Origin of the sequence: Burkholderia sp. Bp8998 (genome assembly GCF_003854235.1) — a bacterium.
GTDB lineage: Bacteria > Pseudomonadota > Gammaproteobacteria > Burkholderiales > Burkholderiaceae > Burkholderia.
In genome coordinates this window covers 1-57,671 of the sequence record NZ_QTQF01000035.1, presented here as the reverse complement: position 1 = coordinate 57,671, position 57,671 = coordinate 1, and the positions used below count along the sequence as shown (strand labels likewise).

47 protein-coding genes and 1 riboswitch are annotated in these 57,671 nt (G+C 68.5%); of the genes, 24 read left to right on the top strand and 23 right to left on the bottom strand.

From position 1 onward, the window contains the following. The first annotated feature begins 64 nt into the window (after positions 1–64). From DIE06_RS28595 to DIE06_RS28585, 3 genes are all read left to right on the top strand, one after another. The gene (locus DIE06_RS28595) at positions 65–520 is read left to right on the top strand and encodes an Rrf2 family transcriptional regulator (protein ID WP_124664280.1); all 456 of its coding nucleotides are present in this window, start codon (positions 65–67) and stop codon (positions 518–520) included. Positions 521–658: 138 nt separating this feature from the next. Beyond that, positions 659–1,300 (top strand): NAD(P)-dependent oxidoreductase, encoded by a 642-nt coding sequence (locus tag DIE06_RS28590; protein WP_124664279.1) that lies wholly within the window; start codon positions 659–661, stop codon positions 1,298–1,300. Positions 1,301–1,587: 287 nt separating this feature from the next. Beyond that, entirely contained in the window at positions 1,588–2,058 is a 471-nt protein-coding gene (locus DIE06_RS28585) for an Lrp/AsnC family transcriptional regulator (RefSeq protein WP_124615513.1), read from the top strand. An 84-nt stretch (positions 2,059–2,142) separates the two neighbouring features. On the opposite strand, the gene DIE06_RS28580 is transcribed toward DIE06_RS28585, so the two are convergent. From DIE06_RS28580 to DIE06_RS28570, 3 genes are read right to left on the bottom strand one after another with little or no spacing between them, the layout of a single operon-like run. Then, a complete protein-coding gene (locus DIE06_RS28580) occupies positions 2,143–2,919 on the bottom strand; it encodes an ABC transporter ATP-binding protein (RefSeq protein ID WP_185733496.1) in 777 nt (258 codons plus the stop codon). Positions 2,920–2,923: 4 nt separating this feature from the next. Further along, positions 2,924–4,600 (bottom strand): iron ABC transporter permease, encoded by a 1,677-nt coding sequence (locus DIE06_RS28575; RefSeq protein ID WP_124664277.1) that lies wholly within the window; start codon positions 4,598–4,600, stop codon positions 2,924–2,926. Further along, on the bottom strand, positions 4,590–5,639 hold the full coding sequence (locus tag DIE06_RS28570) for a Fe(3+) ABC transporter substrate-binding protein (RefSeq protein ID WP_124664276.1): 1,050 nt from the start codon (positions 5,637–5,639) through the stop codon (positions 4,590–4,592). The genes DIE06_RS28575 and DIE06_RS28570 overlap by 11 nt, the downstream gene beginning before the upstream one ends. 241 nt (positions 5,640–5,880) lie before the next feature. Here DIE06_RS28570 and DIE06_RS28565 point away from each other — a divergent pair, with 241 nt between their 5' ends. Beyond that, on the top strand, positions 5,881–6,042 hold the full coding sequence (locus DIE06_RS28565; RefSeq protein WP_006476417.1) for a hypothetical protein: 162 nt from the start codon (positions 5,881–5,883) through the stop codon (positions 6,040–6,042). A gap of 174 nt (positions 6,043–6,216) precedes the next feature. Here the strand turns inward: DIE06_RS28565 and DIE06_RS28560 are convergent, their stop codons facing one another. Further along, positions 6,217–7,584 (bottom strand): amino acid permease, encoded by a 1,368-nt coding sequence (locus DIE06_RS28560; protein ID WP_124664275.1) that lies wholly within the window; start codon positions 7,582–7,584, stop codon positions 6,217–6,219. Positions 7,585–7,902: 318 nt separating this feature from the next. Further along, the gene (locus DIE06_RS28555; RefSeq protein ID WP_124664274.1) at positions 7,903–10,194 is read right to left on the bottom strand and encodes an FUSC family membrane protein; all 2,292 of its coding nucleotides are present in this window, start codon (positions 10,192–10,194) and stop codon (positions 7,903–7,905) included. Positions 10,195–10,375: 181 nt separating this feature from the next. Between DIE06_RS28555 and recC the strand changes: the two genes are divergently transcribed. Genes recC through arfB form a run of 4 tightly spaced genes read left to right on the top strand, consistent with a single transcriptional unit; the run spans position 10,376 to position 20,116 of the window. After that, on the top strand, positions 10,376–13,714 hold the full coding sequence (gene recC, locus DIE06_RS28550; protein WP_124664273.1) for an exodeoxyribonuclease V subunit gamma: 3,339 nt from the start codon (positions 10,376–10,378) through the stop codon (positions 13,712–13,714). Then, positions 13,711–17,415 (top strand): exodeoxyribonuclease V subunit beta, encoded by a 3,705-nt coding sequence (gene recB / locus DIE06_RS28545; protein ID WP_124664272.1) that lies wholly within the window; start codon positions 13,711–13,713, stop codon positions 17,413–17,415. The genes recC and recB overlap by 4 nt, the downstream gene beginning before the upstream one ends. Continuing rightward, positions 17,412–19,715, top strand: coding sequence for an AAA family ATPase (locus tag DIE06_RS28540; protein WP_124664271.1), 2,304 nt, complete (start codon positions 17,412–17,414; stop codon positions 19,713–19,715). Before recB ends, DIE06_RS28540 begins: the two co-directional genes overlap by 4 nt. Further along, positions 19,712–20,116, top strand: a complete 405-nt coding sequence (arfB, locus tag DIE06_RS28535) for an alternative ribosome rescue aminoacyl-tRNA hydrolase ArfB (protein WP_044848015.1) — start codon at positions 19,712–19,714, stop codon at positions 20,114–20,116. Before DIE06_RS28540 ends, arfB begins: the two co-directional genes overlap by 4 nt. Positions 20,117–20,166: 50 nt before the next feature. Here arfB and DIE06_RS28530 read toward each other — a convergent pair whose 3' ends face one another. The 5 genes from DIE06_RS28530 to thiC form a co-directional block, all read right to left on the bottom strand. Next, positions 20,167–21,447, bottom strand: coding sequence for an EAL domain-containing protein (locus DIE06_RS28530; protein ID WP_124664270.1), 1,281 nt, complete (start codon positions 21,445–21,447; stop codon positions 20,167–20,169). A 466-nt stretch (positions 21,448–21,913) separates the two neighbouring features. Continuing rightward, complete coding sequence (locus tag DIE06_RS28520) at positions 21,914–22,840, bottom strand: DMT family transporter (protein WP_124664269.1); 927 nt, start codon at positions 22,838–22,840, stop codon at positions 21,914–21,916. A gap of 144 nt (positions 22,841–22,984) precedes the next feature. Then, positions 22,985–23,233, bottom strand: coding sequence for a hypothetical protein (locus DIE06_RS28515; RefSeq protein WP_124664268.1), 249 nt, complete (start codon positions 23,231–23,233; stop codon positions 22,985–22,987). 218 nt (positions 23,234–23,451) lie between these two features. Then, positions 23,452–23,667 carry a glycine zipper 2TM domain-containing protein gene (locus DIE06_RS28510; protein ID WP_044848011.1) on the bottom strand — a complete coding sequence of 72 codons (216 nt, stop codon included), beginning with the start codon at positions 23,665–23,667 and terminating at the stop codon, positions 23,452–23,454. 252 nt (positions 23,668–23,919) lie between these two features. Then, positions 23,920–25,851 carry a phosphomethylpyrimidine synthase ThiC gene (thiC, locus tag DIE06_RS28505; protein WP_124664267.1) on the bottom strand — a complete coding sequence of 644 codons (1,932 nt, stop codon included), beginning with the start codon at positions 25,849–25,851 and terminating at the stop codon, positions 23,920–23,922. A gap of 124 nt (positions 25,852–25,975) precedes the next feature. Further along, a riboswitch (TPP riboswitch) is annotated at positions 25,976–26,092 on the bottom strand. Positions 26,093–26,355: 263 nt separating this feature from the next. On the opposite strand from thiC, the gene DIE06_RS28500 reads away from it, so the two are divergent. The 4 genes from DIE06_RS28500 to DIE06_RS28480 all read left to right on the top strand — a co-directional run bounded on the left by DIE06_RS28500 (position 26,356) and on the right by DIE06_RS28480 (position 29,746). After that, positions 26,356–26,637 (top strand): pentapeptide MXKDX repeat protein, encoded by a 282-nt coding sequence (locus tag DIE06_RS28500; protein ID WP_124664266.1) that lies wholly within the window; start codon positions 26,356–26,358, stop codon positions 26,635–26,637. 104 nt (positions 26,638–26,741) lie between these two features. Continuing rightward, on the top strand, positions 26,742–27,371 hold the full coding sequence (locus tag DIE06_RS28495) for a cytochrome b/b6 domain-containing protein (RefSeq protein ID WP_124664265.1): 630 nt from the start codon (positions 26,742–26,744) through the stop codon (positions 27,369–27,371). A 29-nt stretch (positions 27,372–27,400) separates the two neighbouring features. Next, a complete protein-coding gene (locus DIE06_RS28490; protein WP_124664264.1) occupies positions 27,401–28,189 on the top strand; it encodes a molybdopterin-dependent oxidoreductase in 789 nt (262 codons plus the stop codon). 366 nt (positions 28,190–28,555) lie between these two features. Beyond that, positions 28,556–29,746 (top strand): EamA family transporter, encoded by a 1,191-nt coding sequence (locus DIE06_RS28480; RefSeq protein ID WP_124664263.1) that lies wholly within the window; start codon positions 28,556–28,558, stop codon positions 29,744–29,746. A 21-nt stretch (positions 29,747–29,767) separates the two neighbouring features. Here the strand turns inward: DIE06_RS28480 and DIE06_RS28475 are convergent, their stop codons facing one another. The 8 genes from DIE06_RS28475 to DIE06_RS28440 form a co-directional block, all read right to left on the bottom strand. After that, the gene (locus tag DIE06_RS28475) at positions 29,768–30,967 is read right to left on the bottom strand and encodes an MFS transporter (RefSeq protein ID WP_124664262.1); all 1,200 of its coding nucleotides are present in this window, start codon (positions 30,965–30,967) and stop codon (positions 29,768–29,770) included. A gap of 262 nt (positions 30,968–31,229) precedes the next feature. After that, positions 31,230–32,054 carry a phosphodiesterase gene (locus DIE06_RS28470; protein ID WP_124664261.1) on the bottom strand — a complete coding sequence of 275 codons (825 nt, stop codon included), beginning with the start codon at positions 32,052–32,054 and terminating at the stop codon, positions 31,230–31,232. A 38-nt stretch (positions 32,055–32,092) separates the two neighbouring features. Next, positions 32,093–33,124, bottom strand: coding sequence for an ABC transporter ATP-binding protein (locus DIE06_RS28465; RefSeq protein ID WP_124664260.1), 1,032 nt, complete (start codon positions 33,122–33,124; stop codon positions 32,093–32,095). Between the two features lie 13 nt (positions 33,125–33,137). Beyond that, entirely contained in the window at positions 33,138–34,034 is an 897-nt protein-coding gene (locus DIE06_RS28460) for an ABC transporter permease (RefSeq protein WP_124664259.1), read from the bottom strand. A gap of 10 nt (positions 34,035–34,044) precedes the next feature. After that, entirely contained in the window at positions 34,045–34,869 is an 825-nt protein-coding gene (locus tag DIE06_RS28455; RefSeq protein ID WP_124615536.1) for an ABC transporter permease, read from the bottom strand. Positions 34,870–34,886: 17 nt separating this feature from the next. Beyond that, a complete protein-coding gene (locus tag DIE06_RS28450) occupies positions 34,887–35,915 on the bottom strand; it encodes an ABC transporter substrate-binding protein (RefSeq protein WP_124664258.1) in 1,029 nt (342 codons plus the stop codon). Between the two features lie 64 nt (positions 35,916–35,979). Further along, positions 35,980–37,005, bottom strand: a complete 1,026-nt coding sequence (locus DIE06_RS28445; protein WP_124664257.1) for a substrate-binding domain-containing protein — start codon at positions 37,003–37,005, stop codon at positions 35,980–35,982. 901 nt (positions 37,006–37,906) lie between these two features. Beyond that, on the bottom strand, positions 37,907–38,464 hold the full coding sequence (locus DIE06_RS28440; RefSeq protein ID WP_124664256.1) for a hypothetical protein: 558 nt from the start codon (positions 38,462–38,464) through the stop codon (positions 37,907–37,909). A 460-nt stretch (positions 38,465–38,924) separates the two neighbouring features. On the opposite strand from DIE06_RS28440, the gene DIE06_RS28435 reads away from it, so the two are divergent. From DIE06_RS28435 to lpdA, 6 genes are all read left to right on the top strand, one after another. Continuing rightward, positions 38,925–39,935, top strand: coding sequence for a lipase family protein (locus DIE06_RS28435; protein WP_260433800.1), 1,011 nt, complete (start codon positions 38,925–38,927; stop codon positions 39,933–39,935). A gap of 359 nt (positions 39,936–40,294) precedes the next feature. Next, a complete protein-coding gene (locus DIE06_RS28430; RefSeq protein ID WP_124664254.1) occupies positions 40,295–40,921 on the top strand; it encodes a flavin reductase family protein in 627 nt (208 codons plus the stop codon). Between the two features lie 403 nt (positions 40,922–41,324). Further along, positions 41,325–42,557: a 3-methyl-2-oxobutanoate dehydrogenase (2-methylpropanoyl-transferring) subunit alpha gene (locus DIE06_RS28425; protein WP_124664253.1), complete on the top strand. Its 1,233-nt coding sequence runs from the start codon at positions 41,325–41,327 to the stop codon at positions 42,555–42,557. A 2-nt stretch (positions 42,558–42,559) separates the two neighbouring features. After that, the gene (locus tag DIE06_RS28420; RefSeq protein WP_124664252.1) at positions 42,560–43,603 is read left to right on the top strand and encodes an alpha-ketoacid dehydrogenase subunit beta; all 1,044 of its coding nucleotides are present in this window, start codon (positions 42,560–42,562) and stop codon (positions 43,601–43,603) included. 1 nt (position 43,604) lies between these two features. Beyond that, the gene (locus tag DIE06_RS28415; RefSeq protein ID WP_124664251.1) at positions 43,605–44,960 is read left to right on the top strand and encodes a dihydrolipoamide acetyltransferase family protein; all 1,356 of its coding nucleotides are present in this window, start codon (positions 43,605–43,607) and stop codon (positions 44,958–44,960) included. Between the two features lie 5 nt (positions 44,961–44,965). Then, positions 44,966–46,357, top strand: coding sequence for a dihydrolipoyl dehydrogenase (lpdA, locus tag DIE06_RS28410; RefSeq protein WP_124664250.1), 1,392 nt, complete (start codon positions 44,966–44,968; stop codon positions 46,355–46,357). Between the two features lie 83 nt (positions 46,358–46,440). Here lpdA and DIE06_RS28405 read toward each other — a convergent pair whose 3' ends face one another. Beyond that, complete coding sequence (locus DIE06_RS28405) at positions 46,441–46,809, bottom strand: alpha/beta fold hydrolase (RefSeq protein WP_260433799.1); 369 nt, start codon at positions 46,807–46,809, stop codon at positions 46,441–46,443. On the opposite strand from DIE06_RS28405, the gene DIE06_RS39610 reads away from it, so the two are divergent. The 4 genes from DIE06_RS39610 (at position 46,699) to DIE06_RS28380 (ending at position 51,275) form a co-directional block, all read left to right on the top strand. Then, positions 46,699–47,409: an NAD-dependent dehydratase gene (locus DIE06_RS39610; RefSeq protein WP_409364521.1), complete on the top strand. Its 711-nt coding sequence runs from the start codon at positions 46,699–46,701 to the stop codon at positions 47,407–47,409. The two genes, DIE06_RS28405 and DIE06_RS39610, sit on opposite strands and share 111 nt — an antisense overlap. Positions 47,410–47,625: 216 nt before the next feature. After that, positions 47,626–48,303 carry an SOS response-associated peptidase family protein gene (locus DIE06_RS28395; protein WP_124664299.1) on the top strand — a complete coding sequence of 226 codons (678 nt, stop codon included), beginning with the start codon at positions 47,626–47,628 and terminating at the stop codon, positions 48,301–48,303. Between the two features lie 305 nt (positions 48,304–48,608). After that, entirely contained in the window at positions 48,609–50,039 is a 1,431-nt protein-coding gene (locus DIE06_RS28385) for a cytosine permease (protein WP_124664249.1), read from the top strand. A 165-nt stretch (positions 50,040–50,204) separates the two neighbouring features. Next, positions 50,205–51,275 carry a porin gene (locus DIE06_RS28380; RefSeq protein ID WP_124664248.1) on the top strand — a complete coding sequence of 357 codons (1,071 nt, stop codon included), beginning with the start codon at positions 50,205–50,207 and terminating at the stop codon, positions 51,273–51,275. A 72-nt stretch (positions 51,276–51,347) separates the two neighbouring features. Here DIE06_RS28380 and DIE06_RS28375 read toward each other — a convergent pair whose 3' ends face one another. Together DIE06_RS28375 and DIE06_RS28370 are read right to left on the bottom strand one after the other, a co-directional pair. Continuing rightward, positions 51,348–52,553 carry an MFS transporter gene (locus DIE06_RS28375; RefSeq protein ID WP_124664247.1) on the bottom strand — a complete coding sequence of 402 codons (1,206 nt, stop codon included), beginning with the start codon at positions 52,551–52,553 and terminating at the stop codon, positions 51,348–51,350. A gap of 498 nt (positions 52,554–53,051) precedes the next feature. Then, positions 53,052–53,963 (bottom strand): LysR family transcriptional regulator, encoded by a 912-nt coding sequence (locus tag DIE06_RS28370; RefSeq protein ID WP_124664246.1) that lies wholly within the window; start codon positions 53,961–53,963, stop codon positions 53,052–53,054. A gap of 171 nt (positions 53,964–54,134) precedes the next feature. Here DIE06_RS28370 and DIE06_RS28365 point away from each other — a divergent pair, with 171 nt between their 5' ends. After that, positions 54,135–55,055, top strand: a complete 921-nt coding sequence (locus DIE06_RS28365) for a pyridoxal-phosphate dependent enzyme (RefSeq protein WP_124664245.1) — start codon at positions 54,135–54,137, stop codon at positions 55,053–55,055. Between the two features lie 61 nt (positions 55,056–55,116). On the opposite strand, the gene DIE06_RS28360 is transcribed toward DIE06_RS28365, so the two are convergent. Both DIE06_RS28360 and DIE06_RS28355 read right to left on the bottom strand, forming a co-directional pair. Continuing rightward, a complete protein-coding gene (locus tag DIE06_RS28360) occupies positions 55,117–56,208 on the bottom strand; it encodes a DUF2242 domain-containing protein (RefSeq protein ID WP_124664244.1) in 1,092 nt (363 codons plus the stop codon). Between the two features lie 138 nt (positions 56,209–56,346). Further along, on the bottom strand, positions 56,347–57,240 hold the full coding sequence (locus tag DIE06_RS28355; protein ID WP_124664243.1) for a LysR family transcriptional regulator: 894 nt from the start codon (positions 57,238–57,240) through the stop codon (positions 56,347–56,349). Positions 57,241–57,348: 108 nt separating this feature from the next. Between DIE06_RS28355 and DIE06_RS28350 the strand changes: the two genes are divergently transcribed. After that, positions 57,349–57,671: TerC family protein (locus DIE06_RS28350; protein WP_409364520.1), on the top strand; the 323-nt coding region annotated here is incomplete at its 3' end.

Here is a 57,671-nt window from a genome sequence, read left to right as displayed (position 1 = left end):
AATTATAGTGGTTACACATTGTCGCCGGCTGCCGTTCGGGCCGGCGTCGTCGAGTGAGTGAGGAATGAATACCAGCAGCCGGTTCGCGTTTGCCGTTCACGTGCTTGCGTTGTTGTCGATGCAGGAGGGCGCGCCGCTGTCGTCCGACATCATCGCCGGCAGCGTGAACACGAATCCGGCGCTGATTCGCCGTCTGCTGTCGATGCTGGCGGCCGCGGGGCTGACCACGTCGCAGCTCGGCGCGGGCGGCGGCGCGCTGCTGGCGCGCGAGCCGGGCGAGATCACGCTGCTCGACGTGTATCGCGCGGTCGACGATGCGCAGCTGTTCGCGCTGCACCGCGAGGCGCCGAATCCCGCGTGTCTCGTCGGGCGGCACATCCAGGGCGTGCTGACCGACTATATCGGCGACGCGCAGCGTGCAATGGAAGCATCGCTCGCCACGCGCACGCTCGCCGACGTCACGGCCGACGTGCTGGAATCCGAGCAGCGCAGCCGGCCGGCGGGAAGCGCCGGCGGGTGAGCGCAGGCAACGGATGCGGCAGGGCAGGAGGCCGGGTGGCGCGCACGCGCGGCGACCGGCACGACGGGGTGTTGCTCCGTTTTTTTTCGGTCTTTTATGTAATCGCTACAGTTACTTTTTTCTTTCTGGAGAATCGACATGACGCAACCTACCTTGAACATCGCACTCTTCGGCGCCACCGGGATGATCGGCTCGCGCATCGCCGCGGAAGCCGTGCGCCGCGGCCATCGCGTGACCGCACTGTCGCGCCATCCGGGCGCGGCCGGCGACGGCATCACTGCCAAGGCGGCCGACCTGTTCGATACGGCCAGCATCGCGGCCGCGCTGCCGGGGCACGACGTCGTCGCGAGTGCGTACGGACCGAAACAGGAGGATGCCGCCAAGGTGGTCGCGGTGGCGAAGGCGCTGGTTGCCGGCGCGCGTCAGGCAGGCCTGAAGCGACTCGTCGTCGTGGGGGGCGCCGGTTCGCTCGAAGTCGCGCCAGGCAAGCAGCTGGTCGACACGGAAGGTTTCCCGGACGCGTACAAGGCGGTCGCGCTCGCGCACCGCGATGCGCTCGACTATCTGAAGACGGTCGGCGATCTCGACTGGACCTTCTTCGCGCCGGCCGCCCTGATCGCGCCGGGCGAGCGCACGGGCACGTTCCGCACGGGCGTCGGCAAGCTGATCGTGGACGCGCAAGGCAACAGCAAGATCTCGGCGGAAGACTACGCGGTCGCGTTCGTCGATGCGCTCGAGCAACACGGCTTCGTGCGCGAGATCGCGACGGTCGCGTATTGAGCGGCATCGCGGCGACGCGGCATGCAAGTGCCGTATTCGCCGTGCGTGGCTCGCGGCAGCCAGTGCAGTCGCAGTGACATCGGGCGATTCCACCTCGACGGGTGGAATCGCCCGTTTCGTCTGGGGTGCCGATGATCGATGGACCGTTGCGCACGGGATCGTGCGCAACGCGGATCCTTCCTGCCTGATTGGTATTTATCCCGGTCGACGCCGCGCAGCGGTTTCCATATTGTTCCCCGTCATGCAGGATGCATAGAAAAAATTTCTATCTACGAGGGACCGGGTAAATGGATGCCATCGATCGCAAGCTGCTGGAGCTGTTGCAGGCAGATGCCACATTGCCGATCGCGGAACTCGCGCAGCGCGTGAACCTGTCGCAGACGCCGTGCTGGAAGCGCGTGCAGCGGCTCAAGGAAACCGGCGCGATCCGCGCGCAGGTCGCGCTGTGCGATCCGCGCAAGCTCGGAGTCGGCACGACCGTGTTCGTCGCGATCCGCACGAACCAGCATACCGAGGAGTGGGCGCAGCGTTTCACGCAGGCCGTGCGCGACATGCCGGAAGTCGTCGAGGTGTACCGGATGAGCGGCGAGACCGACTATCTGCTGCGGGTCGTGGTGGCCGGCATCGACGATTTCGATCGCGTGTACAAGCAACTGATCCGCGCGGTGCCGCTGTTCGACGTGAGCTCGTCGTTCGCGATGGAGCAGATCAAGTATTCGACCGCGCTGCCGGTGCGGGATCTCTCGGAGCCGGCGTAGCGCGGGACCGCAGCGCATCGCGTCGGTGCGTGCGTGTGTGACGTGTAGCCGCAGCCGACGCGCGCCGTTGTCGTGATTGCCCGCTCAGCGCCCGCGCGCCATGGCGCGTGCGCGTTCGTCCGCCAGCGCGTCGCGGCGCACGAATTCCGCGACGAACGGGCTGGCCGGATGGTGGTGGAGCGCGTATGGCGTATCCCATTGGGCGAGCCGGCCATCCTTCATCACGCCGATCCGGTCGGCGATCGCGAACGCTTCCGCCTGGTTGTGCGTGACGAGGATCGCGGTGTGACCCGTGCGCTTGAGGATGTCGCGCAGCTCGAACGCGAGCCGCTCGCGCGTGTCGACGTCGAGATTCGAGAACGGCTCGTCGAGCAGCAGCAGCTCCGGCGACGGCGCGAGCGCACGGGCGAGGGCGACGCGCTGCTGCTGGCCGCCCGACAGTTCGTGCGGATACGCGCTGCCCGAAGCGGCGAGGCCGACGAGCGCGAGCATGTCCGCGACGCGGGCGCGCCGCTCGGCCTTCGGCATGCGCCGCAGGCCGAACGCGACGTTGTCGGCCGCACTCAGGTGCGGGAACAGCGCATAGTCCTGGAACATCATGCCGATGCGCCGCCGCTCGGGCGGCACGTCGAGCGACGGCGCCGCGACGGGCGCGCCGTCCAGCACGATGCGCCCCATACGCACGGGCTCGAAGCCCGCGATCGCGCGCAGCACCGTGGTCTTGCCGCAGCCGGATGCACCGAGCAGGCAGCCGATGTCGCCGCGCGGCAGCGCGAGGCTCAGCCCGTCGACCACCGTGCGGCGGCCGTGCGGCGTGTCGTAGGCGACGCAGAGGTCGTCGAGTTCGAGCAGGTTATTCACGATATCAGGCTCCGATCTTGTGACGGGTGCGCGCGAGCAGGATCACGGGCACGAGCCCGGCCAGCACGATCGCGAGCGCGGCGACCGCGCCTTCCTCATAGGTGCCGCGCGCGGCTTCCGCGTACAGCCAGGTCGCGAGCGTGTCGAAATTCAGCGGACGCAGCAGCAGCGTCGCCGGCAGCTCCTTCATCGCGTCGACGAAGACGAGCAGCGCGCTGGTCGTGAGCGCGGGCCGCAGCAGCGGCAGGTGCACGCGGCGCAGCGTGCCGCCGGCCGTCTCGCCGAGCGAGCGCGCGGCCTGTTCGAGCGACGGCGGAATGCGCGCGAGGCCGGCTTCGATGCTGCCGGCGGAGATCGCGAGAAAGCGCACGGAGTACGCGATCACGAGCGCGGCCGCCGACCCCATCAGCAGCAGCCCGTCGCGGCCGAGCGCCGCGCCGAGCAGCCGGTCGGCCGTCGCGAACGGGATCAGCAGGCCGATCGCGAGCACGGTGCCCGGCACCGCATAGCCGAGGCTCGCGATCCGCGCGCACACGCGGGCCGGGCCCGCACGCGCGCTGTCGCGCTGCGCGCGCGCCGCCCACGCGACGACCAGCCCGCACACGAGCGTCGCGACCGTTGCGGCGGCGGCGATCGCCAGCGTGTTCACGAGCCCGGTCAGCAACTGCGCGGATACGCCGCCGACGAGATGCAGCCGCTTGCCGGTCTCGACCACGAGGTACGCGGCCGGCGCGCCGAAGCCGAGCAGCACCGGCAGCCAGCCGAACGCGGCGGCGCTCCACGCGGCCACGCCCGTCAGCTTGCGCGGCGCGACCGGACGCATGCGCCGGCCGTGCGCGTAGCGCTGGCGGCGGCGCCCGTAGCGTTCGAGCACGATCATGCCGACGACGATCGCGAGCATCGCGAGCGCGATCTGCGCGGCGCCGGCGAGATCGGAGCGCGTGATCCACGTCGTGTAGACCGATACGGTCAGCGTCTGCACGCCGAGGAATTCCGACGCGCCGATGTCGTTCAGCGTTTCGAGCAGCGCGAGGCTCACGCCGACCGCGATCGCGGGCCGCGCGAGCGGCACGACGACGCGCCAGAACGTCGCGATGCGTCCCGCGCCGAGCGTGCGCGCGGCTTCGAGAAGACTCGCGGACTGCGTGACGAACATCGCGCGCGTGCTCAGGTACACATACGGATACAGCACGAAGCCGAGCACGAAGATCGCGCCGGGCAGCGCGCGCAGGTCGGGCAGGCGGAACTGGCGCGGGCTGTCGAAGCCGAGCAGCCAGCGGATCGCGCCCTGCACGGGGCCGATCGGGTGGAGCAGGTCGAGATATGCGAACGCGACGATATAGGTGGGCACCGCGAGCGGCAGCAACAGCGCCCAGGTCAGCATCCGGCGGCCGGGAAAATCGTACGCGGTGACGAGCCACGCGCAGCCGGTGCCGATTACCGTGACGATCGCGCCGACGCCCGCGAGCAGCAGCAGCGTGTTGACGAGCGCCTGCGGCAGCACGAATTCGGCGAGGTGCTTCCAGTGCGCGAGATCGGCGCCGAATGCGGCGGCGACCAGCACCGCGAGCGGCGCCGCGACCGCCGCGGCGATCGCGACGGCCGCACCCAGCCAGAGGCTGCCCGCGTGCGAACGGAGCGGCTGGCGGCGCGCGCGCGCGACCGATGCGTCAGTTGTCAAAGCCGACCTTGTCGACGAGCTGGCTGGCCGCCTTGCGGTGCTTCGCGATGTCGGTCAGCGGCAGCGGGTCAACCTTCAGCGTGCCGAAGCTCGCGATCACCGGATCGAGCTTCACGTTCGCGCGCACCGGGTATTCGTAGTTCGCCTGCGCATACAGCGCCTGCGCTTCCGGCGACACGAGGTATTCGAGCAGCTTCACCGCGTTGGCCTTGTGCGGCGCATGTTTCGCGACCGTCGCGCCGCTGACGTTCACGTGCGTGCCGCCGCTCCTGGCGTTCGCGAACGTCGGCCGCACGACCTTGATCGCGTCGCCCCACTTGCGCGCATCGGTGCCCGGTTCCGCATTCTTCATGTGACCGACGTAGTACGCGTTCGCGAGACCGACGTCGCAGATGCCGCCGAGAATGTCGCGCGCGACGTCGCGGTCGCCGCCCGTCGCCTTGCGCGCGAGGTTCGCCTTCACGCCGCGCAGCCATTTTTCGGTCGCGGCTTCGCCGTCGTGCGCGATCATCGCCGCGACGAGTGCCGTGTTGTACGGATGCTGCCCCGAGCGGATGCAGACCTTGCCCTTCCATTTCGGATCGGCGAGATCCTCGTAGTGGAACGTGTCGATCTTCAGGTCCTTCTCCACGTACAGCACGCGATCGCGCAGCGACAGCGCGTACCAGTCGCCCTGCTCGCCGCGCAGGTTCGCGGGAATCGCGTCGTCGAGCACCTTCGAACGCACCGGCTGCGCGAGCCCGCCGTCGACGAGGTCGAGCAGGTTGCCGATGTCGACCGTCATCAGCACGTCGGCCGGCGATTGCGCGCCTTCCGCCTTCACGCGCTCGAGCAGGCCGTCCTTCACGAACACCGTGTTGACCTTGACGCCGCTCTGTTTCGTGAACGCGTCGATCAGCGGCTGGATCAGCTTCGGTTCGCGGGTGGTGTACAGGCTCACTTCCTCGGCAGCGTGGGCCAGCGGCGCGAACGCGGCGGCGGCAAGGGCGAGGGCGAGGGCGCCGGCGAGCGGCAGCAGGCGGGTGCGCGGATTCGACATGGAGACTCCGGTGAGGCAGGCGGACGAAGAAGCGTTCCGGGGCATGCCTGCCGCCTGAGTGACCCGAAACATTACAAAGCGAAAGATTTCGGATTCTAGATCGGAATGGGAATGATTATCAAATGAAAGGTGAGGGAAGTCAGGAAGGAAGGCGGAAGGAGGGCGTGCAACAGGGCGTCGCGGCGCGAGCGCAAGCGCGTAGAATGCCCGCTTCAACGAATTCGACGGAGCCGCACCGACCATGAACGATCAGCGCAAGAAGAACCCTGTCCGCAACGTGAGCATCCTGATCGTCGTGGCCGTGCTGCTCGTGATCGGGACGATCCTGTACAACGCGATCTCGCAGAAGCACGCGTACGACGAGGCCCATCCGGCCGAGGCCGCGAGCGCCGCGTCGCACTGACGCCGGCGCTGGCGCGGGCGCATGGTGGCTGCGCGGCCCGGCCGGGCAGCCGGCGATGCGCAGGAACGGCGGGAAGGGGCGAGGCGGCGGCGGGCGACGCGCGAGGCGCCGCGTTCCGCCGGGAGAGACACGGGCGCCGAAGCCGGCGCGCCGCATGGAAGGGTCAGTCGTGCGTCATCGTGACGCAGGCGCGAATTTCGGGCGGATCCGGGCGTAGAACACGACCGCGAGCAGCGCGAGCCATGCCGCGCCGACGTAGAGCGCGACACGCGTATCGTCGAACCAGCCGAGCATCACGATTACGAAACCCATGAACACGATCGTCAGCGCGGGAGCGACGGGCCACAGCGGCACCTTGAACTTCAGCGCCGCGACTTCCGCGCTCGACAGGCGACGGCGCATCGCGACCTGCGACAGCAGGATCATCAGCCACACCCACACGGTCGCGAACGTCGCGATCGCCGCGACCACCAGGAACACATCCTTCGGCATCAGGTAGTTGAGCAGCACGCCGACCAGCAGCGCGCCGGCCATCACGAGCACCGTGACCCACGGCACGCCGTGCCGCGACGTCGTCATCAGCACGCGCGGCGCCTGGCCCTGCCGCGCCATCCCGAACATCATCCGGCCCGCGCCGAAGATGTCGCTGTTGATCGCCGAGATCGCCGCGCTGATCACCACGAGGTTGAGGATCGTCGCGGCCGACTTCACGCCGAGCGCCGAGAAGATCTGCACGAACGGGCTGCCGTCGCTGCCGACGCCGGTCCACGGGCTGATCGACATCAGCACGACCATCGTCAGCACGTAGAACAGCAGGATGCGCGCGGGCACCGCGTTGATCGCGCGCGGAATCACGCGCTCCGGGTCCTTCGCCTCGCCGGCGCTCATCCCGATCACCTCGATGCCGCCGTACGCGAAGATCACGACCGACAGCGACGCGATCAGCCCGCCGATCCCGTTCGGGAAGAAGCCGCCATGGTTCCACAGGTTCGCGAACGTCGGCACGTCGGCCGAATGGCCGAAATGCATGCCGGTCAACAGGATCGCGACGCCGCCGCCGATCATCGCGACGATCGCGCCGACCTTGATGATCGACAGCCAGAACTCGAGCTCGCCGAACACCTTCACGTGGCACAGGTTCAGCCCGCAGATGACCGCGACGACGCCGAGCACCCAGATCCATTGCGGGATATCCGGAAACCAGAAGCCCATGTAGATGCCGAACGCGGTGATGTCGGCGATCGCGACGATCACCATTTCGAGCGTGTAGGTCCAGCCGGTGACGAAGCCCGCGAACGGGCCGAGGTTTTCGGTCGCGTAGTGGCCGAACGAGCCGGCGACGGGCTCGCGCACGGCCATCTCGCCCAGCGCGCGCATCACCATGTAGACGGCCGCGCCGCCCAGGATGTAGGCCAGGATCACCGCCGGGCCCGCGAGCTGGATCGCGGACGCCGAGCCGTAGAACAGGCCAGTGCCGATCGCCGAGCCCAGCGCGAGAAAGCGGATGTGCCGCGCGCTCAGGTGGCGCTGCAAGTTTTTCATCGAGTCTCCGATATCGTTATGCGACGGACCGGGCAAGCGAGGCCGGCCCGGTTGGCTCAAGTTGTATATACAACTTGAACGTGAACGAATGATAACAAGCCGGGCCATGTGGCCGGAATCGGGTATTCCCTGACTGGCGCAACCGACGGAATCGGGGGGGGGCCATCGTGCGGCGTGCCCACGGGCAGTATGGGGCGGGCACACGGGCCGTGCGGGGCGGACGGGACATGCTTCGGAAGGGCATTGCGGGAGCGGGGCGCGCCGCCGGCCGGCCCGCTTGCATGCGCGGGCGGCCGGCGGCGGGACAACGTCATGCCGTCATGCGGGCAGGCGGATGACGCTTGCGTCCTTGCGGATCAGCAGCGACGACGCGAGCATCTGCTTGCACTGGTGCGCGAGCACCTTCAGGTCGTGCGTGAGCTCGGCGCCCACCGCGTCGGATTTTTCCGCGGACACGACCATCGCGTCGAGGTCGCGCGTGATCTGCTTCGTCGCGTCGAGCTGGTCGGCCGGCGGCGGCTCGCCGGCTTCCGCCTTCTCGAGATTCTCGAGCACGGCGGACAGGCCGCGGTGCAGCGCATCGTCGTGGACGAGGTTCTCGTCGGCCACGCACGCGCTGCGGATCAGCGGCGCGGCGGCGGTGATCTGCGCGCCGAGCACGTGCGTCTGCACGAGCAGGTCGTTCAGCTCCGGCACGAAGCGCTGGTGCGCCTTCGGCTCGATCATCATCCGCTGGAACGCCTGGCCGAGGTTCGCGAACGCGATGTGCACGTTCTTGCGCGCGAGGCGGTAGCGGTAGTCGTCGTCGAGGGCCGCGGCCGGCGTCTCGATCGCCGCGGCGACGACCGGCACGACCGCCGCGCCGTCGGCGGCCGGCACGGGCGGTGTCGATGCGCCGCGCCCGGCACGCCAGACGGCCTCGAAATACTTGCGGGTCGACGTCAGCATGTCGGTGACGAGCTTGCCCATCAGCCGGTATTCCCAGTACGGGAACAGGCGGCTCGCGGCGATCGCGATCATGCAGCCGACCACCGTGTCGATCGCGCGCTCGCCGATGATCCGCATGCTGCCCGGCGCGAGCAGGTGGAACATCAGCAGCACGTAAGACGACGTGAACACGACGCTCGCCGCGTAATTGAACAGCAGCAGGCTGTAGCTCATCACCATCGACCCGAACATGATCGCGATCAGCAGGTGCGGCTCCTTGACCGTGTAGATCAGCGCAATGCTCGCCGCGCAGCCGATCAGCGTGCCGACGATACGCTGCGCGTTGCGCTGCTTGGTGAGCGAGTAGCCGGGCTTCAGGATGATGATGGTCGTCATCACGATCCAGTAGGCGTTCGTGAGCGGCAGCAGCCGGCCGAGCCAGAAGCCGACCGCGACCGCGATCGTCACGCGCAGCGCGTGGCGGAGGCTCGGCGAGCCCATGTTCAGGTTCGAGAAGATCAGCAGCGGCGACATCCGGCGCCGCTGCAGGAAGCGCGTGAGCGCCTTGTCGATCTTCAGTTCGGTCTGCTGCGGGTCGGCATGGCCCGACAGGTTGCGGCGCATCCGGTCGATCAGGCGCGTCGCGCTCCAGATGCGCCGGAACGTCGCGAGGACGGCCGCGTACGCTTCCGTGTTGGTGGCCGGGAAGTTCTTCTTGCGCATCAGCTCGATCTCGTACTCGATCGCGCGCAGTTCGGCCTTCACGCTGATCCGCGAATGGGGCGCGCGGTTCTCGAGCACCGCGAGGCCGATCTCCTCGAGATCGGCGGCCGCCTTGCGGATCAGGTCGCGATAGAAAATGATCAGGTCGGAGCCGCCGAACGTATTGCGCACGAGCGGGTAGTCGGTGTGTGCGCCGACGAACAGTTCGTGCAGGTCGACGCTGTTGATGAACAGGTTGTACATCGTCGTGCGGCCGGGATCGAGCTTGCCGCGACGCAGCTTCGGCAGGTTGCGCAGCACGATGTCGCGCGCGGTTTCCTGCGTTTCGACCGCGGTGATCTGCTTCGCGACGAGATTGCGGTAGCACTCGTCGAGATCGGCGTCGAGGTCGTAGAACTGCGCGCGCGCGAGCAGGTAGTCGGCGCACGCGAACAGGCTTTCGGCCAGCGCCTGCTGCTCGATCCGGCGCGCCTGCCATTGCGACACGAGCGTTGCCCAGTACGTGTACCAGAGGCCGCCCGCGAGAATCCAGCCGGCATTGATGAACGCCTGCAGCGGCGTGAACTTCTCCTCGAGCGTCATCACCATCATGAACAGCGTCGCGAAGCTGATCTGCGGCCAGCGGTTGCCGTAGACGACGATCAGCGACAGCACGAACGTGAGCGGTACGATCGTCAGCCACAGCGCGAAGATGTTCGGCGTGGCGAGGCCGGTCGCGAGCGCGGCCAGGCAGCCGATCACGCTGCACGCGAGCATTTCGTTGTGCTTGTACTTCAGCGGGCCCGGCATGTCGACGACGCACGCGCCGAGCGCGCCGGTCGAGATCGTGAAGCCGAGCTCCCGGTTGTTGAACACGATCAGGCACAGCACGGCCGGCAGCGATACGCCGACCGCGATCCGCAGGCCGCCGAAAAAGTACTGGCTGTAGAAAAACTTTCTGATTTCGACCGAATAGCGCATCGATGGGCTGAATGACAGGCGAAGACGCCCGGGGCGGCGTATTGACTGGCGACGAGTCTATCGTATTTCGCGGTCCGCAAAACCTGGCCTTTCGGACGAGGTTCATCGCGACGCCCCTTTTGCTATCCTTGGTGCTCCCGTTCGCCCGGCCGGTCCGGCGCGAGGCTTCGACATCCGCTTCATGCTCCATCTCTTCTATTCGAACCGTCACGAAACGCTGGCCGACGCGCTGCTCGACGACCTGGCCGCGTTCCCGGCCCGCAACGGTCCGTGGGCGCCGCAACAGGTCATCGTGCCGAGCGCGGCGTTGCGCCGCCGTCTGGAACTCGACATCGCCGCGCGCCACGGCGTGTGCGCGAACGTCGAGTTCACGTATCTCGCGCAATGGCTGTGGGCGCAGATCGGCCGCGTGCTGACGGTGCCCGCACGCTCGCCGTTCGCACCCGATCGCCTCGTGTGGCGCTGCTACCGGCTGTTCGCGCAGGACGCGGGCGGCGCGCCGTGGCGCGCGTCGCCGCGGCTGGCCGCGTATCTGTCCGCGTCCGACGACGCGATGCGCTACGAGCTCGCGCAGCGCGTCGCGGCCGTGCTCGATCATTACCTGACCTATCGGCCCGAATGGCTGGCCGCGTGGCAGGCCGGCGAGTCGGTGCTCGCGGGCGACGGTGCGCCACGCGGCGTCAGCGATGCCGCACGCGACGACGAGCACTGGCAGGCCGCCCTGTGGCGCGCGCTGCTCGCGGAGCTGAGCGACAGCGGCACGCCGCCCGCGCATCGCTTCCTCGTGGAGGCGCGCAACCTCGATCCCGAAACCGTCGCGCGGGCCGACTGGCCGGAATCGGTCAGCGTGTTCGCGCTGCCGACGATGCCGCCGCTGCACGTCGCGCTGCTGCGCGAGCTGTCGCGCTGGATCGACGTGCGCGTCTATGCGCTCAACCCGTGCCGCGAATTCTGGTTCGACATCGTCACCGCCGCGCATGCCGAGGCGCTCGACGCGGCCGGCCGGCTCGACTACCACGAAGTCGGCCATCCGCTGCTCGCGGAGTGGGGCCGGCAATCGCAGGCGCAACTGCACATGCTGCACGAACTGACCGAAAGCGCCGCGTCAGGCGATGCGTCGCGGTTCGTCGGGAACCCCGCGCCGACCTGGCTCGCGCGCGTGCAGAACGCGATCCTCGACCTGCGGCCGGAGGCCGAGCTCGGTGAAGCGCCGGCCGAGCGCGGGATCGAGGTGCACGTGTGCCACAGCCTCGCGCGCCAGCTCGAGGTGCTGCATGACCGCCTGCTCGCGTGGTTCGATGCGGACGCGACGCTGCAGCCGTCCGATGTGCTGGTGGCGGTCGCCGATCTCGCGGCGGCCGGGCCGCTGATCGATGCCGTGTTCGGCACGGCGGGCGCCGGCGGCGCGCGCGTGCCTTACCGGATCACCGGCCTGCCTCCGTCGCAGGCGAACCCGGTCGCGCGCGTGCTGCTCGAATGGCTCGCGTTGCCGGAGCGGCAGGTCGGCGCGCCGGAGCTGGTCGAATGGCTGCGCGTCGACGCGGTGGCGGCCCGTTACGGCATCGACGCAGCCGCGCTCGAGACGGTGCAGACCTGGCTTGCGGCCGCCGGCGCGCGGCGCGGGCTGTCGCCGGCGGCGAGCGACGATGCGGCGGTGCCTGCGCCGCGCCATACGTTTTCCGATGCCCTCGCGCGGCTCTTCCTCGGCTATGCGATGCCCGAAGGCGCCGCACCGGTCGGCGCGTGGCTGCCGATCGAGGCGGCCACCGGCAGCGAGGCCGAACTGCTCGGCCGGCTCGCGCGCTTCACGGACGATCTCGACGGCTTCTCGCGACGGCTTGCCGACGCGCACACGCCTCGAGCATGGAGCGAACTGTTCGCCGACACGCTCGCGCGGTTCTTCGACTCCGGCGCCGCGTATGCCGATGCGCTCTCGGGCGTGCGCGACGCGCTCGACGCGATGCTCGCCGCGATGACGGAAGGCGCGCCCGACGAGGCGCTGCCCGCCGCCGTCGTGCGCGCGGGGCTGGCAGCCGCGCTCGACGATCCGGCGCGCGGCGGGGTGCCGTGGGGCGGCGTCACGTTCTCGTCGCTGACGAGCTTGCGCGGGTTGCCGTATCGCGTCGTGTGCCTGCTCGGGATGGATGACGGCGTGCTGCCGAGCCTCGCCCGCGCGGACGAGTTCGACCTGATGGCCGTGCTGCCGAAGCTCGGCGACCGGCAGCGCCGCGACGACGAGCGCAACCTGTTCCTCGACCTGCTGCTCGCCGCGCGCGACCGGCTGCTGATCGCCTATACGGGGCGCAGCATTCGCGACAACGCGCCGTTGCCGCCCGCGGCGCTCGTCGACGAACTGCTCGACCATCTCGCGCTCGTCACGGCCGGCGAGGACGCCGCGCCGGACGCGGTCGACGCCGCGCGGCGCGCGTTCATCGTCGAGCATCCGCTGCAACCGTTCGCGGCCGAGTATTTCAGGCCCGGCAGCGAACTGGCTTCGTACGACGCCGAGCGCGCGACGCTTGCGTCGCTGCTGGCAGCCGAAGCCGCGCGCGACGCGACGCGCGAGCGGCCGTTCTTCGCGCAGCCGCTGCCGGCCGAACCGGCCGAGCCCGTCGCGTTCAGCGAATTCGAACGTTTCTGGCGGCATCCGGCCCGCGCGCTGCTGCGCGCGCGGCTCGGCATCGTGCTGTCCGACGCGCAGGCCGAACTGCTCGACACGGAGCCGTTCGCACTCGACTTCGCGGGCAGCGACGCGCTCGCCGAGCGCGTGTTGCCGCTCCTGATCGAATCGGATGAAGGGGGCGTGCACGATCATGCGCTGCGCATCGCGGACGCCAGCCCGGAACTGCCGGGCGGCGCGACGGGCGCCGTCTGGCGCGACCAGGCGCTCGGCTCGATGACGCAGCTCGCGTCGAACGTGCGGCGTGCGCTGGCCGACGGCATGGAACGGCGGCCGTTCACGCTGTCGCTCGCGCCCGCATGGCCCGACACCGACCAGCCGCTGTTCGGCGCCGATGACGCGATGCTGGCGGGCGACGCGGTGAGCGCGCCGCTCGAACTGCACGGTACGCTGAACCGGCTCACGCCGGCGGGCCAGATCATCTATCGCTATGCACGGCCAAGCGCACGCGACTACCTGTCCGCGTGGCTCGCGCACCTCGTCTACTGCGCGGTGGAGCCCGACGGTCCGCGTCGCACGCTGTGGTTCGGCAGCGGTGGCGCCTTCGAACTCACGCCGGTCGCGGCGCCGCTCGAGCGCCTTGCGCCGCTCGCCGCGCTGTTTCGCGCGGGACGGCGCATGCCGCTGCGGTTCTTCCCGCGCAGCGCATGGGCGCGCGTTTCCGACGGCGAGGCGAAGGCCGCGAGCGTGTGGATCAACGAGCGCGTGGCAAGCGAAGCGGACGATCCGGCCATCGCGATCGCATGGCGCGGTGCGCATCCGTCGCTCGACGAGCCGTTCGGTACGCTCGCGCGGCTCGTGTTCGAGCCGATGCTGGAACACCTGAAGGAGGTCGCATGAGCGCCGCATCACAGCCGCAGGCGGCGCTCGAACTCGACGTGTTCGCGTGCCCGCTCGACGGCGTCAACCAGATCGAGGCGTCGGCCGGTACCGGCAAGACGTGGAACATTTGCGCGCTTTACGTGCGCCTGTTGCTGGAGAAGGATCTCGGCGCGGATGAAATCCTCGTCGTGACCTTCACGAAGGCGGCGACCGCCGAACTGCACGAGCGGATTCGCGGGCGGCTCGCGCAGCTCGCGCATGCGCTCGATACCGGCGACGACGGCGGCGATCCGTTCGTCGCGCGCCTGCTCGAGACGACGCTCGGCGAAGCCGGCGCGCTCGACTCCGAGACCGCCGCGAAGCGGATCCGGCGTGCGCTGCGCGCGTTCGACCAGGCGGCGATCCACACGATCCACGCGTTCTGCCAGCGTGCGCTGCAGGAAGCGCCGTTCGCGGCCGCGATGCCGTTCGCGTTCGAGATGCAGGCCGACGATGCGGCGCTGCGCTTCGAGCTTGCGGCGGACTTCTGGCGTACGCGCGTCGAACCGATGGCCGCGCGCTGGCCGGGCTTCGCGACATGGCTCGTCGATTCGGGCGCGGGCCCGGCCGCGCTCGATGCGCAGCTCGCTCGCCGGCTGAAGAAGCCGCTCGCCGCGCTGCGCTGGGACGGCGTCGTCGAACCGGACGAATCGGCGGAGGCCGCTGCCGCCGAATGCTTTGCGGAGGCCGCGCGGATGTGGGCCGACGAGCGCGAGGCGATCGACGCGTTGCTGCGCACCGCGCAGCCCGTGCTCAACCAGCGCTCGCACAAGCCCGACGCGGTCGCCGATGCGCTCGCGGCGTGGTCCGCGCATTTCGCGCAGGGCAATGCCGCGGCCGCGCCGCCGAAGGCGGCGCTCAAGCTCACGCGCGCCGCGCTCGCGAAGGCAACGAAAAAGGGCGGCGCGACCCCCGAACACCCATTCTTCGACGTGGCCGACGCGCTCGAAGCGGCGGTGGCGGCGGCCGAGGCCGCGCAGCGCGCGCGCTGGCTCGCGCTGATCGCCGACTGGCTCGACACGGCGCCGGGCGCGCTGGCCGAACGCAAGCGTACGCGCCGCGTCGTGTCGTTCGACGACCTGCTCGCGAACCTGTATCACGCGCTGCATGCGCATCCGTGGCTCGCCGAGACGCTGCGCGCGCGCTATCCGGCCGCGCTGATCGACGAATTCCAGGATACCGATCCGCTGCAGTTCGCGATCTTCAACCGGATCTTCGCGCCGGGCGGCCCGCTCTTTCTGGTCGGCGATCCGAAGCAGGCGATCTACAGCTTCCGCGCGGCCGATCTGCACACGTATCTCGCCGCGCGGGCAAGCGCCAGCGCGTGCTACACGCTCGCGGTCAACCAGCGCTCGACGCCGGCGATCGTCGATGCGTGCAACCGCTTCTTCATGTCGAACCCGCGCGCGTTCGTGCTCGACGGGCTCGACTATTACGCGGTGCGGGCCGGCACGCGCGTGCGTGCACCGTTCGTCGACGGGACCGATCCGGGCCCGGCCGGCGATTTCCGGATCTGGGCGCTGCCGGGCGGCGACGGCACGCTGCTCAAGCGCGACGCGCAGGCACAGGCCGCCCAGGCGTGCGCGGCCGAGATTGCCCGGCTGATGCGCGGCGCGCGCGAAGGGCATGTGCGGCTCGGCGATACGCCGCTGTCGCCGGGCGACATCGCGGTGCTGGTGCAGACGCACCGTCAGGGCAGCCTCGTGAAGCGCGTGCTCGCCACATGGGGCATCGGCAGTGTCGAGCTCGCGCAGGCGTCGGTGTTTTCGACCGGCGACGCGGAGCAGCTCGAGCGCGTGCTGGCGGCGATCGATGCGCCGGGCGATCTGCGGCGCCTGCGTGCGGCGCTGGCGGCCGACTGGTTCGGCCTCGATGCGGGTGCGCTGTGGCGGATGGAGCAGGGCGACGGCGACGCGTCGCGCGAAGCGGCCGACAGCGCGGACGCGATGAGCTGGGTCGAGCGCTTCTCGCGCTACCGGCTGCTGTGGCGCGAACGCGGCTTCGCGGTGATGTGGCGCACGTTCACGCGCGAGCTGCGGATCGCCGAGCGGCTGATGGCCGGCGCGGACGGCGAACGCCGCGTGACCGACATCAACCATCTGGCCGAACTGACGCAGGCGCGCGCGTCCGCGCAGCCGGGCATCGCGCCGACGCTGCGCTGGCTCGCCGCGCAACGGCTCGATGGCGGCGGCGAGGAAGCGCAGCTGCGTCTCGAATCCGATCGCAACCTCGTGCAGATCGTGACCGTGCACAAGTCGAAGGGTCTCGAATACGCGGTCGTGTTCTGTCCGTTCCTGAACGACGGCGGGCTGCGCGAGCCGCCCGCGTCGGCGCTGCCCGACGCGCGTGAGTATCACGATGACGCGGGCGACGCCGTGCTGCATTACGGGTGCGACGACGAAGCCGCCGAGCATGCCGCGCGCCAGGCGCTGCGTGAACAGGCGGCGGAACGCGCGCGGCTCGTCTACGTGGCGCTCACGCGCGCGGTCTATCGGTGCTATCTCGTCGCCGGGCCTTATCTGTCGTCGCGCTCGACCCGCGAGGCGCGGCGCAGCGTGCTGAACTGGCTCGTGGCCGGCGCCGGCCAGTCGTTCGACGCGTGGCTCGACGAGCCGCCCGACGAAGCGGCGCTCGACGCCGCGTGGCAAGCGCTTGCGAGCGGGCCCGTGAGCGTCGCACCGTTGCCGGTGCCGGCGCGCCGTGAGCGGCTCGCGGCCGGGCACGATGCGTCGCGGACGCTCGCGGCACGCCATGCGACGCGCGTGCTGCGCGACGCGTGGCGGATGGCGAGCTTCAGTTCGCTGACCGCGTCGATGGCACGCGAGGAGGCAGGCGTTGCGGTCGTGCCGGACGATGAGTTGCGGCCCGATCACGATGCGCTTGCCGCCGTGGCGCCGGACGGCGCGTTCGCCGCGGCCGACACGGTTGCGGTCGAGCCGCCGGACGACGACATCCTCGTGTTTCCGCGTGGTGCGGCAGCAGGCGAGTGCCTGCACCGGCTGTTCGAACTCAGCCGGTTCACCGAGCCCGACTCGTGGCACCAGGCGGCGCTCGGCGCGCTGCATGACCGGCCGGTCGAGGCCGAGCCCGAACTCGCGACGCGCCTGCCGGCGATGATGGCGCGGCTCGTCGACGATGTCGTGCGCACGGAGCTCGTGCCCGGCATGCGGCTTGCGGATCTCGATCCCGCGAAGCGGCTCGACGAAATGGGTTTCCTGTTCCCGGCGCCGTCGCTCGAGCTCGGCGCGCTGCGCCGGTTGCTGGTCGCGCACGGCTATCCGGACGTTGCGCTGGACGCGGGCATGCTCGCCGGTTTCATCAAGGGTTTCATCGACATGATCGTCGAACACGACGGCCGCTTCTGGATCGTCGACTGGAAGTCGAACCATCTCGGCAATACGCCGGATGCCTACGGCCCGCGCGCGCTCGACGTCGCGATGGCCGATCACGCGTATCACCTGCAGGCGTTGCTCTATACGGTCGCGCTGCATCGCTATCTGCGCGGGCGGCTGCCCGGCTACGACTACGACACGCACATGGCGGGCTACCTGTACCTGTTCGTGCGCGGCGTGCGGCCGGGCTGGCGCAGCGGCGGCGAGCCGGCCGGCGTGCATGCGCGGCGGCCCGCGCGCGAACTCGTCGACGCGCTCGACCGGATGATGGAAGGGGGACGCGCATGAACGTCACCGACGATACGCTCGAATTCACCGGCGGCCTCGTCGCGCGCCTGCCGGAGCCGGCTGATTTCGGCATCGCGCTCGCGGAAGGATTCGCGCGGCGCATCGGCGACCTGTCGCGCCGCGCGGGTGCGCCGGCCGTGGCCGCGCGCTGGGCGGCGCGTGCCGCGTTCGCGACGAGCCGGGCGACCGCGGGCGGTCACGTGTGCGTGTCGCTCGGCGCGCTCGCGCAGCGCTACGAGGAACCGGTCGACGACGTGCGCGCGGCGCTTGCCGCCAGCGGCGTCGTGGCGTTCGGCACGCTCGTGCGCGGCGACGAGCGGCCGCTGATCGTCGACCGGCTCGACCATCTGTATCTGTCGCGCTACTTCGACTACGAACGACGGCTCGCCGATGCCCTCGTCGCGCAGGCCGGCATCGCCGCACCGGGCGACGCGCTGTCGCCGGACCGGTTGCGCGAGAATCTCGCGCGTTACTTCGGGCCCGCGACGGGCGACGTGGACTGGCAGCGCGTCGCGGCGATCGTCGCGCTGACAGGGCGCGTGACGATCGTCAGCGGCGGCCCCGGCACCGGCAAGACGACGACCGTCGTCGGCGTGCTGGCTTGTCTGCTCGACGCGCATCCGGGGTTGCGCATCGCGCTGGCGGCGCCGACCGGCAAGGCCGCGCAGCGGATGCAGGAAGCGCTGCACGCACGGGCGGGCGACCTGCCGCCGGAACTTGCCGCGCGCCTGCCCGACACGTCGTACACGCTGCACCGCCTGCTCGGCGGCGGTGGCGCGGCGGGCTTCCGCCATCATCGCGACAATCCGTTGCCGTACGACCTGATCGTGGTCGACGAGGCGTCGATGATCGACGTCGCGCTCGCCGCGCATCTGCTCGATGCGCTCGCGCCCGGTGCACGGCTCGTGCTGCTCGGCGACAAGGATCAGCTTGCCGCGGTCGAAGCCGGTGCCGTGTTCGCCGAGCTCAGCGCACGGCCGACGTTTACCGCCACGGCGCGCACGCGCATTGCGGATGCGCTCGGGATCGACGAAGCGGCGTTCGTCGCGGCGTTGCCGGTGCCGGACGGCGAGGCGGCGGGGGTGGTAGCCGCGCCAATTCCAGCGCCAGCGCCAGCATCTGTTCCGTTATCGGCGACTGCCGCGCGCAAGCCGTCGGCGCGGCGGAACGTGGATACGCGCCAGGCGTCGCTGTTCGACGACGACCCGCAGGACGAAGCGGTTTCCCCGGCTGATGCGGCGCCACCGGCGGCTTCGTTGCCGCCTGCGGCGCTTGCACCGACCGATACCGAGAGCGCCTCCGCGGCCACCGATCCTGCGTGGATCGAGGCCGACGAACTCGCGTGGCTCGACGCGGTCGAGCTCACGCCGTTCGATCCGGCCAATGCGGGAGATTCGGCATGGGCGTCGACCGTTGCAACGCGAGCCGACGACGCCATTGCCGCCGCGTCTCCCGCGCCCGCACCGCTCGCGGACTGCGTCGTGTGGCTCGAGCGCAATTACCGTTTCGGTCTCGATTCGGCGATCGGCCGTCTGTCGCTCGCGATCCGTCGCGGCGACGTGCAAGGCGCGCTCGACGCGTTGCCGACGGACGATGCCGCTGCCGCGTCGTTTCATGACGATGGGGGCGACATGCTCGCGGCGTCGACGGTCGAGCGGCTCGCGCGCCGGTTCGGCGCCTACCTCGATGCGTTGCGCGCCGCGTTGTCCGAGCCGGTGCCCGATCCGTTGCCCTTGTTCGATGCGCTCAACCGCTTCCGGATCCTGTGCGCGACGCGCAACGGCTCGCGCGGCGCCGAGCACGTCAATGCGCTGGTGGCCACGCATGTGCGACATGCCGCGCGTGTTCCGCTCGCGGTCGGCGCGCACTGGTTCACCGGGCGGCCGATCATGGTGACGCGCAACGACTATGCGCTCGGGCTGTTCAACGGCGACATCGGCATCGCGTTGCCGGACGCGCACGGCGTGCTGCGCGTGTGGTTCCGTCGCGCGGACGGTACCGCGCGCGCCGTGTCGCCTGCGGCGCTACCGCCGCACGAAACGGCGTTCGCGCTGACCGTCCACAAATCGCAGGGCTCCGAATTCGACGAGGCCGCGCTCGTGCTGCCGGCGTCGTTCAGCCGTGTGCTCACGCGCGAACTCGTCTATACGGCCGTCACGCGCGCGCGGACGCGCGTGCAGGTGATCGGCCCGCGACGCGTGCTGGCGCAGGCGGTCGCGACGCGCACGCAACGCGATTCGGGCCTGGCGGCCCGCGTCGACGAGGCGCTCGCGCGGCGCCGCCAGGAGACGTTGCGATGATGATCCGCTACACGCTCGATCCGGCCGAAGTCGAATGGACCGCCGTGCGCGCGCAGGGCGCCGGCGGCCAGAACGTCAACAAGGTGTCGAGCGCGATTCACCTGCGTTTCGACATCCGCGCGTCGTCGCTGCCGCCCGTCATCAAGGAGCGGCTCCTCGCGCTGTCCGACCAGCGCATCACGCGCGACGGCATCGTCGTGATCAAGTCGCAGGAATACCGCACCCAGGAGAAAAACCGGGAGGCGGCGCTCGCGCGGCTCGATGCGTTGATCGGCAGCGTCGCGTTCACGCCGCGCGCGCGGGTCGCGACACGGCCGACGCGCGCATCGAAGGAGCGGCGGCTCGAACACAAGTCGCGCCGCAGCGTGGTGAAGTCCGGAAGAGGGAAGGTGATCGACTGACGAAAGGCTGAACCGGCGGTGTGGCGGGCGAGCCCGTGCCGCCGCCTCTGCTACCGCATCACGGTGCCCGCGCTGTCGAGCACGAAGTCGACGCAGAACACGACGAGACGGCTCTGCGCGCGAATCGCGACGGCCGCCGTATAGCAGTCGCGGCCTTCGGTCAGCGAGAAGTGCGGGCCCATCAGCGCGACGCGCCCGGGCGCCGCGATCGCGCGCTGGAAGTACGGGCGCCGCGACCAGTTGCTGTGCGTCTCCGGGAACAGCGGCGCGAGCCGCGTGCCGCCCGCCTGACCGTCCTCGGGGCGTGCGCCGATCGACGGCAGGAACTGTTCGCCGATCTCGTCCGTGACGAACACGCGGCGTGCGGCCGGCACCGCGAATACGCGCTGCGCGGCGTCCTGCAGGTTGCCGCTCGCGGAAAACGCGGCCGCGCCGGTGAGCACGAGGCGCTCGATCGCGTCGAAGCCCGGTTGCTCGGCGATCGCCGGCGTATGCCGGTGGGCGATGAAGCGTTGCCACGCGGCGTCGAGCATCGCGGGTGCCGCGGCGCTCGCGTGCGCGATCGACGCATCGGGCTGGCCGAACTGGAAGCCCTGGACGAAATCGATATCGGCCTCCATCAGCGCCTGCAGCGCATCGTCGCTTTCGACGCCCTCGGCGAGCACCATCGCGCCGGCCTGATGGAGCATCGATACCAGGTGATGCATGATGCGGCGATCCTCGGCCGACGCGTTCGCGCGCTCGACGAGCGATCGATCGAGCTTGACGATATCGGGCCGTGCGCGCCACACGCGATCGAAATTCGAGAATCCGGTGCCGAAATCGTCGATCGCGATCAGGAAGTCGCGATGCTGGATCATGTCGATCGTGCGGGCAAGCGCGGCTTCGTCGCGCGCCGGCTGCTCGACGACTTCCAGCACGATGCGGTTCGGCGGCAGTGCGAAATGACGGCACAGCGCCTCGACGAATTCGCGCTGCACGAGGCCCGTGTCGAGCACGCGCGGTGTCACGTTCAGGAACAGCCAGCCGTCGCCGATGCCTTGCGCGACGAAGTTGGCCGTATGCAGGCAGCGGGCGAGCCGGTCGAGCAACAACGCGTCGGCAGCGGCGCGCGTCTTGTCGAACAGCGCGACCGGCGAAGCCAGCGTGCCGTTTTCGTCCACCACGCGCAGCAGCGCTTCATAGCCGACCACGCGCTTGTGCGTGATCGACAGCACGGGTTGAAACACGCTGCGCAGCGTCGTGTCGCGATACGTGGCGATCCAGCCGCTGGGCGTCGGTGTCAGGCGTTCGAGCAGGGAATCGAGCGAGAGGTCGCGGGAGGGCTTCATGTCAACGGTGCCCCGGGGCGATCGGGGGGCGGTATCGTGCGCGCCACGCAGAAGCCGTCGCACGCGCAGGTGGACGCGAAAGAACGTGGTGCATCGTGACCGCCTTCTGCGGATGAGTGTTACGAGTGTAACGGGAATGGCGCGGCACGCGTATCAGGGTAACTCCAGACGCAAACGCTACACCGACGTGTGGACGGGGCTGTCCGCCCGGCAGCGCGCGACACGCAAGGATTGCTGGTCCGCACGCGGCGACAGTGCCGCGTGTGCCGCGTGTGCCGCGTGCATTGCGTGCATTGCGTGCGAAGAATGGGGGAGAGCGGGAAAACAGGGGAGCCGGGCGGCTGCATCGGCATCGGGTGAAAAACGATAAGCGCCGTCGCGCACCGGTCGACGTGCGGCGCATGCGGATCGGCGGCTGGCGCGTCGCGGGGAACCCGGACGGGCGGGGTGCCGGCCCCGACGCCTTTCAGGCCGCTTCGCCGCCGCGCGGACGGAGCCCCGGAATCCGCTTGATCACGCCGGTCGCAAGCGCGGTGCCGACGAGCACGATCGCGCAACCCTCGATCATCACGACCGATACATGTTCGCCGAGGAACAGCGCGCCCCATAGCAGGCCGAATACCGGGATCACGAACGTCACAGTAATCGCACGGGCCGGGCCGACATGCGCGATCAGATAGAAGAAGATGAAATACGCGATGCCCGTGCACGCGATGCCGAGCGCGAGCACGGCGCCCCACGCATGCATGCTGACGGCTGCAGCGGGCCACGTCGCGATCGCGAACGGCAGCAGCAGCACGGTCGAGCCGATCATGCTGCCGGTCGCGTTGACGAGCGGATCGACGCCGCTGAGCTTGCGCTTCGTATAGTTGGCCGCGATGCCGTACAGCAGCGTCGCGCCGAGTGCAGCGGCGGCGGCCAGCGCGGTCGCGCTGGCGCCAGTGCTGCCGTGTGCGTGGGCGATCTGATCCCACACGAGCGTGAGCACGCCGGCAAAGCCGATCACGAGGCCGAGTGCGCGCGGTAGCGACAGCTTGTCCTTCAGCCACAGGTACGCGACGAGCGCGCCCCACAGCGGCGTCGTCGCGTTGATCACCGACGTCACGCCGGCCGACAGCGTCAGTTCGGCATAGGCGAACAGGCAGAACGGTGCGCCCGAGTTCAGCACGCCGACGACGAACAATGGCCACGCGTGCCGGCGCAGCCGCGCGCCGAGGTCGGCTGGCTTGATGCGCGTGAGCGCGAGGCCCGTCAGGAACAGCGCGCCGATACCTACCCGCAGCGCCATCAGCGGCGCGACGCCGAAATCGGCGACGCCGACCCGGATGAACAGGAACGACGCGCCCCACAGGGCGGCGAGGATGGTCAGCAGCAAGGCGTTCTTGGGCGACATCGAGCGTGGCGGGCGAGGGGACGGGATGCGAAGGATCTTACACCGCGTGACCGCGCCGTCGTTTCACGATCGGATGAAACGACAAGAAACGGGAAATCCGTTCACCGCCGACGCGCGAACCGGCCGGGCGGCCGGCGCGGCCGTTCAATGATGGCGCCAGCCGCCGCGTCCGCCGAAGCCGAAGTTCAGCGACACCGCGGGACCCCAGTAACCGCCCCAGGCCGGAGCATAGGCAGGGGCCGGATAGTAGTACGCGGGGCCGGGGTCGACGTACACGGGCGCGGGCTGCACCGGCGCCGCCGCGTAATAGCCGGACGGGTAGTAGCCGTAAGGGTAGTAACAGCCGGCGAGTGTCGCGCACGCGAGCGTTGCGGCGACGAGGGTCCTGTTCATGATGTTTCTCCGGCGGCGCCGGCAATCGGCAGATGCTTAAGCTTAGGCCGCGCGGTGATGACAAGGTGCGCAAAACGGTAACGGATCATTTCCGCATACGGATTCGGCATGCCGGGCGAACGCCGCCGCCGGATGCGAAAACGGCGCTTCCGCATCGCGGAAGCGCCGTCTGGTCGAAACGTGCCGCGCGTCGCGCGGCAGGCGGGCGCCGGGCCGGCTTACTTGCCGACCTGGTTGCCGATGATGCCGCCGGCTGCCGCGCCGCCCAGCGTCGACAGCGCGTTGCCGCCGATCGCCGCGCCGGCGACGCCGCCGACACCCGCACCGATTGCCGTATCGCGCTGGCGTCGTGTCATCGAATCGCAGGCCGACAGGCTGGCCACCGTCGTGACGAGCAGCGCGCATACCCCAAAACGCCGAATCGAAGCATTCATGATCGTTGTCCTTGTGGGAGTGAACAGAGGTCGCGTGACCGCATGGCGGCCGTGCATGAACTCAATCTACCTGCCGTCCCGTGGGGCTGCTGTAAGGACTTGTTAAGGCGCGGACGGTTTCGTAATCAATTGTTTCCCTTGTGCCGGCAGGCACAATGCATGCGCGAGCGCGCAAAAAAGCCCGCTCGAAAGCGGGCTGCGTGCAGTGCGCGACGATGCGGTCCGTGCGGACCGCCGAGTTCGCGTGCGGGCTTACTGACGGTGATAGATCTCGGCGCCGGTCTTCACGAACTCGACCGCCTTGACTTCCATCCCCTTTTTCAGCGCTTCGCTTTCCGACACGCCCTGCTGCGCCGCGAACTCGCGCACGTCCTGCGTGATCTTCATCGAGCAGAAGTGCGGGCCGCACATCGAGCAGAAGTGCGCGACCTTCGCGGAATCCTTCGGCAGCGTCTCGTCGTGGAATTCGCGCGCCTTGTCCGGATCGAGACCGATGTTGAACTGGTCTTCCCAGCGGAACTCGAAACGCGCCTTCGACAGCGCGTTGTCGCGCACCTGCGCGCCGGGGTGACCCTTGGCGAGGTCGGCCGCGTGCGCGGCGAGCTTGTACGTGATGATCCCTTCCTTCACGTCGTCCTTGTTCGGCAGGCCGAGGTGCTCCTTCGGCGTCACGTAGCACAGCATCGCGGTGCCGAACCAGCCGATCATCGCGGCGCCGATGCCCGACGTGATGTGGTCGTAGCCCGGTGCGATGTCGGTGGTCAGCGGCCCGAGCGTGTAGAACGGCGCTTCCTTGCACCAGTCGAGCTGGAGATCCATGTTCTCCTTGATCAACTGCATCGGCACGTGGCCGGGGCCTTCGATCATCACCTGCACGTCGTGTTTCCACGCGATCTGCGTGAGTTCGCCGAGCGTCTTCAGTTCGCCGAGCTGCGCTTCGTCGTTCGCGTCGTAGATCGAGCCGGGACGCAGGCCGTCGCCGAGCGAGAAGCTCACGTCGTACGCCTTCATGATCTCGCAGATCTCTTCGAAGTGTTCGTACAGGAAGCTTTCCTTGTGATGCGCGAGGCACCACTTCGCCATGATCGAGCCGCCGCGCGACACGATGCCCGTCATCCGGTTCGCGGTGAGCGGCACATACTGCAGGCGCACGCCCGCGTGGATCGTGAAGTAGTCGACGCCTTGCTCGGCCTGTTCGATCAGCGTGTCGCGGAAGATTTCCCAGGTCAGGTCCTCGGCCTTGCCGTTGACCTTTTCGAGTGCCTGGTAGATCGGCACCGTGCCGATCGGCACCGGGCTGTTGCGGATGATCCACTCGCGCGTTTCATGGATGTGCTTGCCGGTCGACAGGTCCATCACCGTGTCGCCGCCCCAGCGGATCGCCCACGTCATCTTGTCGACTTCCTCGCCGATCGACGACGTGACGGCCGAGTTGCCGATGTTCGCGTTGATCTTCACGAGGAAGTTGCGGCCGATGATCATCGGCTCGGATTCCGGATGGTTGATGTTCGCGGGGATGATCGCGCGGCCGCGCGCGATTTCGTCGCGCACGAACTCGGGGGTGATCTCGGCGAGCGCGTTCGCGCCGAAGGCCGCGGCGCCGAACGCCTGGCCCGGGTGCTGGCGGCCCATCATCGCGGCGAGCTTCGCGCCGTTCGGGCCGCTCGACTTCAGGCTCTCGATGTACTCGGCGCGGCGCTGGTTCTCGCGGATCGCGATGTATTCCATTTCCGGCGTGATGATGCCCTGACGCGCGTAGTGCATCTGCGTGACGTTCTTGCCGGGCTGCGCGCGGCGCGGGTTGCGGTGCAGGCCCGGGAAGCGCAGGTCGGCGGTGGCCGGGTCGGCCGCGCGCTCGAGGCCGTACTGGCTCGACAGGCCGTCGAGCACTTCGGTGTCGCCGCGCGCTTCGATCCAGCGCTGGCGCAGCGCGGGCAGGCCCGCGCGGATGTCGATCTTCGCGTCCGGATCGGTGTAGGGGCCCGACGTGTCGTACACGTAGATCGGCGGATTCTTTTCGCCGCCGAAGCCGGTCGGGGTGTCGGCCTGCGTGATTTCACGCATCGGCACGCGAATGTCGGGCTGCGAGCCGGTTACATAAACCTTTCGCGAATTGGGCAGCGGCGCGACGGCAGCGGCGTCGACGTGGGCGTCGGCAGACAGAAACTTCGGATTGGCGTTCATGCAATCTCCTGTGTGAGCGCCGGACAGGCGCTTCGGCGCTTGCCCGGAGCCCTTGACGAATGTGGGGCTCGCGCTAAGCAGGAGACGAGGCTTGGTGAGGCGGCGGATTTCGTCAGAAGGATGGCGGCGAAATCCGTACGCTTCCCTGCGCTGGCATTATCCAGATCAGGTTCAAAGGGTATTTCTCACCCGCAATGCCGGTTGTTTGACCGAACGCATTGCAGGACCCCCGCGTTAGCAGCGCACACGATACACTGGCTTGGCGGCGGTTTCAACCGGGGGAGGATCGGCTGTTCCGGTGCGGCCGCAGCATGACGGGCGGCGCGATGGCCCGTCGAAATGGCAGCGTGCGTTGCCGCCGCGTGGTCCGAAGGATCGACCGGCCGCGGCGAAGCGGTGCAACATGGCGTGCTTTCACACGTCAAAAAAATTCCGCAGCGGCTGTCATTTCTCGCGACGTCGTCCGTCTATTCGGCTCCTTAAACCCATGTTTGGAGAGATGTCATGAAAAAAGTACTGATCGCCGCCTGCGTTGCAGCTTTCGCCACGGTCGCCACGGGCGCGTTTGCGCAGAACGATGCGATGTCGAAGGACAACTCGTCGATGTCGAAGGACGCGATGGGCCACGACGCGATGGCGAAGGATGCGATGGGCCACGACGCGATGGCGAAGGATGGCGCGATGAAGAAGGGCGCCATGAAGAAGCATGCGATGAAGAAGGACGCGATGGGCCACGACGCGATGGGCAAGTCGTCGTCGGGCGACAAGATGGCGCCGTCGAACTGACGGAAGCCGGGCAGGGCGCGCGGCCGGCGCGTGTGCTGCACGACGGCCGCCCGCCCGCGTCTCGTTTCGTCTCGTCTCGTCGACGCGTTCCGGGAGTCTTCATCATGCAAACCATTCCCGCCTCCGGGCGCGCGGCCACGCCGCCCGCGCGCCCGATCCATCCGCTGTGGGTGAGGGTGAGCCACTGGCTCAACGCGCTCGCGGCCATCCTGATGGTGCTGTCCGGCTGGCGCATCTACGATGCGTCGCCGATCTATCCGCCATTCGTGTTTCCGCATGGCATCACGCTCGGCGGCTGGCTCGGCGGTGCGCTGCAATGGCATTTCGCGGCGATGTGGCTGCTCGTCGCCAACGGGCTGTTCTACCTGACGATGTCGATCGCGACCGGACGCCTCGCGCGCAAGATGCTGCCCGTCACGCCGGCGTCCGTGTGGCGCGACGTGCGCGCCGCGCTGCGCGGCCGGCTCGCGCACGACGACTTGAGCGTCTATAACGCGGTGCAGCGTGCCGCGTACCTGGTCGCGATCGTCGATCTGATCGTGCTGGTGCTGTCCGGGCTGACGATCTGGAAGTCGGTGCAGTTCCCGCTGCTGCGCGAACTGTTCGGCGGTTACGACAACGCGCGCGTCGTGCATTTCTGGGCGATGTCGCTGCTCGTCGCGTTCTTCGTCGTGCACGTCGCGATGGCGCTGCTGGTGCCGCGCTCGCTGCTCGCGATGCTGCGCGGGCGCTGACCCGTCAACTTCGGGTGAAGGAAATCATCATGTCGGAATCCGAAACCAGGCGCGATGGTTCGCGCTGGACCCTCGACCGCAAGTCGCTCGAGCTCGATGTGCGCCGCGAGCTGGAGATGCCGTCGCGGCGGCTGTTCAATCGGCGCATCCTGACGCTCGGCGGGCTGACGATGCTGACCGGCTGCACGCTGCACGACGACGCGTCGGTCAATACGTTCCTCGAGAAGGTGTCGCGCATGAACGATCGTGTGCAGGCCTGGCTGTTCAGCGGCGAGCGGCTCGCGCCGACCTATACCGAAGCGGACATCACGCGGCCGTTCCCGTTCAATGCGTATTACGGCATCGACGACGTGCCGCACGTCGATGCGTCGACCTACCGGCTCGTGCTGTCGGGCCGCGTGACGGGCAAGCGCGAGTGGACGCTCGACGAGCTGTATGCGCTGCCGCACGCGGAGCAGATCACACGGCACATCTGCGTGGAAGGGTGGAGCGCGATCGGCCGCTGGGGCGGCACGCCGTTCGGCGCGTTCCTGGCACGCGCCGGTGCCGATACGCACGCGAAATACGTCGGTTTCAAATGCGCGGACGACTACTACGAAAGCATCGACATGCCGACCGCGCTGCATCCGCAGACGCTGCTCGCATTCGATTACGACGGCCATCGCCTGCCGCCCGAATTCGGCTTTCCGATGAAGCTGCGGATGCCGACCAAGCTCGGTTACAAGAATCCGAAGCACATCATGGAAATCTTCGTGACCGATACTTTCCCGGGCGGTTACTGGGTCGATCAGGGGTACAACTGGTTCGGCGGATCGTGAACGGCGGGGCGCGCACGCAGGCGCGCGTTGCCGAGCATCGGCGTGCGGCGCGTATCCGGCCCCGGATTCCGTTCGTCCGGATGCCGAAAATGTCGCGCCGAAACGTCAGTCGATATCCTTTCAGACAGGTCTGACGATGCTTTCGAATCCTTGATGCCATAATGCCGAGCGTGCGTGGACGAAGCCGTTCGCGCACGTTTTTCCCGACCCTCTGCCGCCGCTTGCCGGTTCTTATTCGTCGCCGTTCGCACTGCCATGTCGTTCCGCACGTCCGTCTCCGCCTTCCCGGTCCCGTCAGGGCCGTTTGCCGGCCTCTCCGGCGTCTTTCAGCGGAGCACGCGGCACGTCGTGCGGGCAGGCTGAACGATGACCCCGCTCGATCGCCTCCTCGATTTCTTCGCCCGCCTGCCGATCCGCGTCCGCCTGCCGCAAAGCCGCGGTGGCCGCGTCGCGCTGGCCCTGGTATTCATCTATTTCGTCTGGGGTTCGACCTACAGCGGCCTGCATTTCGCGCTGCAGTCATTCCCGCCGCTGCTGCTGTCGGGGCTGCGCAACCTGCTCGGCGGGATGGGCCTGTTCATCTTCGCGCTACGGCGCAAGCCCGAATGGCCGACGTTGCTGGAAATCCGCAACTCGGCGATCGTCGGCACGATGCTGGTCGCGCTGTCGTCCGGCACGATCGCGCTCGGGATGCGCACGGTCAGCAGCGGCTCGGCCGCGGTGATGGTCGCCACGGTGCCGCTGTTCGCGACCGTGATCGCGGCGGTCGCCGGGCGTCCGGTCGCGAAGGGAGAGTGGGCGGCCGTCGCGCTCGGGATGGTCGGCATCGTCGTGCTGAATTCGGGCGGCGCGGCCGCCGCGAACTCGGCGCTCGGCACGGTCTGCGTGCTGGCCGGCGCGCTGTTCTGGGCGGGCGGCGCGCATCTCGCGACGCGGCTCAAGCTGCCGTCCGACCTGTTCCTGTCGACGTCGCTGCAGATCGGCCTGGGCGGGTTGATGTCCACGATCGCCGCGTGGCTGATGGGCGAGCGCATCGAGCAGGTCGCGGTCGTGCCGGTGTTCGCGTTCGTGTACCTGATGGTGTTCTGCACGATGGCCGCGTACGTCGCGTACGGCTACCTGATTCGCCATACGAGCCCGATCATCGCGAGCAGCTGCATGTACGTGAACCCGATCGTCGCGGTCGCGCTCGGTGCGCTGATGCTCGGCGAGCCCGTGACGACGGCGACCGTGATCGCGACGGTCGCGATCCTCGGCAGCGTCGGGCTGTCGTTCCTGTTCGATCCGGCGCGCCGGCCCGCGGCGCGCGCGGCAGCCGACGCTTCGCCGGTCGTGGCGGCCGCGGCAACCGTGGCCGGCGAAGCGGCGGCGGGCGCGGCGTCCGCACCGGATCAGGCCGCGATGCCGGAGCCGGCGCCGATCCTCGCGCCGTCCGCGGTACCGCTTGCGGTGCCGGCACCGGCGGCCGTCGTGGACCCGGCCGCGGTCATGGATCCCGCGCAGGCATTCGCGCCGCCGCCTGCCGCCGAACCGGCCGCATCGCGCGCCGACGCATGACGCCGGCGCGCGCGGCGGCTTTCAGCCGCGCTGCGCGCCGCGATGATGGAACCAGCCGGCGAGCGCGGTAAACAACAGCCCGGCCGCGCACATGCCGGTCCAGCCGAACGCGCGCCACGCGGCGACACCGGCCGACGAGCCGAGCGCGCCGCCGATGAAGTAGCACACCATGTACACGGTGTTCACGCGGCTGCGCGCCTCGGGTTTCAGCGCGTAGATGCGTGACTGGTTCGAGATCTGCGCGGCCTGCACGCCGACATCCAGCACGATCACGCCGATCACGAGCCCGACGAGGCTCGTCCCCGACAGCGCGAAAATCACGAACGACGCCGCGAGCAGGGCGATCGCGAGCGAGATGATCGCGCGCGGGCCGCGCTGGTCCGCGAAACGACCCGCGTACGGCGCGGCGAGCGCACCGGCCGCGCCGACGATCCCGAACAGACCCGCGGCCTGCGGGCCGAGATGGAACGGCGCGCCGGCGAGCAGCAGCGTGAGCACCGGCCAGAACGCACTGAACGCGGCGAACAGCGCGGCGCCCGTCAGCGACGCCTCGCGCAGCCCGCGCAGCTCGACCGCCAGGTGCCACATCGAGCCGAGCAGCTTGCCGTACGACAGCGTCGACGTCGGCGAACTGCGCGGCAGCCGCAGTACGATCACCGCGGCCAGCGCGACGAGCGCCGCGACCGACGCGCCGAACACCGCCCGCCACCCGAAATATTCGGCGACGAAGCCGGCTGCCGTGCGCGCCAGCAGGATGCCGAGCAGCAGGCCGCTCATCACGGTGCCGACCGCATGCCCGCGCTCGGCCGGCGGCGCGATTTCCGCCGCGAACGGCACGGCCTGCTGCGCGATCGTCGCGAGCACGCCGATCGCGAGGCTCGCCGCGGCGAGCACCACCAGCGACGGCGCGGCCGCGGCGACGATCAGCGCGATCGACAGGCCCGCGATCTGCATCAGGATCAGCCCGCGGCGATCGAAACGGTCGCCGAGCGGCGCGAGCAGGAACATGCCGGCCGCATAGCCGAGCTGCGTCGCGGTCGGCACCGCGCCGATCCACGACGCGCCGTCGGGAAAGGCCGAGCGGAAGCTGTCGAGCAGCGGCTGGTTGTAATAGATGTTCGCGACCGACACGCCCGCGATCGTCGCGAGCAGCAACAGCAGGCTGCGCGAGTAGTGGGGCGACGCGGCGTCGGTCGGACGGTCGGTGGAGGCGGCGGACATGGCGGCAACGGAACGAGTTGGGCGGCATGGCGTGCGGCGCGGCATCGGTTGCGCAGGCGGCCGGGCGCCGGTCGAGGCTGCCGATCATACCGGAGCACCGTGAATCCTGCCGGCCAGGCCGTCAGGCGACCAGGCGACCAGGCGACCAGGCGGCGCGACCGGTGCGTGGCGGGTCGCGACCGTCCGCGGCCGCCCGTCATCGCGTCCGATACGAGCCCGATACGAGCCCGATACGAGCCCGATACGAGCCCGATGCGCGCCGTCAGTCGACCAGCTCCCCGCTCGGTTCATAGAACGGATAAGGCCCGTCGCCTTCGTCCACGTACACGTGATGGGACGTCATCCCCGTTTCCGGCGCATGGACGTGCACCGCGAACGCGGGCGGTTCGAGCCGGAACGCGGACGGCGCGTCCGTGCGCAGGTCGAACGCAACCTGGTGCGCGGGCGCCGGCACGGCCGACGCGAGCGTGCCGCCGAAGCGCGTGAACATCGTCCGGTGCACGTGGCCGCACAGCACGCGTTCCACGTTCGGATAGCCGCGCAGCAGCGCATCGAGCTTCGCGGCGGCGGCGGGTGCGAGGCGCAGCGCGTCCATGTGCCCGATCCCGGATGCGAATGGCGGATGATGCAGCGCGACGATCACCGGCTGCTCGCGCGCGGCGTCGAGCTGCGCGGCGAGCCACGCCAGCCGCGCATCGCACAGGTCGCCGTGGCTCGTGCCGGGCACCTGCGAATCGAGCGCGAGCACGCGCACGGCGCCGACGTCGAGCGCGTACTGCACGAACTCGCCGTCCTGCAATTCGGGGCGGTCGGCGAACGCGCGGCGCAGCCCCGCCCGATCGTCGTGATTGCCGACCATCAGGTAGTACGGAATCTCGAGCGGCGCGAGCAGGTCGCGCAGGTGGCGGTATTCGTCGTCGTGGCCGAAGTCCGTCAGGTCGCCCGTGACGAGCACCGCGTCGGGGCGCGGCTCCAGCGCGTTCAGCTTCGCGACGCAGCGCGCGAGCGCGGCGGCGGTGTCGACGCGCCGGTACGCGAGCTGGCCCGGACGCTTGATGTGGAGATCGCTGATTTGTGCAAGCAGCATCGTCGTTCCTCGGAATATCTGATTATTGTGGGGCGGTGTTACGCGGCGAGTGCGATCAGGCCTTCCGCCGCGATCGTGAGGCCGACCGCCGTGCCGCGCGCAAGCTCGATGCGCCCCGGCACGTCGATCACGAGCGCGTCGGGCGCCGCGTGCTCGATCGTGAGCCGCGTGCGCTCGCCGAGGAACGCGCACGCGCCGATCGCGCCGCGCAGCGGCGCATGCGCCGGATCGGCGAGCTGCGCGTCCTCCGGGCGGAAGAACCACTCGTCGGCGGCGTGCGGCGTGGCGATCGAGCCACCGGTCGTCACGAGCGCGCCGTCACGCCATTGTCCCGCAAGCCGGTTCAGCGTGCCGATGAACTGCGCGACCGTGCGGTTCGCCGGCCGGTAGTAGATGTCGCGCGGCGTGCCGATCTGCTCGATGCGGCCCGCGCCCATCACGACGATCCGGTCGCCGAGTTCCATCGCCTCGGCCTGGTCGTGCGTGACGTACACGGTCGTCACGCCGAGCTCGCGCAACAGCGCGTTCATCTCGCGGCGCAGCACGTCGCGCAGCTTCGCGTCGAGCGCGGTCAGCGGCTCGTCGAGCAGCAGCACGCGCGGGCGCACCGCGAGCGCGCGCGCCAGCGCGACACGCTGGCGCTGGCCGCCCGACAGCTGATCGACCGGTTTGTCCGCATGCGCGTCGAGCCGCATCATCGCGAGCAATTCGTCGATGCGTTCGCGCAGCGCGCGCGGCTCGGTCTTGCGGATCTTCAGCCCGTAGCCGACGTTGCCGCGCACCGTCAGGTTCGGGAACAGCGCGTAGTTCTGGAACACCATGCCGACCTGGCGGCGTTCGATCGGCAGCAGGGTCACGTCGTCGCCGCCGAACAGGATCGTGCCGCCGGCGTCCGGCGTGTCGAGGCCCGCGATCAGGCGCAGCGTCGTCGTCTTGCCGCAGCCCGACGGGCCGAGCAGCACGAGCGTCTCGCCCGCGCCGATCGACAGGTCGAGCGGTTCGAGCACGCGTGTGCCGCGGAACGTCTTCGCGCAGCGGGTCAGGGTGATGGGAGTGGAATCGAGTTTCATGGCAGCGGTAGGTTCAGCGTGGCCGGCGCTTCAGTGCGCGCGTGCCGGACGGATCGACGCCGAGCCACTGCATCGCGACGAGGAGCGGCAGCGTCATCAGCAGGAACACGATCGTGTACGCGCTGCCGACTTCGAGACGCAGCGACGCATAGGTATCGGCGAGCCCGACGGGCAGTGTTTTCGTATCGGGCGTATGCAGCATCCACGTCAGGTTGAATTCGCCGATCGACAGCGTGAGCACCGCGAGCGCGCCCGCGACGATGCCGGGGCGCAGGTTCGGCAGCACGATCGTGACGAAGCGCGTGACGAACGACGCGCCGAGGCTCGCCGCGCCTTCCTCGAGCGTGCGCAGGTCGGCCCCGGCGGCGACGGCCGCGACCGCGCGCACCATGAACGGCAGCGTGAACACCACGTGGCCGACGACGATGAACCACAGGCTCATCCGGAACGCGGTGAAGCCGCCGTACACGACCAGCAGCGCGAGCGCCGACGCGAGGCCCGGCAGCGCGACCGGCAGCACGAGCGCTTCCTCGATCACGCGGGCGATGCGGCTCTTGCTGCGCGCGAGCGCATAGCCGGCCGGCACGCCGACGACGAGCACGATCGCGAGCGTCGCGAACGCGACGCCGAGCGACAGCGCGACCGAGCCCTGGTACTGCTGCCACACCTGTTCGAGCCAGCGCAGCGTGAGGCCGCTCGACAGTCCGCGGAAATAGTTGACGGTGAGGCCCGCGAGCACCGACATCACGACGGGCACGATCAGGAACGCGCACAGCAGCAGCGTGACGCCCCATTGCAGCGTGGCGATCGCGCGCGCGCCCGACACGCGCGGCGCGCGTCGTGCGGCGCCGTTCACCTGCGACGGAGCGGGCGCCGGCGACGGCGCGGACGAACCGGAAAGCGATTGCATGAAGGAATCCTCAGGCCGCGGCGGCGGCGGTGTGGCCGGTGAACCGGCGCGCGAGCGCGAGCACGGCCCACGTGACGATGCCGAGCACGATCGACAGGCCGGCCGCCGTCGCGATGTTCGCGTTCAGCGTGAACTCGGTGTAGATCGTCATCGGCAGCACGTTCAGGTCGGTGGCGAGCGTGAATGCGGTGCCGAACGCGCCCATCGCGGTCGCGAAGCAGATCGCGCCGGCCGCGATCAGGCCCGGCGCGAGCGCCGGCAGCACGATGTCGATGAAGATGCGCCACGGCGACGCGCCGAGCGAGCGTGCGGCTTCCTCGAGCGACGCGTCGAGCTTCGACGCGGCCGCGATCACGGTGACGATCACGCGCGGAATCGAGAAGTACAGGTAGCCGACGAACAGCCCGGCAACCGAATACGCGAACACCCACTTGTCGCCGGTCAGCTTCGCGGACAGCATCCCGATCAGCCCCTGCCGGCCGGCGAGCATGATCACCATGAACCCGACCACCACGCCCGGGAACGCGAGCGGAAAGGTGAGCAGCGCGAGCAGCACGCGCTTGCCCGCGAACTCGCGGCGCGCGAGCAGCAGGCCCGAGATCGTCGACAGCGCGAGCGTCGCGAGCGTGACGCCGGCCGACAACGCGACCGTCTCGCCGAGGCTCTTCATGTAGCGTGCGTTGCCGAGCAGCGCCGCGTACTGCGTGAAGAACGCGCCGTCGGCGGACACCTGCACGAGTGCCGCCATCGGCAGCAGCCAGAACGCGGCGAACATCGCGAGCGCCGGCGCGACGAGCGCGACGCGCCAACGCAGCGGGAAAGTCAGGTCGAGCATGGCGTGGTTCCGGCCGCTTACTGCATCACCTGCAGGTACTGCTGGCCGAACGCTTGCTGGCCGGCCGCCATCTTGCCGAAGTCGACCGGTTTCGCCCGGGCGTATTCGCTCGCCGGCAGGAACTTCGCGGCGACGTCGGCACCGAGCGTCTGCGCGCGCACCGGACGCAGGTACGCGTTGGCCCACAGCTTCTGGCCTTCGTCGGACAGCACGAAGTCGAGCACCTTCCTGCCGTTCGCATCGTGCGGCGCGCCCTTCACGAGGCTCATCACATAGGGCACCGCGATCGTGCCTTCCTTCGGAATCACGAACTCGACGTTCGCGTGATCCTTGTACTTCGCGCGATACGCATCGAAGTCGTAGTCGAGCAGGATCGGAATCTCGCCGGACAGCACGCGCGCATACGCGGTCTGCTTCGGCACGATCGGTGCGTTCGCCTTCAGCTTGCGGAACCAGTCGAGCCCCGGCTTGAAGTCGTCGAGGCTGCCGCCGAGCGCCTGGTTGACGGCGACCGCGCCCGCATAGCCGACGAACGCGCTCGACGGATCGAGGTAGCCGACCATGCCCTTGTATTCGGGCTTCAGCAGGTCGGACCACGAGCGCGGCACCGGCTTGCCGTCGAGCGCGTCCTTGTTCACGAAGAAGCCGAGCGTGCCCGAGTGGATCGCGAACCAGTAGCCTTGCGGGTCCTTCAGGTTCGCGGGGATGTCGTTCCAGTGCGCGGGCTTGTACGGCGCGATCACGCCCTTGTCCTTCGCCTGGAATGCGGACGACACGCCGAGATAGACGACGTCGGCGACCGGGCTCTTCTGTTCGGCGATCAGTTGCGCGATCGCCTGGCCCGAGTTCTTGTTGTCGAACGGCACGCGGATGCCGGTCTTCTGCTTGATCGCCGCGATCTGCGCGGCCCAGTCGGCCCATTCGGGCGGGCAGTTGTAGCAGATCGCGGTTTCGTCAGCATGGGCGGCAGGTGCGAACGCGACGAGCGCGGCGCAGGCGACGGGTGCTGCGAGCACGCGCAGCAGCGAGGTCAGGCGAAAGGACACGGTGGATCTCCGGGCGGGGTGTGGGTATCTCGCCGCGCCGCGCACGATGGCGCGGCGCGTGCGTTCAGGCGTGGCGCAACTGCAGGTCGGCGGCCGGCGACGCGACGGTCGCACCGTCGCGCACCGTGTGCGGCAGGATCAGCGACGTGCGCTCGATCGTCGCGCCGCCGATGCATTCGACGAGGCGCCGCCATGCATGGCGGCCGATGTCCTGGTTCGGCGTCGCGACGCTCGCGAGCGGCGGCGCGAGCAGCTCGCCGATCGCGATGCCGTCGAAGCCGAGCACCGACAGGTCGTCGGGAATCGAGAAGCCCGCGCGGCGCAGGCCGCGCATCACGACCATCGCGAGCAGGTCGTTGCTGCAGAAGAGGGCGGTCGGGCGCGTGGCTTGCGCGGTGAGGTGCGCGAGCACCGCATCGGGCAGTTCGGTCGCGTTGAAGTCGACTTCGACCGGCGGCAGCGTCGCGACACCGGCTTCCTCGAGTGCCTGCGCGTAGCCGAGATGACGCTGGCGGGCGCGATCCGACGCGGCGAGCGAGCCGGCCAGCATCAGCACGCGGCGATGGCCGCGCGCGGTCAGCAGGCGGACGCCGTCGTAGGCGGCGCGGCGGTTGTCGACCGACACCGACGGGCGGCGTTGCGTGTCGTTGTGCATCAGCACGTAGTGCAGGCCGTCGTGGTCGAGCATGTCGAGCAGCGGATGCGTGTCCGCATCGGCGACGGTCAGGATCAGCCCTTCGACGCGCTGCTCGCGCAACGTCTCGATCGCGTGGCGCTCGCGCGCTTCGTCGTATTCGGTCGTCATCAGGATCAGCTTGAAGCCGGCCGCGGTCGCGAGTTCGTCGATGCCCTGCAGGCAGTCGGCGAACACCGGGTTCGACAGCGTCGGCACGACGACGCCGACGAGGCGCGTGCGCTCGCCGCGCAACTGCCGGCCGAGCGGGCTCGGGCGGAATTGCAGCGTATCGATGGCGGTCCGGATCGTCGCCAGCGTCGCGGGGCTGACGGTATGCGGCGCGTTGATCGCGCGCGAGACGGTGGCGATCGAGAAGCCGGCGAGCGCGGCGACGTCCTTGATGGTCGGGGTCATGAAGTTACGCGATGTAAACGTTTTCGGCAGGGAAATTATCGAAAACGTTTGTGACTTCGCGATGACGCACGGGATGTTTGTTTCGCAAAAAGTACGATACAAACATCAGACGTTTGGCGCCCGGCGAGCGGGGTGGAATCGATTGTAGCGGCGGATGCTGCAGCGCGGGACGAAATCGCTGGAGGCGTCGCGTCGATGTCGATCGCGGCGTATCAATTCGGGCGAAGATGGCGTATGCAGACATGCCGCGTCGCGATATACCGCGCCGGAATCAGCTAACGCATGTGCAAGCAATGGTAGAATCGCGTCCGCCCTTTTGCCGGGGTGATGAAATTGGTAAACATAGCGGACTTAAACGATTGAGTGCCCGGCCGGAAACGGCCGGTGCAGAACCCTTCAAATTCGGTGAAACCCCTGACACGCACCGCGCGTCGAGGCAACGCCGAGCCAAGCCTCGCGGTACAGCTATCGCTACAACGAGGAAGGTGTAGAGACTAGACGGGGGGCGCCTAAGGCGCACGGGCGGCGATCACGCCCGCGCGCGACGGCGAAGGCATAGTCCAGCGCACGAACGGCGTCGTTTCGACGGCGCCGGCTTTGAAAGAAGCAGTGTGACGAAAATCCGCCGCCTTGATTGGCTTGCCGGTTCGAGTCCGGTCCCCGGCACCACATTCAAGTTCGTCGAAGTTCGGCTGGGTCGGATGGCACGGGCCAGGCCGTCGCGCACGCCGTCATCAATATCGGAACGGCCAGGGCTTTGGCCTCCGGCACGGTCACCCGCCAACTCCACCGTCGGTTGTAGCAAGTCCCCGCCGAGCATCGCCGTTGAAGCCAGGTTGCGGTACCGCCAGAATGGCGCCTCAGCCCCAATGCCGTTGCAAACGGGACCGAGGCTCGACGCCTAACCGCGCGTGATCATCCATGCCCCGCTACCGGCTCCTTCACGATCTACCAGCAACGAAGCCGAGACGTTGTACAGGAAGCCGGATTGCCCTTCGCCCCGCGTATCCAGGAATCCGGCGCCATTATTGAAGGAATTCAGCAAATAGAGCTGGTCTTCAGTAATCAGTTTCGGATCGTTCTGGGCGTTTGAGCGAATGAAAATGTGCCAAGCGACGGATCCGACGCCGACCAGGCCACCTAATGTGGCGACGTCGAGATTTTGGCCGTTACTTGCGTTGTTATTGAATAGGGCGAGATAGCTATTGTCCTTGACGCTCTGAAGAAGAATCTGGTCACAACTCAGGACGTTTTGCCCCTTGGGTTTTTGGTTGAGCGGGGACGCAATAATCCATTGTGTTGCAGTTTCGTTTCCGCTGAGAGATGAAACCGTTCCCACGTAATCCAGGCCCCCATCAACATGGGAAGCTCCGCCCACACCGAGGAAGCCGCCTTTCCAGTTGCCTCCGTAGCCGTTGGTGAGTCGAATAACATCGCCATACTTCACGTAGTCTGCCATCGTTGTTCTCCGAGTTGTCACACGATGTTCGACGTGGCCACGTCGGTTCGAATTCTAGTCGAAAATTCTTCAGACGTAATAGGTGTGTTATGTGTCGAATTCAATTTATTCGCTTATCGAAAATATCTCGATGGCGATGCAATTATTTGAAACAGCGATCGACGATGGGGGGTGTTGAATTATCGCGCGGGAAAATAGGGGCGGCTTTTGCGCGCGTCCGACAGTGTCGAAACGGATTGATCGCACCTGCCAATTTCGACAGGTTGTTCCGCTGTACTGCGTGCGCCATCATTTGAGTGATTATTGCGAGCCTGACCTCTTGGGTTTCAAGAATCTCCGTTGCGCGTCCAATTGCATTCGCATCGGCGCGAGGGGTCACGATCTGGCCTTATTCGCAATAATTCCCTTCCGCAGCGCGACGACGAGGCGACGAACCATGACATCCAGCAGACTCCAGCAAATGCAGGTCAATCTCACGTTGGCCTATGTGCTTAACAACGCAGCAACGGATAAATTCGGGCACGAAATCCGGCATCCAACTGTCTCGCAGGTCAAAAAGATCATCGTGGATCGCCTGAACGGATCGCGGATGACCCGGAACGATCAGTTCGCAATTGTTTGGGGGCCCGCCATCGTATTGGATCTGAATGGCTATGCCGCCAATGTCACTGCCGTCTTGCAATCGACCGGCAGCGGCGAATATTCAGTGGTGACAAGCGGCACCGATTTCGAATCTCCGCTCGACCTCATGGGCGACTTTTCGTATCGGACCCTTGAACCATTCAGCGCGTATGTGCCGGACTGCCCGCCCGACGCACGCATATCGGCCGGTACCAACGGAGCGCTATTCAACGTACTGAGCACGCCAGATTCAAGTCAGCAGAAGCTTGCCGACTTCCTGAGGACCGTGCAGCCATCGTCGGTAGTCAATGTTATCGGGCACAGCCTCGGAGGCGCCCTGGCCTCCGCGATCGTGTTGTACCTGAAGAATCAGAGTGGCTTGCAGGCCCACACGTACAACTGCCAGACATTCGCCGGCCCGACAGCAGGCAATGCGGTATTCGCCGACTATTTCAATGCGCAAATGCGGGCCCATGCGGTGCGCGTATTCAATACGCGGGATATCGTTCCGATGGCTTGGAATGCGGACAGCATTCTGCATGTGAAGGATGTCTACAGCGATGCGGGCCTTGACACCCCATTAGATACGAAGCTTGCCGTCGATGCGGTTTCCCTTGCTACCAAGTCCCTGGATTACGCGCAATGGGGAACGTCCGATCTTTCAGAATCCGTCACACCGGCGACACAGTACCGGCTTGACGGGACGGTGAATAAACACATTCGGGATTTCCAGACGCAGGTTGGCTATCAGCATATCTACGAATACATGACCTGCCTTGATATGGCCTTGTCCGACATAGACATCCCCGGGCCGGGCCCCGGGGAAGTGGCGTCTCCAGTCAATCGGTGATGGTTGCACGTGTCTTGGGCCGCGTATGAACGCGGACAAGGCCGAGCCAAGCGTAACGCGCAAGCGGGAAGCAGTACGAAGCAAAACCCGCTGGATGCAACGACCCGCAATGTTAAAGCCCGCTTCGGCGGGCTTTCTTATGCGCGTTCCTGCAGGACCCGACCCGGTTCGCACGAGGACGACTCGGAGATATGTGTTTCCGTCAGGCGCCGGGCGCGGAGTCGAGGCGGGAAATAATGCCGTCACGAGCATGCCGAACAGGACGTGGCTTCATTGCCGTGCGGGCACAATGAGCGCTTCGTTTACTATCGGGGCACGATTCCCTCAAACAGATGTTGCCCGCCGCAACGCCACGCCGCATGCACAACTCCACCCACCACTACTACGAACCCGCGCAAGGCCACGGCCTGCCGCACGACCCATTGAACGCGATCATCGGCCCGCGCCCGATCGGCTGGATTTCCTCCCGCGGCAGCGACGGCACGCTCAACCTCGCGCCGTACAGCTTCTTCAATGCGTTCAACTATCGTCCGCCGATCATCGGCTTTTCGAGCACGGCCGCGAAGGACAGCCTGCGCAACGTGCAGGAGACCGGCGAGTTCGTCTGGAATCTCGCGACGCGCGATCTCGCCGACCGGATGAACCAGACTTGCGCTGCCGTGCCGTACGACGTGAACGAATTCGAACTCGGCGGCCTGACCGCGCTTCCGTCGCGCCTCGTCAACGTGCCGCGCGTGGCGGAAAGCGGCGTCAACTTCGAATGCAAGGTGACCGACGTGATCCGGCTGCGCGATCACCACGGCGTCGACACGCCGGCCACGCTGGTACTGGGCGAAGTCGTCGCCGTGCATATCCGTCACGACCTGCTGAAGGACGGCATCTTCGACACGTTCGGGGCGGGCATCATTCTTCGCGCGGGCGGCCCGTCGGCCTACGTGCACGTCACGCCCGACAGCCGCTTCGACATCGCGCGCCCCGACGCGTGATTCGTCGTATGCCGGGGCGCCCCGGCAAGCGGTCGCTGAAGCGCCCGGCCGCGCCGAGACCCCGCCGGGATCCAGGATTTCGCGGGGTCTTTTGCTTCGTCTCCTCCGACATGACCGGGACGCCCTGATCCGTCCGGCCTCGATACGCACGCTTCACCGTCCGTTGATGCATCGCAGCACACGCGACGTGCATTCACCCCACCGACAGCACTGATCGCCCGTCGCCACCCGCCATGGCAAATCTGCTCACCCTGAACGAGCGGGTTGGGCATCGACGTCTCGCGCCATGAGGCATAAATTCCCAAGGTTGGCGTGCTTATCCGTGCGCCAGCCCGCGCGTGAGCCGGCAACCGGCCGCGCGTTTCCATCAGCGTGAGACACAATCGAGCGTGGAGACGACACGATGAGCCTGTCAGAGCCATTGCGTCTGCATGTGCCGGAGCCCACCGGGCGTCCGGGCTGCAAGACGGATTTTTCCTATCTGCATCTATCGCCGGCCGGTGCCGTTCGCCGCCCGCCGATCGACGTCGCCCCGGCGGATACCGCCCATCTCGCCCGCAGCCTCGTGCGCGTGCTCGACGACCACGGCCAGGCACTCGGCCCGTGGGCACCGGACCTCGACGATGCGCGTCTGATCGCCGGGATGCGCGCGATGCTGAAGACCCGCATCTTCGACGCGCGCATGATGATCGCGCAGCGTCAGAAGAAAATCTCCTTCTACATGGTGAGCCTCGGCGAGGAGGCGATCGGCGCCGCGCATGCGATGGCGCTGCGCCACGGCGACATGTGCTTTCCGACCTACCGCCAGCAAAGCATCCTGATCGCGCGCGACGTGCCGCTCGAACGGATGATCTGCCAGCTGATGTCGAACGAAGGCGATCCGCTGAAGGGGCGCCAGCTCCCGGTCATGTACTCGGACCGCGAAGCCGGCTTCTTCTCGATCTCCGGCAACCTCGCGACGCAGTTCATCCAGGCGGTCGGCTGGGCGATGGCGTCGGCGATCAAGGGCGACACGAAGATCTCGTCCGCCTGGATCGGCGACGGCGCGACCGCGGAAGCCGACTTCCACACCGCGCTGACGTTCGCGCACGTGTATCGCGCGCCGGTCGTACTGAACGTCGTCAACAACCAGTGGGCGATCTCGACGTTCCAGGCGATCGCGGGCGGCGAGGGGACGACGTTCGCCGGGCGCGGCGTCGGCTGCGGCATCGCTTCGCTGCGCGTCGACGGCAACGACTTCCTCGCGATCTACGCGGCTTCGAGCTGGGCGGCCGAACGCGCGCGCCGCAATCTCGGCCCGACGCTGATCGAATGGGTCACCTATCGCGCCGGCGCGCATTCGACGTCGGACGATCCGACGAAATACCGGCCGGCCGACGACTGGGCGCACTTTCCGCTCGGCGACCCGATCGCCCGCTTCAAGCAGCACCTGATCGCGAAGGGCATCTGGTCCGACAGCGCGCACGACGCGCTCACGGCCGAACTCGAAGCCGAGGTGATCGCCGCGCAGAAGGAAGCGGAGACGTTCGGGACGCTGGCCGACGACCGGATTCCGTCGCCGGCGTCGATGTTCGACGATGTGTACAAGGAGCTGCCCGCGCACCTGCGCCGCCAGCGCCAGGAACTGGGAGCGTGATCATGGCGCAACATGAAACAACGACGGCATCGGCGCAGCCGATGACGATGATCCAGGCGCTGCGTTCCGCGATGGACGTGATGCTCGGCCGCGACGACGACGTGGTCGTGTTCGGGCAGGACGTCGGCTACTTCGGCGGCGTGTTCCGCTGCACCGAGGGCCTGCAGGCCAAGTACGGCAAGTCGCGCGTGTTCGATGCGCCGATCTCGGAAGGCGGGATCGTCGGCGCCGCGGTCGGGATGGGCGCGTATGGATTGCGGCCGGTCTGCGAGATCCAGTTCGCGGATTACTTCTACCCGGCGTCCGACCAGATCGTGTCGGAAGGCGCACGGCTGCGCTATCGCTCGGCGGGCCAGTTCACCGCGCCGATGACGATCCGGATGCCGTGCGGCGGCGGCATCTACGGCGGCCAGACGCACAGCCAGAGCCCGGAGGCGATGTTCACGCAGGTTTGCGGATTGCGCACGGTGATGCCGTCGAATCCGTACGACGCGAAAGGGCTTCTGATCGCGTCGATCGAGAACGACGATCCGGTGATCTTCCTCGAGCCGAAGCGCCTGTACAACGGGCCGTTCGACGGCCATCACGAGCGTCCGGTCACGTCGTGGCTCAAGCATCCGGGCAGTGTGGTGCCGGAAGGCTATTACACGGTGCCGCTCGATACGGCCGCCGTCGTGCGACCCGGCAACGACGTGACGGTGCTGACGTACGGCACGACCGTCCACGTGTCGCTGGCTGCCGCCGAGGAGACCGGCATCGATGCGGAAGTGATCGACCTGCGCACGCTGTGGCCGGTCGATCTCGATACGATCGTCGCGTCGGTGCGCAAGACCGGCCGCTGCGTGGTGGTGCACGAAGCGACGCGCACCTGCGGCTACGGCGCGGAACTGGTGTCGCTCGTCCAGGAGCACTGCTTCTACCATCTGGAAGCACCGGTCGAGCGGACGACGGGCTGGGACACGCCGTATCCGCACGCGCAGGAATGGGCGTATTTCCCCGGCCCGGCCCGGGTTGGCGAAGCGTTGCGACGCGTGATGGAGGCCTGAGATGGGGATTCATGTCATCAAGATGCCGGATATCGGCGAAGGGATCGCCGAGGTCGAGCTGGTCGCCTGGCACGTGCAACCGGGGCAGACGATCGCCGAAGACCAGCCGCTCGCCGATGTGATGACCGACAAGGCGGCGGTGGAGATTCCGTCGCCGGTGGCGGGCAAGGTGCTGGAGCTCGGCGGCCGGATCGGCGAGATGATGGCGGTCGGCAGCGAGCTGATCCGTCTCGAAGTCGAGGGCGACGGCAACCTGAAGCCGGGCGCGAAGGCGCGTGATTCAGACGCGGATAGGGCGCCGAGTCCAGCGGCGGTCGATGCGCCTGCCAAGTCATCCAAAGTCACCGAGGCAGCGGTAGCAGCCGACGCAGCCGAAGCGCACGAGCCGTCGAAGGCAACACGTCACGCTGCCGACCGCGCGCCGGCCGAGCCGCGTCGCGCGGAAGATGCGGTGCCGCCGCGCGCGGCACTCGCGCCGGGCGAACGGCCGCTCGCCTCGCCGGCGGTGCGCCAGCGCGCATGGGACATGGGCATCGAGCTGCGCTACGTGCGCGGCACCGGCGAAGCCGGGCGGATCCTGCATGCGGACCTCGATGCGTATGCACGCACGGGCGGCGGCGCGGCGCGTGGATCGCAAGCGCACGGCTACGACGAGCGCAACGATGCAACCGAGGTGCCGGTGATCGGCCTGCGCCGTGCGATCGCGCGCAAGATGCAGGAAGCGAAGCGCCGCATTCCGCACTTCACCTACGTCGAGGAGATCGACGTCACCGAGCTCGAATCGCTGCGCGCCGAGCTGAACCGACGCCACGGCGACACGCGCGGCCGGCTCACGCCGCTGCCGCTGCTGATCCGCGCGATGGTGATCGCGCTGCGCGACTTCCCGCAGATCAACGCGCGCTACGACGACGAAACCGGTGTCGTCACGCGTTACGGCGCGGTGCACATGGGTGTCGCGACGCAGACGGACGGCGGCCTCACGGTGCCGGTGCTGCGTCACGCGGAAGCGCGCGACGTGTGGTCGATCTCGGCGGAAATCGCTCGGCTCGCCGACGCGGTGCGCGCGAACCGTGCGCAGCGCGACGAGCTGACCGGCTCGACGATCACGATCTCGAGCCTCGGCGCGCTCGGCGGCATCGTGTCGACACCGGTCATCAACCATCCCGAGGTCGGCATCGTCGGCGTGAACCGGATCGTCGAGCGGCCGATGATCCGCGACGGCGCGATCGTCGCGCGCAAGATGATGAACCTGTCGTCGTCGTTCGACCATCGCGTCGTCGACGGCGCGGACGCGGCCGAGTTCATCCAGGCCGTGCGCGGCTTGCTCGAGCGCCCGGCGCTGCTGTTCGCGGAGTGAGCGCGATGAGGAACGAACACACCACGTTGCTCGTCATCGGCGGCGGTCCGGGCGGTTACGTCGCCGCGATTCGCGCGGGACAACTCGGCATTCCGACGGTGCTCGTCGAGCGCGAACGGCTCGGCGGCACGTGCCTGAACATCGGCTGCATTCCGTCGAAGGCGCTGATTCATGTCGCCGATGCGTTCGAGCAGGCGTGCGGGCAGGCCGGCGAGGGGACGCTCGGGATTCGCGTGCGCACGCCGGAGATCGACATCGCGAAAAGCGTCGCATGGAAGGACGGCATCGTCGAGCGGCTCACCCGCGGCGTCGGCGCGCTGCTGAAGAAGCACGGCGTGCGCGTGCTGCACGGCGACGCGCGCGTCGTCGACGGCAAGACGGTCGACGTCGTATCCGGCGACCACACGACGCGGATCGCGTGCGAGCACCTGTTGCTCGCGACGGGCTCGGAACCGGTCGCGCTGCCGTCGATGCCGTTCGGCGGTCACGTCGTATCGTCGACCGAGGCGCTGTCGCCCGCGTCGTTGCCGAAGCGGCTGGTCGTCGTCGGCGCCGGGTACATCGGGCTCGAACTCGGCACCGTCTATCGCAAGCTCGGCGTCGACATCGCCATCGTCGAGGCGGCGGAGCGCGTGCTGCCCGCGTACGACGCGGAACTCGCGAAGCCGGTCGCCGAATCGCTCGCGCGGCCCGGCGTCGGGCTATGGCTGGGCCACACGGTGCTGGGCCTCGCGAACGACGGCGCGGTGCGCGTGCAGGCACCCGACGGCACGGAGAAGACGCTGCCGGCCGATCGCGTGCTGGTCGCGGTCGGCCGCCGGCCGCGCGTCGACGGCTTCGGGCTCGAATCGCTGCCGCTCGATCGCAACGGCCGCGCGCTGCGCATCGACGACGCATGCCGGACGTCGATGCGCAACGTGTGGGCGATCGGCGACGTCGCCGGCGAGCCGATGCTCGCGCATCGCGCGATGGCGCAGGGCGAGATGGTGGCCGAGCTGATCGCGGGACGGCGGCGCAAGTTCACGCCGGCGTCGATCCCTGCCGTATGCTTCACCGATCCCGAGGTCGTCACGTCCGGCTGGTCGCCTGACGACGCGAAGGCGGCCGGCGTCGACTGCATCGGCGCGTCGTTCCCGTTCGCGGCGAACGGGCGCGCGATGACGCTGCAGGCGACCGACGGTTTCGTGCGCGTCGTCGCGCGGCGCGACACGCACCTGATCGTCGGCTGGCAGGCGGTCGGGCGCGGCGTGTCGGAGCTGGCCGCGGCGTTCTCGCAGTCGCTCGAGATGAGAGCGCGGCTCGAGGACATCGGCGGCACGATCCACGCGCATCCGACGCTCGGCGAAGCGATGCAGGAGGCGGCGTTGCGCGCGCTGGGGCATGCGTTGCACGTGTGAGCTGCCGTGCCGGCATCCATCGCCGAACGAAGCCCCGCGGCGGCGGGGCTCTTCATGCATGGGCGGCCCGTCACCGCGAGAGGTCACGACGGCACCCGCGCGCGAGCGGGCCGGGCCGTCACGTCGCGATAGAACGCATCGATCGCCTCGACCATCTGCGCAAGCCCCGGCTGTTCGAGCGGATAGTGGCCCGCGTTGTCGAGCATTACCACCTTGACCGGCACGTTGCGGATCCGGGCGAGGAACGGTTCGCTCAGGTGGCGCGGCGTCCAGCGGTCCGCGGCCGGTTGCGTGAGCAGGATCGGGCAGACGCGAAAATCTTCCGGCTCCAGCGCCGGCCGATACGACATGTTGGGGCGATCGTCCTTCGCGCGCTCCGCGTCGATCAGGTCGCTGCCGGCGCGCACCCAGTCGTCGTAGCGCACCAGTGCGCCGCGCGCGACCTCGGTCATCACGATCCCGTACGGGCCGCTGAAGCGCAGGCTGCAGGAAGAGGGCGCAGAGCGGGCGGGCGCGGGTTGCCGTTGACCCGCCCGCGCGAAGCGTTCATCGTGTCGATTCCACGCGGATTCACCGGCCGCACCCGGTCGGCCGACTGGTGGCAGGCCGACGCGGTGATCTGCACGCTCGGCACCACGATGCACGTCGCGGGCTCGCAGGCCGCATTCCGCCGCGTCGATCACGACTATCCGCTCGCGGTCGCGCGTCTCGCGCACCGGTCCGGCACGCCGACCTACGTGCTGAATTCCGCGCTCGGCGCGGACCCGGCATCGCGCATCTTCTACAACCGCGTGAAGGGCGAGGTCGAGCGTGCGCTCGCGGGCATCGGGTTCGCATCGCTCACCTGCGTGCGGCCGGGCCTGATCGGCGGCAGCCGCGACGAATTCCGGTTCGGCGAACGGATGCTGGTGCTGGCGCTGGGCGTCGCCGGGCCGCTGTGGCCGCGGAAGTGGCGAATGAATCCCGCGCCGCGCATTGCCCGCGCGCTGCTCGACGCCGCGCTCGAGGCGCGCCCGGGCGTGCATGTCATCGGCTCGGAGCGGCTCGCCTGAACCGGTCCACCGCCGCGCCGTTGCCGACGACGCGGACGGCTGCATCGCACTGCGCGGCAGGGCGCGCGAGACCGGAACGCCGGACGACGCCGGCGGCGCGATCCTGATGCGTCGGACCGGGTGCGCGCAAGACGGTTTCGTCATATCAGGCGAAGGCGGGACGTCGCGCGCGTGCTGACCTACGATGAAGACATCGTGTCCCTCGTCAGCCGAACCGTGTGCACCCACTACCGCGCCCCCGATGAAGACCCGGGCATCAGCGAGCTCAAGATCGGCATCGGCGATCTGTTTCGTCGCGATCCATGGGAACCCGACGTGTATCCCGATTACGCGGCGCCCGTCGCGCGTGCCGACGGCGACGGTCTCGCGGTCGTCAGCGCGGTGTTCGGCTTCTGGCCGAAGTTCATGCAGCCCGAGCGTCTCGACGAGAACGGGCGCAAAAGAAAGAAGCTCGATACGGTGAATGCGCGCGCGGAAACGGTCGGTTCGTCGCGGCTCTACGCCAACGCATGGCGCAATGGCCAGCGTTGCCTGATTCCGGTGCGCTGGATCTTCGAGCCGTGCTACGAGACGGGCCGCAACGTGTGGTACCGGATCGGCGTCGGCAGCTGGGAGCCGTACTGCGTCGCCGGCATCTGGCGGCGCTACGAAGCCATCGACGGCCGCGAGCGGATCGGCATGACGATGCTCACGGTCAATGCCGACCATCACCCCGTGTTCGCGCGCATGCATCGGCCCGGCGACGAGAAGCGGGGCGTCGTGATCCTGCGCCGCGACGACTACGACGCATGGCTGCACACGCGCGACGTCGAGGTTGCGCGGCACATGCTGAATCTCGTGCCTGCCGGCGACATGCTCGCCGCGCCCGCTCAGGAACTGCCCGCCGGCACCTGAGCTTTCATTTTTCCTACGCCCAACCGGCGACTCCGCGGGTCGGACGCGTCCCGCTTGTTCAGACGATTTCGAAAATTGCCGGACATCGGGTAATCACGGATATCACCCAAGTTGTATATACAAGATGATCCGCTGGCAACGTCGGCACACGTCGTGCCGGTTGCGCGCCAGCGTGCAGACCGTGCGTGCCTGGCGCATGCCGGCGATCCACGGCGCACCGCACCCGACGAGCCGAAAGGGCGGCTCGGCACGTTTCCTGTCTCGTCCAAACCATTTGTGATCCTCAGTATCTTGGAGATTTTCCCGTGTCAACGAATCCCAGTGGAAAAGCCGGCGGTCTGATCGAGGTACGCTCGATCGATTTCATTCCCGACGCCGAACGCCACGGCGGCCTGCTGAGCCAGTTCACGCTGTGGCTGTCGGCGAACATGCAGATCACGGCCATCGTCACGGGGGCGCTCGCGGTCGTGCTCGGCGGCGACGTGTTCTGGTCGCTGGTTGCGCTGCTGCTCGGCCAGCTCGTCGGCGGCGCGGTGATGGCGCTGCACGGCGCGCAGGGGCCGCAGCTCGGCTTGCCGCAGATGATCTCGAGCCGCGTGCAGTTCGGCGTCTACGGCGCGATGATCCCGATCGTGCTCGTGTGCCTGATGTACATCGGCTTTTCCGCCAGCGGCTCGGTGCTCGCCGGGCAGGCCGTCGCGCAACTGCTGCACGTCGACGACGCGGCCGGCATCCTGCTGTTCGCGGCCGTGATCGTCGTGCTGACGGTGTTCGGCTATCGCGCGATCCACTTCGTCGGCCGGGTCGCGAGCGTGATCGGCATCGTCGCGTTCGTCTACATGTTCACGCAGCTGTTCGCGAACCACGACGTCGGCGCGCTGCTCGCGAACAAGCACTTCTCGCTCGCGAGCTTCCTGCTGTCGATGTCGCTGTCCGCGTCGTGGCAGATCGCGTTCGGCCCGTACGTCGCCGACTATTCGCGCTACCTGCCACGCTCGACGTCGTCGGTCGCCACGTTCCTCGCGGTCGGCCTCGGCTCGGTGATCGGCGCGCAGGCGGCGATGGTGTTCGGCGTGTTCGCGGCCGCACTCGCCGGCAGCCAGTTCGCGCACCACGAGGTGTCGTACATCGTCGGCCTCGGCTCGACGGGCGCCGTGGCGGCCCTGCTGTATTTCAGCATCGCGTTCGGCAAGGTGACGGTGACCGCGCTCAACGCCTATGGCAGCTTCATGTCGATGGCGACGATCGTCAGCGGTTTCCGCGGCAAGGGCGCGGTGTCGTCGCGCAGCCGTCTCGTGTACATCTTCGGGATGATCTGCGTGTCGACGCTGATCGCGCTCGCCGGCCGCCATTCGTTCCTGAAGGAATTCACCGCGTTCATCCTGTTCCTGCTCGCGTTCTTCACGCCGTGGAGCGCGATCAACCTGGTCGACTACTACTGCTTCACGCGCTCGCGCTACGACGTGCCGGCGCTGTCCGATCCGGACGGTCGCTATGGCCGCTGGAACGTGATGGCGATCACGATCTACGTGGCCGGCATCCTGGTGCAGCTGCCGTTCATATCGACGCACATCTACACGGGCCCGCTTGTCGACGCGCTCGGCGGCACCGACATCTCGTGGATCCTCGGCCTTGTCGTGCCGGCCGTGCTGTACTACGTCGGCGCGCGTGCATCGCGACGCAGCATCCCCGAGCGCCTGATCCTGCCGCTCGAACGCGGCGAGGCTCAGCACTGACGCGTCGCGTCGCCCGTCGGGCCGGCCCGCGGCCGGCCTGAGCGGCACGCCGCGCCGAGTCCGGCGCGACCGGCAGCCGCGTTGTAGATCACCTTCGTTATCCGCGATGCCGGCATGGCAGACCACCATGCCCGGCATCGTTCCATTCTCCTTCAATTGAATAGTATGACTAAGCAAATGAACGCACGAGGCAATCGTTCCCGGGCGCGATCGGCGCATGCCGGCCTTCGCATGGCCGTCGCGGCCGCATGCCTGGGTGGGTCCGGCGTCGCGCTCGCGCAGGACGGTGTCACGCTGTACGGCGTGATCGACGAGTTCGCGCAGTACGTGAACACCGGCAACGGCTATACGGCGGCGATCGGCTCGGGCGGCCAGTGGGGCAGCCGCTTCGGGATGAAGGGTGGCGAGGACATCGGCGGCGGCCAGAAGATCGAGTTCGCGCTCGAGAACGGCTTCAATCCGAACGACGGTTCGCTCGCCAGTTCGGGCAGCATGTTCAATCGCCAGGCGTGGGTGGGCATCGCCGGGCAGTGGGGCAAGGTGCGCGCGGGCCGCCAGAATTCGCCGCTGTTCAACGACCAGGGCGGGCAGGACGCGTTCGGCGGCGTCACGCAGGCGTCCGGCATGGACAACCTGACCGTGTTTGCGTTCCGCACGAGCAACACGCTGTCGTACCAGAGCCCCGAGATCGCCGGCTTCCAGGCGGGGGTGTATGTCGGGTTCGGCGACGCGGGCGGGGCGCGCTCGGCGGGCTCGAGCCAGCAGTTCGACGTGACCTACGAGCACGGGCCGTTCGCGGCGTTCGTCGCGAGCCAGTGGCTGAAGAACGCGACGGCGACCACGACCGATCGCACGATCATGGCCGGCGCATCGTACGCGATCGGCAAGGCGACCGTATACGGCGGCTTCTCCGCGGTGAAGTGGGCCGACCTCGGCATCGATTCGCGTGTGTACGGGCTGTCGGTCAAGTACCAGCTCAACCCGGCGAACTACGTCGCGCTCGGCTATGCGTACCTGCACGACCAGACGTCGCAAGGCGACAACGCCGACCAGTTCGGGCTGATGTACGAATACGACTTGTCGAAACGCACGAGCTTCTACGGCGCGCTGTCGTACCTGCGCAACCGCAACCAGGCCGGCTACACGCTCGCGGGCGCGGCGAACCCGGGCCTGCCGCTCGCGTATCCGGGCGCGAACGCGCGCGGCGTGCAGCTCGGCATCGTGCATCGCTTCTGACGATGCATCGGGCGCCGGGCTGCATGAACCGGCGCCTGCTTCCTTCCTTTCGCGGATGCGCGCATCGCGCGCCTACATCCCCAGCCCGACCGGCGCGCCGCGGCGCTGGACCATCTGCAGCGCGACCAGCGCGAGCCCGGCCGCGGCGATCAATCCGCCGACGAGCGGCACCGCCGCGTAGCCGAAGCCGGCCGAGATCGCCGCGCCGCCAGCTGCCGCGCCGACTGCGTTGCCGAGGTTGAACGCGCCGATGTTGACGGCCGACGCGAGGCCCGGCGCTTCGTGTGCGGCACGCATCACGCGCATCTGCAGCGGCGGGACCACCGCGAACGTCGCGACGCCCCAGACCAGCAGCGCGACCGCGGCACCGGCATGCGTGCGGGCGAACAGCGGGAATGCGGCCATCGTGACGATCAGCAGCACCAGGAAGCCGATCAGCGTGCCGTCGAGCGAGCGGTCGGCGAGGCGGCCGCCGGAGATGTTGCCGATCGAGAAGCCGACGCCGATCAGCACGAGCATCGCGGTGACGAAGCCGGGCGTCGCACCGGTCAGGTGTTCGAGCGTCGGCGCGACATACGTGTACAGCGTGAACATCGCGCCGGCGCCGAGCACCGTGGTCCCGAGCGCGCCGAGCACGACCGGGCGCGTCAGCACCGACAGTTCGGCACGCAGGTTCGGCATCTTGCCGGCCGTGCCCTTCGGCAGCGCGGCGAACAGGCCGGCGATCGCGATCACGCCGAGCGCCGCGGTGGCCGCGAACGACATGCGCCAGCCGATCATCTGGCCGAGCCAGGTCGCGGCCGGCACGCCGCCGACGTTCGCGATCGTAAGCCCCATGAACATCGTCGCGACCGCGCTGGCCTGCTTTTCACGCGGCACCAGGCTGGCCGCGACCACCGAGCCGAGCCCGAAGAACGCGCCGTGGTTGAGGCTCGTGACGAGCCGCGCGAGCAGCAGCGTCGTGTAGTCCGGCGCGACGGCCGACAGCAGGTTGCCGATCGTGAAGATCGACATCAGCGCGATCAGCGCCGAGCGGCGCGACCAGCGCGCGAGCAGCAGCGTCATCAGCGGCGCGCCGACCATCACGCCGATCGCATACGCGCTGATCAGCATGCCGGCCTGCGGAATCGACACATGCACGCCGTCGGCGATCACGGGCAGCAGGCCCATCGGCGAGAACTCGGTCGTGCCGATGCCGAACGCACCGGCGGCGAGCGCCAGCAGCGGCAGCGCGGCGCTGCCGCCGGGGTGGGAAGGAGAAGAAGTCGTGGTGCTCACGCGATGCGCTCCTGTCAGGGTTGGGCAACGGCGCCGGGCCGTTTTGGACAGGGTGAAGTGTGCCTGCATGACTTTTGCGGAAAAAGCCGCGCTGGAACGAAATTATCTTGATTGCATGTCAATAATGCGCGATCGGGGTGGCATGCGTACGCGGCTCGCGGCCCCCAAAAAAACCCCGGTCACAGGGGGCCGTGACCGGGGTGGAAAGGCATCCTCTCTTTGGCACGAGGGTTGGATGCGGGCGCAGTATATTTCCGGGCATAACGATTCGAAATGACGTTAAACGGCCGTTTTGGGTGTCAATTTAAAAATACCGACGCGGCAGCGCCGATTGTCATCGCTTTGAAAGATTTTTCGTGCGCTCGACCGGATGTTTAGTTTGCGATGGCAGCGAAGGTGGTCGCCATCCGAAGCGACCACGCAAGCGGCCGGATCCGCGGCCAGGCGATGCCGTGGAATCCGTCGCCGGCGCGCGGATCGTGCACGCCGGGCTGTCGGTCAGTCCGTGTCGCCGGCCGCATCGCGCACGGCCTCGAGAAACCGCGCGACGACAGGAGAAGCCGGCGCCGCCGCGCCGTCGAACACGAACTCGATGTCGAAGCGGCTCGCGAGTTCGTCGAGCGCGACGAGCCGGACCGTGCGCGGGCACGTCGGCGACGCGCTTTCCGGCACGAATGCGCAGCCCATGCCGGCCGCGACGAGACCGATCAGCGTCGGGATGTCGCTGCCGACCTGCGCGATGCGCGGCGTGAAGCCGGCCCGTTCGCACTGCGCCATCAGGAAGCGGTGGTGCGCGGCGGAGCGATGCGCGTCGAACCAGACGAACGGTTCGTGCGCGACGTCGGCGAGCGTGCGCGGTGCGAGGAAGCGGCCGCCGGGCGGCGCGGGCATCGCGAGCACGAAGCGGTCGCTCAGCAGCCGCACGCCCGACAGATGCGGCGCCTCGTCGCGGCGCCACGCCATGATGCCGCCGTCGAGCTGGCCGCGCATCAGCGCCGCCGCCTGTTCGGCCGACAGCATCGGCGCGATCGACAGCTTCACGTCCGGACATGCGTCGCGAAACGCCTTCAGCACGTTCGCGACGACCGGCAGCGGCAGGCAGTTCGGCAGCGCGCCGAGCCGCAGTTCGCCGAGCTGGCCGGCCGCGCTGCGCAACGCGCGTTCGCGGCTGTCCTGCAACGTCGCGAGCAGGCCGGTCGCATCCTGCAGGAAACTCGCGCCGGCCGCCGTGAGCGTGACGCCGGTCGCGCGGCGGATCAGCAGCGGCGTGCCGATCGCGTCCTCGAGCTCGCGGATCTGACGCGACAGCGCCGGCTGGACGATGCCGGCCGCGCGGGCGCCGGCCATCACGCTGCCGGCTTGCGCGACGGCCACGAAATAACGCAGGTGACGCAGTTCGATCTGGCGCATGCGGTGTCGGCTCCGGTTTTCGGCCCTGATTCGATGGATATGCCTGTCAAGCATAGCAAGTGCCATTCGATGGTATTGGAAAGCATGATGGGTGTGCCGTACGATGGTCTCCGTTGCCGGGCCTGCAGACAGGCCGCGCGTGTTTCCTTTGTCCCGATCGTGTCCCGCACCATGCCGCTTCATGTCCAGACCCCGTATATCCGTTCGCACATCGCATCGCGCCGCCTCGGCACGAACATCCGGCTGAAGCTCGATGCGCTGCAGCCGTCCGGCTCGTTCAAATTGCGCGGCATCGGCGCGGTGTGCGAAGCCCGGCACGCGGCCGGCGCGCGCCGGTTCGTGTCGTCATCGGGCGGCAATGCGGGCATCGCGGTCGCGTATTGCGGCCGCGAACTCGGCGTGCCGGTGCTCGTCGTCGTGCCGGAAACCGCGTCGGCCCGCGCGCGCGAGCTGATCCGCGTCGAGGGCGCGGAAGTGGTCGTGCACGGCGCGAGCTGGGCCGAGGCGAACGCATTCGCGTTGTCTGCCGTCGGCGCGCACGATGCGTTCGTGCATCCGTTCGACGACCCCATGCTGTGGCAGGGGCACGCGACGATGATCGACGAGATGGCGGCGACCGGCCCGAAGCCCGACGTGGTGGTGCTCGCGGTCGGCGGCGGCGGGCTGCTGTGCGGCGTGCTCGAGGGGCTCGCGCGCAATGGCTGGCACGACGTGCCGGTCGTCGCGGTCGAGACGGAGGGCGCCGACAGTTACGCGCGCTCGGTCGCGCACGGGCATCCGGTCGAATTGCCGGCGATCACGAGCATCGCGACGTCGCTCGGCGCGAAGCGGCCGTGCGACGCGGCGGTCGAATGGGCGAAGCGGCACGCGATCCATCCGGTCGTGGTGTCGGATGCGCAGGCGGTGGCTGCGTCGCTGCGGTTCCTGGACGAGCACCGGATCGTCGTCGAGCCGGCGTGCGGTGCTGCGCTGGCCGCGCTCGAACAACCGGTGCCGGTGCTTGCTTCGGCGTCGGACATCGCGGTGATCGTGTGCGGCGGCGTGACGGCGACGGTCGAGCAACTGCAGACGCTGAGCGCGACGTTGCGGTAACGCGCCAGCGGGCGTGGCGCGCCGCGCGCGAGGGGCGCACGGCGCGAAGAGAGGGTCGCGGTCAGTTCGCGGACGGCACGCTGGCACCGGTCGGTGCGGACGACGCGACGGGATCGGCCGCAGCGGGCGCAGGCGCCTTGCCCGCCGACGTGGGAGCGGCGTTCGAGGGGGCAGGTGCGGATGCCGCCGGCGCAGGCGTGGCCGATGCCGACGTTGCAGCAGCCGGCGCGGCAGTTGCAGGTGTCGATGCAGCCTGCGTCGACGCAGCGGCGGGTGCCGAAGCCGGAGCAGCCACCGAGGCTGCAGCAGGCGTCGAGGCCGAAGCTGGCACCGAAGCCGAACCCGGAACCGAACCCGCCGCCGCGCCCGACACGCCGGCCCGCATCACCCCCGGCGCGACCACGGCCGATGCCGCGGCAGGCACGGCCGGCACGACCGGCGTGCCCGGAGTCGGTGCGACGCTCGGCACCGACAGCGGCACCGGCGCGGCCGGCGGCGTCGGCACGACGGGCGTCGTCATCTTCATCGGCTCGCCCTGCGGCGTAGGCGCCGGTTCGGGTAGCGGCGTGACGGGCTCCTTCTCGGCCGCCTTCACGGTCGCGCGATCGCGGCGGGCCGGATCGATCTTCAGGAAATGCTCGACGAGATTGAAGAAGCGCTCGTAGAACACGCCGGCGGGAATCGTCTCGCTCGCGGTCTTCACGAGCGCGTCGTCGCTCGACCCGATCGGCAGCGACAGCGAACCGAACACGCTGAGCCCGACGCTCGCCGACGTATTCGACTTCTTCAGCGTATAGCGATCCTGCACCGCGTTCACGTAGGCGATGCTCGACGAGCCGTCGGCATTCGCGTCCGCGCACACGACGTGAAACTCGATCACGACGTGCATGTCGTTGCTCGGCTGGAAATTCTTGCTGCCGTCGACCGCATCGTTGCGCGACGACGACACGACATAGCCCTGGCTCAGCAGCGCGCGGCGCGCGGCCTCGCAGGCCGCGTCGGATTTCGAGCGGAACGTGTGCGCGTACGGGCTGCTCGTCGCGTCGAACTGCTCCTGCTGATAGATCGGCTTGGGCGGCGACGAGCACGCCGCCAGCACGGCCGCGGCCGCGAGCGCGCACGAAACGGAAAACAGGCGAAATCGATTGTGCATGGCGTCTTTCAAAAGGCTCGGCGAGATGTCGCGCGGGGCTGCGGGCGCAGCGCACGCAGCGGCGGGGCCGGTGCGATGCGCGTGGCAATCTCGTATGGCCGGGGCGTCATTATAGTTTCGTTTGATGTCGCGCTCGCTTCAGCCGGCCGGCGCCGGCCGCGCGGCGGCGAGCAATTGCGACGCCAGCGGATGGTGTTCGCCGCGCCGCGAGCGGATCGCATGGATCTCCTCGGTCACGTCGCCCGCCCGGCCGAGCCGGCGCAGCCCGCGCAACACCGATGCGTCGTTCGCGCCGAGTTCGCTCAGCGGAAACACGCCGAGGCCGCGCGCCGCGAACACGGCCATCAACGCGCTGTCCTCGAATTCCCCGGCCACGCGCGGCACGATCCGTTCCCGTTCCAGCCACCGGTCGAGGCGCGCGCGCAGCGCCGAATGGGCGGTCGGCAGCAGCACCGGCAGTTCGGCGAGGCACGCCGGAAAGCGCTGCCGCGCGGCCGGCGTGACGAGCGCCGCAGGCCCGTACCAGTCGACCGGCGACGCGACGAGCCGCTCGCTCGTCACGCGCAGATTCGACCCCGACGGCGCACCCTGGCCGGCCAGCACGAGATCGAGATGATGCAGTGCCAGTTCCGCGAGCAGCGCATCGTGCTCGCCCTCGTGGCAGAGCAGCCGCAGCGTGGGCGTGTCGAGCACCGGCGCGAGGATCGCATGCGCGGCGAGCTTCGAGATTCCGTCCGCGAGGCCGACCGCGAGCCGCACGGTCGGCTGGCTGGCCGCCGCGCGCACTTCGTCGGGAATCAGCCGGCCCATCTCGAAGATGACCTCCGCACGCGCATACGCGGCCTGCCCGGCATCGGTCATCGCGATGCCGCGCCCGGCCGGGCGCAGCAACTGGTGGCCGAGCGACTTCTCCAGTTCGCGGACCTGCGCGCTGATCGTCTGCACGGCCATGTCGAGCCGCTCCGCGGCGCGCGCGAAGCCGCCTTCCTTCACGACGACCCAGAAATAGTACAGATGGCGAAAATTCAGCATCGGATCAGTATTTCGGAAAAACCGAACCAAAGATCAGATTCTCTCTGATTTTTTCGAAGTCGTGGCGTGCCTATCATCGGGCTTTCCACATTCGAATCGGCCTTTTTCATGGACTACCTGCTGACGCTTGCCGCCGACCCCGCCGTCTGGGCCGCGCTCCTGACGCTCGTCGTGATGGAAGTCGTGCTCGGCATCGACAACCTGATCTTCATCTCGATCCTCAGCAACAAGCTGCCCGAGGCGCAGCGCGCCCGCACGCAGCGCCTCGGTATCGCGCTCGCGCTCGTGATGCGCCTCGCGCTGCTCGGCAGCGTCGCATGGATTGCAAGTCTGACCGAACCGGTGTTCACGCTGTTCGATCACGCGTTCTCGTGGCGCGACCTGATCCTGCTGTCGGGCGGCCTGTTCCTCGTGTGGAAGGCGACCACCGA

Coding starts and splice junctions, on each gene's coding strand:
- DIE06_RS28565 (WP_006476417.1), top strand. CDS start 5,881: ATGAACGATCAGCGCAAGAAGAACCCTGTCCGCAACGTGAGCATCCTG.
- DIE06_RS28590 (WP_124664279.1), top strand. CDS start 659: ATGACGCAACCTACCTTGAACATCGCACTCTTCGGCGCCACCGGGATG.
- DIE06_RS28585 (WP_124615513.1), top strand. CDS start 1,588: ATGGATGCCATCGATCGCAAGCTGCTGGAGCTGTTGCAGGCAGATGCC.
- DIE06_RS28425 (WP_124664253.1), top strand. CDS start 41,325: ATGAGCCTGTCAGAGCCATTGCGTCTGCATGTGCCGGAGCCCACCGGG.
- DIE06_RS28515 (WP_124664268.1), bottom strand. CDS start 23,233: ATGAACAGGACCCTCGTCGCCGCAACGCTCGCGTGCGCGACACTCGCC.
- thiC (WP_124664267.1), bottom strand. CDS start 25,851: ATGAACGCCAATCCGAAGTTTCTGTCTGCCGACGCCCACGTCGACGCC.
- DIE06_RS28500 (WP_124664266.1), top strand. CDS start 26,356: ATGAAAAAAGTACTGATCGCCGCCTGCGTTGCAGCTTTCGCCACGGTC.
- DIE06_RS28595 (WP_124664280.1), top strand. CDS start 65: ATGAATACCAGCAGCCGGTTCGCGTTTGCCGTTCACGTGCTTGCGTTG.
- DIE06_RS28445 (WP_124664257.1), bottom strand. CDS start 37,005: ATGACCCCGACCATCAAGGACGTCGCCGCGCTCGCCGGCTTCTCGATC.
- DIE06_RS28470 (WP_124664261.1), bottom strand. CDS start 32,054: ATGCTGCTTGCACAAATCAGCGATCTCCACATCAAGCGTCCGGGCCAG.
- DIE06_RS28415 (WP_124664251.1), top strand. CDS start 43,605: ATGGGGATTCATGTCATCAAGATGCCGGATATCGGCGAAGGGATCGCC.
- DIE06_RS28540 (WP_124664271.1), top strand. CDS start 17,412: ATGAACGTCACCGACGATACGCTCGAATTCACCGGCGGCCTCGTCGCG.
- DIE06_RS28460 (WP_124664259.1), bottom strand. CDS start 34,034: ATGCAATCGCTTTCCGGTTCGTCCGCGCCGTCGCCGGCGCCCGCTCCG.
- DIE06_RS28475 (WP_124664262.1), bottom strand. CDS start 30,967: ATGTCCGCCGCCTCCACCGACCGTCCGACCGACGCCGCGTCGCCCCAC.
- DIE06_RS28355 (WP_124664243.1), bottom strand. CDS start 57,240: ATGCTGAATTTTCGCCATCTGTACTATTTCTGGGTCGTCGTGAAGGAA.
- DIE06_RS28520 (WP_124664269.1), bottom strand. CDS start 22,840: ATGTCGCCCAAGAACGCCTTGCTGCTGACCATCCTCGCCGCCCTGTGG.
- DIE06_RS28480 (WP_124664263.1), top strand. CDS start 28,556: ATGACCCCGCTCGATCGCCTCCTCGATTTCTTCGCCCGCCTGCCGATC.
- DIE06_RS28380 (WP_124664248.1), top strand. CDS start 50,205: ATGACTAAGCAAATGAACGCACGAGGCAATCGTTCCCGGGCGCGATCG.
- DIE06_RS28510 (WP_044848011.1), bottom strand. CDS start 23,667: ATGAATGCTTCGATTCGGCGTTTTGGGGTATGCGCGCTGCTCGTCACG.
- DIE06_RS28370 (WP_124664246.1), bottom strand. CDS start 53,963: ATGCGCCAGATCGAACTGCGTCACCTGCGTTATTTCGTGGCCGTCGCG.
- DIE06_RS28570 (WP_124664276.1), bottom strand. CDS start 5,639: ATGTCGAATCCGCGCACCCGCCTGCTGCCGCTCGCCGGCGCCCTCGCC.
- DIE06_RS28560 (WP_124664275.1), bottom strand. CDS start 7,584: ATGAAAAACTTGCAGCGCCACCTGAGCGCGCGGCACATCCGCTTTCTC.
- DIE06_RS28420 (WP_124664252.1), top strand. CDS start 42,560: ATGGCGCAACATGAAACAACGACGGCATCGGCGCAGCCGATGACGATG.
- DIE06_RS28360 (WP_124664244.1), bottom strand. CDS start 56,208: ATGCACAATCGATTTCGCCTGTTTTCCGTTTCGTGCGCGCTCGCGGCC.
- DIE06_RS28365 (WP_124664245.1), top strand. CDS start 54,135: ATGCCGCTTCATGTCCAGACCCCGTATATCCGTTCGCACATCGCATCG.
- lpdA (WP_124664250.1), top strand. CDS start 44,966: ATGAGGAACGAACACACCACGTTGCTCGTCATCGGCGGCGGTCCGGGC.
- recC (WP_124664273.1), top strand. CDS start 10,376: ATGCTCCATCTCTTCTATTCGAACCGTCACGAAACGCTGGCCGACGCG.
- arfB (WP_044848015.1), top strand. CDS start 19,712: ATGATGATCCGCTACACGCTCGATCCGGCCGAAGTCGAATGGACCGCC.
- recB (WP_124664272.1), top strand. CDS start 13,711: ATGAGCGCCGCATCACAGCCGCAGGCGGCGCTCGAACTCGACGTGTTC.
- DIE06_RS28430 (WP_124664254.1), top strand. CDS start 40,295: ATGCACAACTCCACCCACCACTACTACGAACCCGCGCAAGGCCACGGC.
- DIE06_RS28530 (WP_124664270.1), bottom strand. CDS start 21,447: ATGAAGCCCTCCCGCGACCTCTCGCTCGATTCCCTGCTCGAACGCCTG.
- DIE06_RS28495 (WP_124664265.1), top strand. CDS start 26,742: ATGCAAACCATTCCCGCCTCCGGGCGCGCGGCCACGCCGCCCGCGCGC.
- DIE06_RS28490 (WP_124664264.1), top strand. CDS start 27,401: ATGTCGGAATCCGAAACCAGGCGCGATGGTTCGCGCTGGACCCTCGAC.
- DIE06_RS28435 (WP_260433800.1), top strand. CDS start 38,925: ATGCAGGTCAATCTCACGTTGGCCTATGTGCTTAACAACGCAGCAACG.
- DIE06_RS28455 (WP_124615536.1), bottom strand. CDS start 34,869: ATGCTCGACCTGACTTTCCCGCTGCGTTGGCGCGTCGCGCTCGTCGCG.
- DIE06_RS28555 (WP_124664274.1), bottom strand. CDS start 10,194: ATGCGCTATTCGGTCGAAATCAGAAAGTTTTTCTACAGCCAGTACTTT.
- DIE06_RS28405 (WP_260433799.1), bottom strand. CDS start 46,809: ATGACCGAGGTCGCGCGCGGCGCACTGGTGCGCTACGACGACTGGGTG.
- DIE06_RS28465 (WP_124664260.1), bottom strand. CDS start 33,124: ATGAAACTCGATTCCACTCCCATCACCCTGACCCGCTGCGCGAAGACG.
- DIE06_RS28440 (WP_124664256.1), bottom strand. CDS start 38,464: ATGGCAGACTACGTGAAGTATGGCGATGTTATTCGACTCACCAACGGC.